Origin of the sequence: Hydrotalea sandarakina (assembly GCF_003254115.1) — a bacterium.
Classification (GTDB): domain Bacteria; phylum Bacteroidota; class Bacteroidia; order Chitinophagales; family Chitinophagaceae; genus Hydrotalea; species Hydrotalea sandarakina.
On record NZ_QKZV01000010.1, the window covers coordinates 1 to 57,671 of the forward strand.

The 57,671-nt window shown below is 35.8% G+C and carries 45 protein-coding genes (1 of these 45 running past the window's edge); 23 read left to right on the plus strand and 22 right to left on the minus strand.

What is annotated here, in order from left to right:
- Positions 1–99: 99 nt before the first annotated feature.
- Positions 100–1,638, plus strand: coding sequence for an IS1182 family transposase (locus LX80_RS12615; protein WP_111296236.1), 1,539 nt, complete (start codon positions 100–102; stop codon positions 1,636–1,638).
- 123 nt (positions 1,639–1,761) lie between these two features.
- Here LX80_RS12615 and LX80_RS12620 read toward each other — a convergent pair whose 3' ends face one another.
- The 13 genes from LX80_RS12620 to LX80_RS12680 all read right to left on the minus strand — a co-directional run bounded on the left by LX80_RS12620 (position 1,762) and on the right by LX80_RS12680 (position 18,334).
- Complete coding sequence (locus tag LX80_RS12620; protein WP_111297017.1) at positions 1,762–3,312, minus strand: M28 family peptidase; 1,551 nt, start codon at positions 3,310–3,312, stop codon at positions 1,762–1,764.
- A gap of 153 nt (positions 3,313–3,465) precedes the next feature.
- The gene (gene tatC / locus LX80_RS12625; protein ID WP_111297018.1) at positions 3,466–4,323 is read right to left on the minus strand and encodes a twin-arginine translocase subunit TatC; all 858 of its coding nucleotides are present in this window, start codon (positions 4,321–4,323) and stop codon (positions 3,466–3,468) included.
- Positions 4,324–4,438: 115 nt separating this feature from the next.
- Positions 4,439–5,710, minus strand: coding sequence for a hemolysin family protein (locus tag LX80_RS12630; protein ID WP_111297019.1), 1,272 nt, complete (start codon positions 5,708–5,710; stop codon positions 4,439–4,441).
- Positions 5,711–5,805: 95 nt separating this feature from the next.
- Positions 5,806–6,531, minus strand: a complete 726-nt coding sequence (locus LX80_RS12635) for an FKBP-type peptidyl-prolyl cis-trans isomerase (RefSeq protein WP_111297020.1) — start codon at positions 6,529–6,531, stop codon at positions 5,806–5,808.
- 132 nt (positions 6,532–6,663) lie between these two features.
- Entirely contained in the window at positions 6,664–8,010 is a 1,347-nt protein-coding gene (argH, locus tag LX80_RS12640; RefSeq protein ID WP_111297021.1) for an argininosuccinate lyase, read from the minus strand.
- A 32-nt stretch (positions 8,011–8,042) separates the two neighbouring features.
- Complete coding sequence (locus tag LX80_RS12645; RefSeq protein WP_111297022.1) at positions 8,043–9,143, minus strand: M20 family metallo-hydrolase; 1,101 nt, start codon at positions 9,141–9,143, stop codon at positions 8,043–8,045.
- 11 nt (positions 9,144–9,154) lie between these two features.
- Entirely contained in the window at positions 9,155–9,943 is a 789-nt protein-coding gene (gene argB, locus LX80_RS12650; RefSeq protein ID WP_111297023.1) for an acetylglutamate kinase, read from the minus strand.
- Positions 9,943–10,947, minus strand: a complete 1,005-nt coding sequence (locus LX80_RS12655; protein WP_111297024.1) for a Rossmann-fold NAD(P)-binding domain-containing protein — start codon at positions 10,945–10,947, stop codon at positions 9,943–9,945. The genes argB and LX80_RS12655 overlap by 1 nt, the downstream gene beginning before the upstream one ends.
- 32 nt (positions 10,948–10,979) lie before the next feature.
- Positions 10,980–12,149, minus strand: coding sequence for an aspartate aminotransferase family protein (locus LX80_RS12660; protein ID WP_111297025.1), 1,170 nt, complete (start codon positions 12,147–12,149; stop codon positions 10,980–10,982).
- Positions 12,150–12,180: 31 nt separating this feature from the next.
- Complete coding sequence (gene argC / locus LX80_RS12665; protein WP_111297026.1) at positions 12,181–13,164, minus strand: N-acetyl-gamma-glutamyl-phosphate reductase; 984 nt, start codon at positions 13,162–13,164, stop codon at positions 12,181–12,183.
- Positions 13,154–14,359 (minus strand): argininosuccinate synthase, encoded by a 1,206-nt coding sequence (locus tag LX80_RS12670; RefSeq protein WP_111297027.1) that lies wholly within the window; start codon positions 14,357–14,359, stop codon positions 13,154–13,156. The genes argC and LX80_RS12670 overlap by 11 nt, the downstream gene beginning before the upstream one ends.
- 20 nt (positions 14,360–14,379) lie before the next feature.
- A complete protein-coding gene (locus LX80_RS12675; RefSeq protein WP_211307774.1) occupies positions 14,380–15,090 on the minus strand; it encodes a GNAT family N-acetyltransferase in 711 nt (236 codons plus the stop codon).
- Between the two features lie 424 nt (positions 15,091–15,514).
- A complete protein-coding gene (locus tag LX80_RS12680) occupies positions 15,515–18,334 on the minus strand; it encodes a TonB-dependent receptor (RefSeq protein ID WP_111297028.1) in 2,820 nt (939 codons plus the stop codon).
- Positions 18,335–18,602: 268 nt separating this feature from the next.
- Between LX80_RS12680 and LX80_RS12685 the strand changes: the two genes are divergently transcribed.
- The 8 genes from LX80_RS12685 (at position 18,603) to LX80_RS12720 (ending at position 24,128) form a co-directional block, all read left to right on the plus strand.
- Complete coding sequence (locus tag LX80_RS12685) at positions 18,603–19,031, plus strand: PepSY-like domain-containing protein (RefSeq protein ID WP_170120459.1); 429 nt, start codon at positions 18,603–18,605, stop codon at positions 19,029–19,031.
- 382 nt (positions 19,032–19,413) lie between these two features.
- Entirely contained in the window at positions 19,414–19,833 is a 420-nt protein-coding gene (locus LX80_RS12690; RefSeq protein WP_146250514.1) for a hypothetical protein, read from the plus strand.
- A 326-nt stretch (positions 19,834–20,159) separates the two neighbouring features.
- Positions 20,160–21,596, plus strand: a complete 1,437-nt coding sequence (locus LX80_RS12695) for an NADP-dependent isocitrate dehydrogenase (RefSeq protein WP_111297031.1) — start codon at positions 20,160–20,162, stop codon at positions 21,594–21,596.
- Between the two features lie 26 nt (positions 21,597–21,622).
- Positions 21,623–21,865: a hypothetical protein gene (locus tag LX80_RS12700; RefSeq protein WP_111297032.1), complete on the plus strand. Its 243-nt coding sequence runs from the start codon at positions 21,623–21,625 to the stop codon at positions 21,863–21,865.
- Positions 21,865–22,050, plus strand: a complete 186-nt coding sequence (locus LX80_RS14515; RefSeq protein WP_111297033.1) for a hypothetical protein — start codon at positions 21,865–21,867, stop codon at positions 22,048–22,050. Before LX80_RS12700 ends, LX80_RS14515 begins: the two co-directional genes overlap by 1 nt.
- Complete coding sequence (locus LX80_RS12710) at positions 22,034–22,315, plus strand: hypothetical protein (protein WP_111297034.1); 282 nt, start codon at positions 22,034–22,036, stop codon at positions 22,313–22,315. The genes LX80_RS14515 and LX80_RS12710 overlap by 17 nt, the downstream gene beginning before the upstream one ends.
- A complete protein-coding gene (locus LX80_RS12715; protein ID WP_111297035.1) occupies positions 22,299–23,153 on the plus strand; it encodes a DUF6671 family protein in 855 nt (284 codons plus the stop codon). Before LX80_RS12710 ends, LX80_RS12715 begins: the two co-directional genes overlap by 17 nt.
- A gap of 9 nt (positions 23,154–23,162) precedes the next feature.
- A complete protein-coding gene (locus LX80_RS12720; protein WP_111297036.1) occupies positions 23,163–24,128 on the plus strand; it encodes an L-threonylcarbamoyladenylate synthase in 966 nt (321 codons plus the stop codon).
- 4 nt (positions 24,129–24,132) lie between these two features.
- Here the strand turns inward: LX80_RS12720 and LX80_RS12725 are convergent, their stop codons facing one another.
- The 3 genes from LX80_RS12725 to LX80_RS12735 are packed head-to-tail and all read right to left on the minus strand — an operon-like array spanning position 24,133 to position 25,981.
- Positions 24,133–25,239 (minus strand): FAD-binding domain-containing protein, encoded by a 1,107-nt coding sequence (locus LX80_RS12725; RefSeq protein ID WP_111297037.1) that lies wholly within the window; start codon positions 25,237–25,239, stop codon positions 24,133–24,135.
- Complete coding sequence (locus tag LX80_RS12730; RefSeq protein WP_111297038.1) at positions 25,239–25,508, minus strand: TIGR03643 family protein; 270 nt, start codon at positions 25,506–25,508, stop codon at positions 25,239–25,241. Before LX80_RS12730 ends, LX80_RS12725 begins: the two co-directional genes overlap by 1 nt.
- Positions 25,505–25,981: a flavin reductase family protein gene (locus LX80_RS12735; RefSeq protein ID WP_111297039.1), complete on the minus strand. Its 477-nt coding sequence runs from the start codon at positions 25,979–25,981 to the stop codon at positions 25,505–25,507. Before LX80_RS12735 ends, LX80_RS12730 begins: the two co-directional genes overlap by 4 nt.
- Positions 25,982–26,306: 325 nt before the next feature.
- On the opposite strand from LX80_RS12735, the gene LX80_RS12740 reads away from it, so the two are divergent.
- Positions 26,307–30,479, plus strand: a complete 4,173-nt coding sequence (locus LX80_RS12740; protein WP_111297040.1) for a PAS domain S-box protein — start codon at positions 26,307–26,309, stop codon at positions 30,477–30,479.
- 44 nt (positions 30,480–30,523) lie between these two features.
- Here LX80_RS12740 and LX80_RS12745 read toward each other — a convergent pair whose 3' ends face one another.
- From LX80_RS12745 to LX80_RS12755, 3 genes are read right to left on the minus strand one after another with little or no spacing between them, the layout of a single operon-like run.
- A complete protein-coding gene (locus tag LX80_RS12745; RefSeq protein ID WP_111297041.1) occupies positions 30,524–31,300 on the minus strand; it encodes an SDR family oxidoreductase in 777 nt (258 codons plus the stop codon).
- Positions 31,297–32,634 carry a sensor histidine kinase gene (locus tag LX80_RS12750; RefSeq protein ID WP_111297042.1) on the minus strand — a complete coding sequence of 446 codons (1,338 nt, stop codon included), beginning with the start codon at positions 32,632–32,634 and terminating at the stop codon, positions 31,297–31,299. The genes LX80_RS12745 and LX80_RS12750 overlap by 4 nt, the downstream gene beginning before the upstream one ends.
- Entirely contained in the window at positions 32,627–33,967 is a 1,341-nt protein-coding gene (locus LX80_RS12755; protein WP_111297043.1) for a sigma-54-dependent transcriptional regulator, read from the minus strand. The genes LX80_RS12750 and LX80_RS12755 overlap by 8 nt, the downstream gene beginning before the upstream one ends.
- A 223-nt stretch (positions 33,968–34,190) precedes the next feature.
- Here LX80_RS12755 and LX80_RS12760 point away from each other — a divergent pair, with 223 nt between their 5' ends.
- From LX80_RS12760 to LX80_RS12815, 12 genes are all read left to right on the plus strand, one after another.
- On the plus strand, positions 34,191–35,444 hold the full coding sequence (locus LX80_RS12760) for an efflux RND transporter periplasmic adaptor subunit (RefSeq protein ID WP_111297044.1): 1,254 nt from the start codon (positions 34,191–34,193) through the stop codon (positions 35,442–35,444).
- Positions 35,445–35,655: 211 nt separating this feature from the next.
- Complete coding sequence (locus tag LX80_RS12765) at positions 35,656–36,333, plus strand: ABC transporter ATP-binding protein (RefSeq protein ID WP_111297045.1); 678 nt, start codon at positions 35,656–35,658, stop codon at positions 36,331–36,333.
- Positions 36,334–36,348: 15 nt separating this feature from the next.
- Positions 36,349–38,715, plus strand: coding sequence for an ABC transporter permease (locus LX80_RS12770; RefSeq protein ID WP_111297046.1), 2,367 nt, complete (start codon positions 36,349–36,351; stop codon positions 38,713–38,715).
- Between the two features lie 21 nt (positions 38,716–38,736).
- Positions 38,737–40,167, plus strand: a complete 1,431-nt coding sequence (locus LX80_RS12775) for a TolC family protein (protein ID WP_170120460.1) — start codon at positions 38,737–38,739, stop codon at positions 40,165–40,167.
- A gap of 212 nt (positions 40,168–40,379) precedes the next feature.
- A complete protein-coding gene (locus LX80_RS12780; protein ID WP_111297048.1) occupies positions 40,380–40,775 on the plus strand; it encodes a hypothetical protein in 396 nt (131 codons plus the stop codon).
- A 68-nt stretch (positions 40,776–40,843) separates the two neighbouring features.
- Positions 40,844–44,104 (plus strand): SusC/RagA family TonB-linked outer membrane protein, encoded by a 3,261-nt coding sequence (locus LX80_RS12785; protein WP_111297049.1) that lies wholly within the window; start codon positions 40,844–40,846, stop codon positions 44,102–44,104.
- 18 nt (positions 44,105–44,122) lie between these two features.
- A complete protein-coding gene (locus LX80_RS12790; RefSeq protein WP_111297050.1) occupies positions 44,123–45,604 on the plus strand; it encodes a SusD/RagB family nutrient-binding outer membrane lipoprotein in 1,482 nt (493 codons plus the stop codon).
- A 146-nt stretch (positions 45,605–45,750) separates the two neighbouring features.
- A complete protein-coding gene (locus LX80_RS12795) occupies positions 45,751–46,431 on the plus strand; it encodes a response regulator transcription factor (protein ID WP_111297051.1) in 681 nt (226 codons plus the stop codon).
- Positions 46,432–46,459: 28 nt separating this feature from the next.
- Complete coding sequence (locus LX80_RS12800) at positions 46,460–47,728, plus strand: sensor histidine kinase (RefSeq protein WP_111297052.1); 1,269 nt, start codon at positions 46,460–46,462, stop codon at positions 47,726–47,728.
- A gap of 2 nt (positions 47,729–47,730) precedes the next feature.
- Positions 47,731–48,972 carry a TolC family protein gene (locus LX80_RS12805; RefSeq protein WP_111297053.1) on the plus strand — a complete coding sequence of 414 codons (1,242 nt, stop codon included), beginning with the start codon at positions 47,731–47,733 and terminating at the stop codon, positions 48,970–48,972.
- A 6-nt stretch (positions 48,973–48,978) separates the two neighbouring features.
- The gene (locus tag LX80_RS12810; protein WP_111297054.1) at positions 48,979–49,932 is read left to right on the plus strand and encodes an efflux RND transporter periplasmic adaptor subunit; all 954 of its coding nucleotides are present in this window, start codon (positions 48,979–48,981) and stop codon (positions 49,930–49,932) included.
- A 79-nt stretch (positions 49,933–50,011) separates the two neighbouring features.
- A complete protein-coding gene (locus LX80_RS12815; protein WP_111297055.1) occupies positions 50,012–53,098 on the plus strand; it encodes an efflux RND transporter permease subunit in 3,087 nt (1,028 codons plus the stop codon).
- An 83-nt stretch (positions 53,099–53,181) separates the two neighbouring features.
- Here LX80_RS12815 and typA read toward each other — a convergent pair whose 3' ends face one another.
- Positions 53,182–54,993 carry a translational GTPase TypA gene (gene typA / locus LX80_RS12820; protein WP_111297056.1) on the minus strand — a complete coding sequence of 604 codons (1,812 nt, stop codon included), beginning with the start codon at positions 54,991–54,993 and terminating at the stop codon, positions 53,182–53,184.
- Between the two features lie 114 nt (positions 54,994–55,107).
- Between typA and LX80_RS12825 the strand changes: the two genes are divergently transcribed.
- Positions 55,108–55,992, plus strand: coding sequence for a formylglycine-generating enzyme family protein (locus LX80_RS12825; RefSeq protein WP_111297057.1), 885 nt, complete (start codon positions 55,108–55,110; stop codon positions 55,990–55,992).
- A gap of 4 nt (positions 55,993–55,996) precedes the next feature.
- Here LX80_RS12825 and LX80_RS12830 read toward each other — a convergent pair whose 3' ends face one another.
- Together LX80_RS12830 and LX80_RS12835 are read right to left on the minus strand one after the other, a co-directional pair.
- A complete protein-coding gene (locus LX80_RS12830) occupies positions 55,997–57,127 on the minus strand; it encodes an acyltransferase family protein (RefSeq protein ID WP_111297058.1) in 1,131 nt (376 codons plus the stop codon).
- A 177-nt stretch (positions 57,128–57,304) separates the two neighbouring features.
- Positions 57,305–57,671, minus strand: the 3' end of a protein-coding gene (locus LX80_RS12835; protein ID WP_170120461.1) for a M13 family metallopeptidase. The gene runs 1,670 nt beyond the window's last position; 367 of the gene's 2,037 nt are visible here — the last part of the coding sequence; its start codon lies beyond the right edge, outside the window; the stop codon is at positions 57,305–57,307.

Sequence of the window (57,671 nt, forward strand, 5' to 3'; positions counted from 1 at the left end):
AGAAGCCGTCTCACAACTAGAGACGGTTTTTTTATGTTTTTTTCTTGTATAAAAGAGTGATTTTTTGTATATTTATATCTGATTTACAGACGATTATATATGAATTTTAAACATTACAATCAACGACAAATCACACTTTTGCCCTATTCGTTTGACGACCTTATTTCTAAGAAACATCCTGTTCGAGTAGTTGACCAAGTTGTGGAATCTATCAACATCCAACCATTATTAAAAGCATACAGTAAAGAGGGTAATCCAGCTTACCATCCAAAAATGTTGCTCAAAGTAATGTTGTATGCTTACATGACTAATACGTATTCTTCCAGGAAAATAGAATTAGCCATTAGAGAAAACATAAATTTTATGTGGTTAACCGGAATGACCATAGTTGATCACAACACTATTAATAGATTTAGAAGCAATAAGTTAAAGGATAGTTTTAAAGAAATTTTCAAACAAGTAGTATTAATGTTGGCTTCTGAAGGATTGATTTCATTAAAACAAATTTATATCGATGGCACAAAGATAGAAGCACAAGCAGGAAGATATACCTTTGTTTGGGGTAATAGCATCAAAACAAACAAAGCTAAAATGCTTACTCAGTTAGAGGAATTATGGAATTATACTCAAAGCATCTCCAATGATGATGACCCAAATCCAGAACCACCTGAGTTTAAAGAAATCAGTAAAGAAGTTATTCAAAAAACGGTAGAACAAATCGATGCCAAGCTCTCAGGGAATGAAAAAGCTACATCAAAAGCCAAAGCAAAACTGCGTTACATCAAACAAAATTTTGAAAAAAATCTTCAAAAATACGAAGAGCAAGAAGCTAATTTGGGTGAAAGAAACTCCTACAGTAAAACTGATCCTGATGCTACTTTTATGCGAATGAAAGAAGATCACATGCAAAACGGACAACTAAAACCAGGTTACAACGCACAAATATCTACTGAAAATCAAATCATCGTTAATTACACATTACACCAAAATCCAACAGATACTAAGACCTTACAACCACATTTAGAAAACTTCAAAGAAACCTACGGCGAAGAAGTATTTAAAGAATTAGAAGACATCACCGCTGACGCTGGTTATGGAAGCGAAGAAAACTATGATTACCTTGAAAAACAACAATTAACGGCTTATGTGAAGTACAATACTTTTGACAAAGAACAAGACAAAAATTATCAAAAGGAACATAAACCCTTTAGCAAAGAAAATCTTCATTACAACCAAGAAGAAGATTATTATGTATGTCCGATGGGACAAAAAATGCACAAAACTCACGAAAGTAAAAAAACTACCGAAGCTGGATACACACAACATTTATCACATTACCAAGCCAAAAACTGCGAAGGTTGTCCACTGCGAGTTCAGTGTTTTAAAGGAAAAGGAAATAGGAGTATAGAAAGAAATCACAATCTTGAAAGACACAAACAAAAAATAAGAGAACTACTTACAAGTGAAAAAGGTTTACAAAAAAGAAAACAACGCACAGCCGATGTTGAACCTGTATTTGCACAACTCAAACACAACCATAATTTTAGACGATTTTCTTTAAAGGGAATCCAAAAAACAGAACTTGAGTTCGGTTTAATGGCTTTAGCACACAATTTAAGAAAGAAAATTGCCGCTTAAAACTAAATTTTTCATTTATATATAAAAAAATAAACTTTTATCGAAGATATTGAAAAATAAAAAAACCGTCTCAAATTTTAGTAATGAGACGGCTTCTTGTTGCATATAGCAAAATAAAACTAATTAACGGGCATTGGGCATATTCAGAGGTTTGTCGCGTAACAACATATTGTTACGATTGGCCATTTCCCATGCGGTATAAAATATCATTTGTGCTCTTTTGCTCATCAAATCAAAATTAATTTTATCAACAGTATCGGTTGGCTTATGATAATCGGCTAACAACATACCATCGTAAAAGAATAAAATAGGCACTCCTTTTTTTGCAAAATTATAGTGGTCGCTACGGTAGTAAATACGATTAGGATCCCGCGGATCATCGTACTTATAATCTAAATTCAGACCTACATATTTTTTATTGGCAGCTTCATTAATAATGGGTAATTCACTGCTTAATTTATCGTGGCCTATTACATAAACATAATTCAGGGTGTCATCGCTTTTGCGTTCAGTATCTATCCGCCCAATCATATCGGTGTTTAAGTCAACGGAAGTTTTATCCAAAGGAAAGATGGGATGTTCAGAATAATATTCACTGCCCCATAAGCCTTTTTCTTCCCCACTCACCGTCATGAAAACAATGGTACGGTGGGGTTTATACCCTTTTTTGGCAGCAGCACTAAAGGCTTCAGCCATTTGTAATACTGCAGTTGTGCCTGAGCCATCATCATCGGCACCATAATATATTTTACCGTCGTGCTTACCTAAGTGGTCGTAGTGCGCAGTTAAAAATACATATTCATCTTTTTTATCGGTACCGGGTAAAATAGCAATTACATTGCTGCTTTGTAACTCATTGGTTTTTTTGTGCATGGCTATTTGTACATCGGCTGTATAGGTACCCGGATTAATGGCAGCTAAATCATTCCAATTTAATGGGGCTGTTCTTCCTAATAAAGCAGAGGCCATTGCTGTAGAAATAGTAGCATTGATAAATGGTTTTCCTTCATTGGCTTTTAAGTACATATTACCCATTTTTGAAACAGGCTTTTCTCGTGGGTATTCTTTTGATACCAACAAAATTCCTGCTGCCCCTAAGCGGCGAGCAGCCATTACTTTTGCATACATACCAAAAGGACTAAAGCGGTTATTGGGGGCATTAATTTTTTCCATTAAATCTTTGGGTGCACCTTCCAATACTACTACCAATTTACCGGCAACATCTAAACCTTTATATTGATTAATGCCAGCTTTTTCATCAACAATACCATAGCAGGCAAATACTATTTGTTGATAATTAAATTGGCCATCTTGCAGCGCATTGATAGAAAAATTATAATCTTTATCCCAGCTATAGCTTACACCATTAATGCGGAATTGTTCACCGGTTAATTCATCTTGATAAACGGGGTAGTATTGCTGATAGCTGTTGCCATTGCCCGGCTTTAAGCCGAATTTTTTAAATTCACTTTCAATGTAAGCGGCGGCTTTTTTTTGACCGGGCATAGCGGTTTCGCGGCCTTCCATTTCATCACTGGCTAAAATGGTTAATTTTTCTTTTAAAGCTGCAGGCGTAATAAGCTGTGCAAATTTTTGGGCAGCATCATCGCCGGTCTGCGCCTGTAATTGCCAGGTGGCAAACAACGCAGCCACGAGTAACATTTTCTTCATCATGTGTAATTGGTTTTAGTAATACAAATTAAAACATTCATGTACGTGAAAGTTGGCAGACTAATGTATGATCAACTTCACTATAAAGGATCCGAAATTACGAAGCGATTAACTGAAATTAGAAAAGAATTACACTAATGGTAGAACAGTCATTATCTATCCCCATTCTTCTTTTTCGCGTTTCTGTTCTTCCTTATAAACTTTGGCAGCTACCAGAATACTGAATTCATACAATGCCATTAAGGGAACAAAAACAATCATCATACTCATCCAGTCGGGGCTGGGGGTTATGAATGCGGCTATGGTTAATAAAATAACGATGGCATATCGCCTGCTGCGACGCATAAACATGGGTGTTAACAAGCCAATACGGGTTAATACATGTGTTGCTACCGGTAACTCAAATGCTAAACCACAACCTAATATTATGTTGGTAAGGTTCTCTAAATAATCGGTAAGTGTTGGCCTTGATTCCAGCATGGATAAAGTACCCAATTTAAAATTGGCTAAAAAATTGAAGGTGTAGGGGCCTAATAAAAAGAAGCCAAATGCCGCACCCAAGAAGAAGAAAAAGGATACCCAAAAAATGGCGAAGCGGGTATTTTTTAATTCATGTTCTGTTAAAGCCGGTTTTATGAAGCGCCATAATTCCCAAAACACATAAGGCGCCGAAACAATGGCACCCATTGTAAAAGAAAGGGTAATACTGCCCAAAAATTGCCCGCCAAAGCTGGTGGTTTGCATATTTACTTTTACGGGGGGTAATGCCAATCCATCGCCCAAGCCCAACCAATGGCTTATTTTATACAATACCCTGTAAGTAATGAAATTAGGATTAATGGGGCCGGTAATAATATTGTCGAATACCCAGTTACGATATATAAAAATTACAATACTGCTGATGAATATAACCAATACGCTGCGGATAATATGCATTCTTAAAGCATCCAAATGATCTATAAAGGTCATTTCTGCAGTATCCGTATTTTCTTTTTTTCTCCGAAATTTTGCCATTGCTGGTGTTTATACAATTCAATTTGCGCAAAGTTAAAGGGATGAAGGCAGCAAAAACGCAAAATTATCTATTTAACAATTTATAGCCGGTGAAGGCGTTCATTTTCGGCTCAATTTATTCTAATATTTTTAATTTTACCATGTCAATGCGGGTTTCACTCACATTCAGCACATCAAATTGGTAGGGGCCTATAATAATTCTTTCCTTGGGTTTGGGAATGGTGCTATGTTTATTGATAATAAAACCACTTAAGGTTTCAGACTCTTCATCATTAAATTCTAAATGATATTTTTCATTTAAATAATCTAATTCCAAACGACCACTTAATAAATATTCTTTTTCCGCTATTTGTTTTTCAACCAGTTCTTCTGTGTCGTATTCATCTTTTATTTCTCCAAAAATTTCTTCTAATACATCTTCTAATGTTACTATTCCTGCTGTGCCGCCAAATTCGTCAACCACCCAGGCAATGGTTTTGCGTTCTTTAGAAAATTTACTAATAAGGTCAGTAGCACTCATGGTTTCCGGTACCGTAGGTATGGGCAACAAAATATCTTTAATGGATGCAGGTTTTTTAAATAAGTCTAACTGGTGTATGTAGCCTAAAATATTGTCAATGGTATCTTCATACACAATTAATTTACTCAATTTGGTTTGAATGTATTTTTCTCTCACTTCTTCCAGCGGGGTATTTATTTCAACTGCTTCAATTTCAGTTCTGGGCACTAAGCACTGGCGAATTTTTACCATGGGTAAGCTTAATGCATTTTCAAATAATTCATTATTCACTTCTGCATTTTCTTCATCGTTGTCTTTATTTTGTTGATATAGATGTTCTAAATCTACTTTACTAAAAACTTCACTTTTGTCTTTTATTGGAACATTAAAAATGTATTTTAAAATCCATTGTGAAATACCAACAAAGAATAATGCCAATGGCTGAAAAATGTTATGAAAGAATTTGGCCAATGGGGCAAATACAATTAATAAGCTATCATTTCGTGCCCTGAAAATGGCTTTAGGAATAAACTCGCCAAATATTAATACTATTAAAGTAGAAAGGAAGGTATTGAAAACCAGTTTTAAATAACTGTTCTCAATATCGAAGAAGCGTTTAAAAAAATTCCAGATACTAGAGTTTAGCAATTCATCGAATAACAAACCATAGGCAACTAAAAACAAATTGGTGCCAATTAGGCAAGTGCCAATAAATTGTGTGGGCTTTTCTAAAAATTTACTTACTATAATTCCCCCGTTCCGTCCTTGCTTCTTTTTTAATTCAATGCTTAAGCGATTGGCGCTTAAAAAGGCAATTTCATAACCTGCAAAATAGCCAATGAATAAAAGCGTAACAATTAACCAAATAAACGTGTACAATTCATTCATACCCAACGAAAATAATAAATATTGGGCATATTTGTTTCGTTAAAACTGCAATACACTTTCCTTTTTAAGGGTAAGTTTAGGTTTACTTTTTTATTTTAATGTTGAATACCCAATAGTTCAACTGTAAAGACAAGTGTAGCACCGGGCCCAATTTTATCACCTGCACCGCGGTTGCCATAGGCTAGGTCAGAAGGTAAATAAATTTTCCATTTACTGCCTACCGTCATTAATTGTAAAGCTTCTTGCCAACCTTTTATAACCCCATTTAACGGGAAGGTTGCAGGCTCACCTCTATCAACTGAACTATCAAATACAGTTCCATCAATAAGGGTTCCATGATAATGGCAAGTAACTTTATCGTTTAAAGTGGGTTTAGTAGTATCGGTACCTGTTTTTAAAACTTCATATTGTAAACCATCCGGTAAAGTAACTACACCGGGGCGTTTGCCATTGGCTTCTAAAAATTTTTTTCCTGCAGCAATATTTTCCTGTGTTTTCAATTCCTGCATTTTGGCTGCATAAGCGGTAATGATATTCATTACTTGTGCATCCGTTAATGCTACTTTTTGCTTTTGGGTAATTTCTTTTAATCCTTTTACAAACAATTCCGTGTTGATGTTTGAAAGATTTTGCGCTACTAATGATTGGCCAACACTAATACCCAACGCATAGCTTGCAGAATCTTTTTCGGTTTTCAATAATTGTGGTGCATGTGTTTGTGTTGGTTTAGCAGTAGTGTGTGTAGTAGTAGTTTTTTTTGTTTGTGCTTGTAAGCTAATAACTGCTAACAGTAGAGTTAAAGAAAGAAATAATTTATTCATATACAGCAAAATGGTTAATAGTAGAAAATGATTATTTAATTGTTTAATGTTTTTATTTGTTGCACAATGATAAGTAAGAAATTTGAATTAGGCTTTAAAATAGGTGTCTGTATTGTTAAAAATTCTCTGTAATTATTCATTTTTAGCCGATGCCAATAATTGTTCAATGGCAGTGGCAGCTTTATTAAACTCAAACCCTTTTAAAGTTGATTGCATTTGTTGTTGTATTTGTTGATTGCATAAATTCCCAATACTGCCTTCGTGCGTGTGATGCAAGTCGGTACTATAGGTAAAATTACCTGATTCTATTTGTAAGCCAATTTGTTTGTATGCATCGCGAAAGGGAATACCTTGCAATACCAATTTATTCACTTCTTCTACGCTAAACAGATAACGGTATTTTTCATCTTGAATAATATTTTCTTTTATTTCAATGTTTTCTAACATTAAACCTGCCATTTCTAAACACTGGCGAAGTGTGGTAAATGCAGGAAATAAATGCTCTTTTAATAATTGTAAATCGCGGTGATAGCCTGATGGTAAATTGGTGGTTTGTAACATTATTTCATTGGGTAACGCTTTTATGCGATTGCAATGTGAACGAATTAATTCAAATACATCAGGATTTTTTTTGTGCGGCATAATACTGCTGCCGGTTGTTAATTGCGCAGGGAAAGAAACAAAGCCAAAATTTTGATTTAGGTATAAGCACATATCCATACTCAACTTTGCTAAAGTATCGGCAAAATTGGCCAATGCTTGTGCAGTAATACGTTCTGCCTTACCCCGCCCCATTTGTGCATATACTACATTATAATTTAAATCATCAAAACCCAATAACTGTGTGGTAAGTGTTCTATTAATAGGGAAAGATGAGCCATAACCGGCAGCACTGCCTAATGGGTTTTTATTGACAACTTTATAAGCTGCTTGTAAGGTAATACAATCGTCAACCAAACTTTCGGCATAAGCACCAAACCAAAGACCAAACGAAGAAGGCATGGCTAATTGCAAATGGGTATAGCCGGGTAATAAATAATTTTTGTATTGTTCACTTAGTTGCTGTAACAGGTTGAAAAACTTTTCAATGGCATAGGTGGTTTGCGTTATTTCGTGGCGCAAAAAAAGTTTAATATCAACCAATACCTGATCGTTTCTGCTTCTGGCACTGTGAATTTTTTTACCTATATCGCCCAATTGCTCAGTTAATAATAATTCTATTTGTGAATGAATATCCTCAACATCATCGGCCAAATGAAATTGTCCGTTACTGATTTTATGATAAATATGGTATAATTCTTTTTTCAATAACACAGCTTCGTTATGTTCCAAAAGGTTTACTGAAGCCAACATAGTAATATGTGCCAATGAACCTAACACATCAAATGGGGCTAAGTACAGGTCCATTTGGCGGTCGTTGCCAACAGTAAACTGTTCAACTTCCTTTAATGCATCGCTATTTTTTTGCCAAAGTTTCATAGTTTAAATATTAGGAAGGTGATGAATGATTTTTAGGAAGGGTTGGGTAATAAAATTTTATTGAGTAATTCAATGTATAATGCTATGCCGTTAGTAATTTCATCAATATATACAAATTCATCTGCACTATGGCTTCTGGCACTATCACCCGGTCCCATTTTTAAAGCAGGGAAGGGCATTAATGCTTTATCGCTGGTAGTAGGTGAGCCGTAGCTTTTTCTACCCAAACTAGTTCCGGCTTGTATTAATGGATGGTTGGTGGCAATACCGGTAGAACGCAAACGACAACTGCGTGGTTGAAATTGACTTTGAATATTTTGCTGAATAGTAGATAAAATTTCTTCGAACGTGTATAATTCATTTACTCGAATATCAACCACATAATGGCATTGTGCCGGAACAACATTGTGTTGTTTATTATCGGTATGTATAACGGTAACACTCATTTTAACTGGCCCCAGTAAGTTGCTGACTTTAGGGAATTGGTATTGCGAAAACCAGGCAATATCTTTCATTGCTTTTAAAATGGCATTGTCACCTTCTTCTCTGGCTGCGTGGCCCGGTTTCCCCTGGGCTGTACAATCAATTACCAACAATCCTTTTTCTGCAATAGCCATATCCATTAAAGTAGGTTCTCCCACTATGGCGCAATCTATTTTTGGTAATCGGGGTAATAAAATTTCAACACCATTACTGCCTGATATTTCCTCTTCGGCGGTGGCGGCAATTATTAAATTGTAAGCCAAGTTGGGTTGTTCGTAAAAATGCAGGAAGGTAGCTATTAATGAAACCAGGCATCCACCGGCATCATTGCTCCCTAATCCGTATAATTTTCCATCTTTAACTATGGGTTCAAATGGTGGTAATGTATAAGCTTTATTGGGCTTTACTGTATCGTGGTGCGAGTTGAGTAGAATGGTGGGTTTCTCCGGATTGAAATATTTATTTTTTGCCCACACATTATTTAAATATTGATGCGTGCTAACACCTTTACTGTCCAGAAATGTTTGAATAATTTCTGCCGTTTCTTCTTCCTCTTTACTAAAGGAAGGTGTAGCAATTAGCTTTTTTAATAAGTTAATGGCATCGTTTGATAAATGTGTTACCGTTGTTTCCTTTTGGTTGGTGTGCATAAAGAATTTTTTTAGTTGCCCGAAACCAGGGTTGTACCTGCCTTCCCTTGTAACAAATCGGGTAAAACGTTTGCTTGGCCAATAATTACACGCTGTACACCTTTTTGTAATGCAGCAAATGCATTTTCCAGTTTAGGCAGCATGCCATCTGCAATAATTCTCTGTGCTTTTAATTGTGCAAATTGTTGTAAAGTAATAGTATTAATTACCGATGCTTCATCATTTACATCCATTAATACTCCGGCTTTTTCAAATGAATACAACAAAGTTACTGCATAATGTGCAGCTAATGAAGTTGCTAATACCGAAGCAATAGTATCGGCATTGGTATTTAATAATTGTCCTTTTAAGTTATGTGTTATGGGGGCAATAACGAGTGTGTAGTTATTATTCAATAACTGCTGAATCAATGAAATATTTACACCATCCACATCACCTACATAACCATAGTTAATGGTAGGGTGTACGCGTTGGTGCGCTTGTATTAAATTGCCGTCTGCACCGGAAAATCCAACGGCATTGCATTGCTGTTGTTGTAATAAAGCAACAATATTTTTATTAATGTAACCGGCATATACCATGGTTACAATTTTTAAAGTTTCTGCATCGGTAATTCTTCGGCCATCTACCAATTGTTGTGGTATTTGTAGTTCTGTTGCCATTTTAGTGGCCAGTTTCCCACCTCCATGTACCAATATTTTTTTGCCCGGAATTGTTGCAAACAGATGCAAGAATTGCTGCAATTGACTATCATCATCAATAATATTGCCACCCACTTTTACTATGGTTAAATTTTCCATTAGCCTTTCTTCATAGTTTTAATAATATTAGCCAGTACAGCCTGTGCAGCCCAAACGCGGTTACCTGCCTCGGTAGTTATGAGGCTATTGGGCCCATCTAAAATTTCATCACTCAATTCTACATTTCTTCTAACAGGTAAGCAATGCAATACTTTTGCATTGTTGGTTAATGCCAGCGTTTCATTGGTCAACATCCAGGCCGGATCATTTTCATATACCTTTCCATAATCGTTGTAAGTACTCCAGTTTTTTACATACACATAATCGGCATCTTTTAATGCTTCTGCCTGATTATGTGTAATGGTGGCACCCTTTGTAAATTGCTCATCTAATGCATAATCTTCCGGATGCGTAATTACAAAATCGGCTTCGCCCCAGGCATTAACCCATTGAGCAAAACTATTGGCTACACATTGCGGTAAAGCTTTTACATGTGGTGCCCATGTTAATACCACTTTAGGCTTTTTATGTACGGTAGCTGCTTTGTGTAACCGATTTTCCTGAATAGTTATAATGTCGGTAAGCGATTGTAAAGGATGTAACGTAGCACTTTCTAAACTAATTACCGGTACACCTGCATATTTTATGAATTGCTGTATATACAATTCACTGTAATCATCTGCTCTGTTTTTTAATGAGGGGAATGTACGTATTGCCAAAATATCAAAATAGCTTCCTAAAATTGGAGCTGCATCTTTTATGTGTTCTACGGTATTACCACTCATAATAGCACCTTCTTCAAACTCCAATGCCCAACCTTCTTTGTCAACATTAAACACAATGGTTTCCATACCTAAGTTGGCAGCAGCTACCTGGGTACTAAGCCTCGTACGAAGGCTGGGGTTCAAAAATAGCATACCTAAGCGCAAATGATTGCCTAATGTATTATCTTTTAAAGGATTGGATTTATAGGTTAATGCTTCATTCACCAATTGGTTAATGGCGTTGTTTATATTACCGTTATTGGAGGTTATAACATCATAAACACTAATAAACTGTTTCATGTTGTAGTATTAAGGTAGTGATGAACATTTTATTATTTTACAGATACTTGATTAACCGCTTCTGCTTTAACAGCGTCAATTGCCTCACGTAAGGTTTCCAGAAACTCATCGGCTTGTTTGCGTGTTAATGCTAACGACGGTAATAAACGAATGGTGTTAGGCTTTGCCTCTCCCGTAAATATTTTATAATCGAAAATGAGTGTTTTGCGCAATGATTTTAAGTTTTCAGGAACATCAAAGCCAATCATTAATCCGCGACCTCGTACATTACTTAGCTCCGGAAATTCTTTCAACTTATTCATTAAATACATACCCCGTTGCTTAGCCATTTCAATTAAATTATCTTGTTCTATCACTTCCAAAACGGCTAATGCTGCGGCACAGGCTAAAGGATTTCCACCGAATGTAGTTCCTAACATACCATGCTTAGCAGGTATATGCGGAGCAATCAATATGCCGGCAACGGGAAAACCGTTACCCATACCTTTGGCCATGGTATAAATATCTGCCTGAACATTGGCATAATCATGTGAAAAGAATTTACCACTGCGGCCATATCCGCATTGTACACTATCGGCAATAAACAAGGCATTGTATTGGTTGCATTGTTGGCGAATAGATTGTAAAAAAGCTTCTGAAGCAATATGAATACCACCCACGCCTTGAATACCTTCCACAATTACTGCAGCAATAGTGTGTCCGTTAGCTGCAAAATATTGTTCTAATGCTGCTACATCATTGAAGGGAAGAAAAGCCACATTGTTTGTTTCATTAACAGGCGCAACAATGGCCGGATTATCAGTTGCCGCTACCGCAAGGGATGTACGTCCGTGAAAGGATTTAGAGAAGGCCACAATTTTTTTTCTACCGGTATGAAAAGATGCCAGCTTCAACGCATTTTCGTTGGCTTCGGCGCCACTGTTGCATAGAAATAACTGATAGTCGTTCTTGCCGCTAACAGCACCTAATTTGTCGGCTAGTTGCTGTTGTATGGGTAAGTGAACAGAGTTGGAATAAAATGCAATTTTTTCTAACTGGTCTTCAATTCGTTTTACCCAATGTGGATGTGTATGGCCAATGCTAATTACTGCATGTCCGCCATACATGTCTAAATATTGTACTCCATTATCATCCCACACATAAGCACCCGAAGCCCGGGTGATAGCAATATCGTATAAGGGATATACATCAAAAAGTTTCATGGTTAGTTGCTTTAGTGGTGAAAATTCATATTTAAAAAGCGCTTGCTTTTAATTGCAGACCGGCTGTTTCGGGTAGTCCAAACATTAAATTCATGTTTTGTACTGCTTGTCCCGATGCACCTTTCAGCAAATTATCTAATGCGCTATGTATTACCAGTTTGTTTCCTTGTTTTTCTAAATGCAGTAAACATTTATTGGTGTTTACTACCTGCTTTAAGTCAATCATGCTATCGCAAACATGCGTAAAAGCAGCATCCTTGTAATACTGTTGGTACATTTCTTTCAGCTCATTCAATGGAAAAGCACAATCAATCATAGAACTTACAAAAATGCCTCTGGTAAAATCACCTCGCCAGGGTATAAAGTGAATGGCTATGCCATCATTTTCCTGTAACTGTTCAAGGGTTTGTCCAATTTCGTGCAGGTGTTGATGCTGTAAGGTTTTGTAAGCAGAAATATTATTCGCCCGCCAGCTAAAATGCGTTGTGGCTGAAGGTGCTTGTCCTGCGCCGGTAGAACCTGTGATACCTGTAGTAAAAACATCGCCTAAAATACCTGCATTGGCTAAGGGTAATAACCCTAATTCAATAGTGGTAGCAAAGCAGCCGGGGTTAGCAATATTGTTTGCGGTTTGAATAGCCGTTTTATTTAACTCCGGTAAACCGTAAATAAATGTACGGTTGCCCATTGACGCGGTTTGTTTTAAACGAAAATCTTGTGAAAGGTCAACAATTTTAATGTGGCTTTCAATAGTATTTTCCTCTAAAAATTTTTTAGCCGCTCCATGCCCTACGCATAAAAAATAAACATCAGCATCTGTAAGTAAAGTGTTGGTAAACAGCAGGTCCGTATCGCCAATTAAATCGGTATGTACGGTACTTACCTTTTGTTGTGCATGGCTGTTACTATGCACAAAATGAATGTGTGCATAAGGATGTTGCAACAGTAGTCGTATTAATTCGCCACCGGTATAGCCGGCACCACCAATAATACCTACTTTTATTTTACTGTGCATGTTGTTGCTCTTTTACTTTATGAAAAATAGCTACTTGATTCCCGAATATTTTACTAAAGCCTCTTACATCTTCACCGGTAAATCCGGTATTCATTTCGCCGTATTTACCAAACTTGCTGTTCATTAAATCATAAGGCGATTCTATGCCAATTATTTGGAAGCGATAGGGGAGCAATTGCACAAATACTTTGCCCGTTACCTGTTGTTGGCTATCGGTTAAAAATGCTTCTATATTCCGCATTACAGGATCTAAAATTTGACCCTCATGCAGCCAGTTACCATAAAATGCTGCCAGTTGATCTTTCCAACTCAGCTGCCATTTGGTTAACACATGTTTTTCTAAAGCATGGTGTGCTTTTAAAATTATCATGGGTGCTGCGGCTTCAAAGCCCACTCGGCCTTTAATGCCAATAATGGTATCGCCAACATGTATATCGCGACCAATACCAAATGGTGCAGCAATAAGTTGTAAATGCTTAATAGCATCAGTAGGGTGCGTAAAGGTAGTTCCGTTAACCGTGTATAATTCGCCTTTTACAAATCCAAGTTCTACTTCTTCGGGTTGTGTTTTAGTAACTTGTGTAGGCCAGGCTTCTTCCGGTAAAATGCCTTTACTGTTTAATGTTTCTTTACCACCTACACTGGTTCCCCAAAGCCCTTTGTTAATAGAATACATGCTTTTTTCAAAATTCATTTGTACATGCTTTTGCTTCAGGTAGTCTATTTCGGCTTCGCGGCTTAATTGTAAATCACGGATAGGAGTAATAATTTCTATGCCGGGAATCATAATATGAAATATCATATCAAAACGCACCTGATCGTTTCCTGCACCAGTACTTCCATGGGCAACGGCATCGGCTTGCAGTTGTTGTGCATGTTTTGCAATGTGTAAAGCCTGGCTTAATCGCTCAGCGCTAACGCTTAACGGATAAGTATTGTTTTTTAAAACATTCCCAAAAATCAGGTATTTAATAATGGTATCGTAATAACTGTGTACAGCATTTACAGTGGTATGTGTTTTTACGCCCAGGTTATAAGCATGCGCTTCAATTCGTTTTAATTCATCTTCTGTAAATCCGCCGGTATCTACAATTATACTGTGTACTTCATAGCCTTTGTCTTCGCTAAGATACTTCACACAAAACGAGGTGTCTAAACCACCACTAAATCCTAAAACAACTTTTTTGGTCTTCATGTTTTACAGTGTTGAAAGGGTTAAAAGGGGAAAAAATCATGAAACAGGCTTTTGCTTTTAGTTGGTTGCCCGTTGTTTTCTTTTCTTTTAAATATTTTGCTGAAACTAATTTGTTTTAAACGCAACAGGCGTTCATACACTTTACGTTTCTTTTCAAAGTTGGCTGTTGTTTCTTTAGGTGAATGTTTGTCTTTAGGATCGAATAGCATGGCTGTACACATGCAATTTTTTCTTTCCTTGCTCATTAAAATATCATAATTCACACAGCTTTTGCAACCTGCCCAAAATTCTTCATCATCGGTTAATTCACTATAAGTAACAGGTTCATACCCTAGTTCACTATTAATTTTCATTACAGCAAGGCCGGTAGTTAAACCAAAAATTTTTGAGTCAGGATATTTTTCCCGCGAAAGCTGAAAAATTCTTTGTTTAATATTTCTAGCCACCCCTGTTTTTCTAAATTCGGGTGATACAATTAAACCGCTATTGGCTACAAACTTTCCATGGCTCCACTCTTCAATATAACAAAAGCCAACCCATTGTCCGGTTTTTGTAACGGCAATAACAGCTTTGCCTTCCAACATTTTGTTGGCCACATATTCCGGGGAACGTTTGGCAATGCCGGTTCCACGAGCTTTAGCCGAAGCCTCCATTTCGGTTGTAATGCGCAATGCATAGTGTGTGTCTAAATGATTGGCAATGCGTACAATAATTTCTTGTTGATTTTCCACTTCAGGTTCAAAATTTTAATGCAAGTTTTGAAAATAGCAATCAGGCCTGTAGTAGGCCATTATACCCAAAAGGGTTAGGTATTTGAGGGAATATTAGATACGAGGTCGTCGTAATAAAAAACGGAAGTTGTTGTTAACCCATGCAGCGGCCCTGCTCATTTGTAAAGAGCGGTTGATGTTGCTGTGCATATATGTTGCCTGCTGTTTCAATGTTAAATGGTATAAATTTGGTCAACTTTAATTTCAGGTCGTAAAAGTAATATAGTTTCTAAATAAAAAACATTTTTCGGCAAAAATTTATCGTTAATTCCCCAAAATTATTTTTCGTATTAAAAATGCCGCTTATAAAAAAAAGCGGCATTAGCAATGTTATTGTCTTAAATGTAGTGATAACAGGGGTTTTGCGTAATGTTAAAACTAACAACTATTCGTTTCTAAAGTTCCGCATTCCGCCGCCAAAACCACCGGGACCCATTCCACGGAACATGCCCTGGAACATGCCCGGCATTCTTTGTTGTTGCCCTGCAAAATTGCGTAGGTTGTAAGTAAAGGTTAACATTACATATCGTGTTAATACATTACTGCGTACATCTTGAATGGTGTTGGCAGTAATGTTACGTGTTACGTTGGTATTTTGATTCAATAAATCAAATATGGATAATCTAAATTCTCCCGATTTGTTTTTGAAAACTTGCTTGGCAACACTGGGCGACCATAATGGTACACTGGTGTTATATCCGGCAGCACGATTGCCATTATAGGTGTAATCGAAGTTAGAAGCTACAATCCAGCCTGATTTGCTGTACCAGGTTATTTCTGCTGAAAGTGTTTCTGTGTAGAAGTTAGCATTTTGATTGGCTTGCAATGTATAACGTGCAATGTTATAAGTTGTAGTTGAACTAAAGTTCATATCAAATATCTTCTTCAAATTAGTGGTCCATTTAATGGTTTGCCCTAAGGTAGTGTTATAGGTAAAATTGCTAACATTATTAACCAGGGTTTGGCTTTGACTATAATTAACATTGGTAGTGAAATTTAAATTGGATTTGGGTTTATTCAAAGCAAAACCATAATTGAAGTAACCTGAAAGATTATAGGTGCCATTTAAGTTAGCATAAGTAGTGGTTTTGCCACCATTCGGATTTTGGGTAATGGAGCTTTGAATATCATTCACCGTTGCCGATGCATTAATAGTAGCAAATATTACACGTTGTGTAGTTGGGTCGAATGAAGTATATAAGGCCCTTAAACTATGCGTAAACTGAGGTTTTAAATCGGGGTTCCCAATTTGAAAATTAATAGAATCAGAAGTTGTTTTTAAAGGCTGTAATTGTGTAACAGAGGGTTGCCCTGTTCTTCCCATATAAAAAATTCGTAAATTTTGTGTACGCGAAAAACTATACATGAAGTTGGCAGTGGGTGTTACATTAATAAAATGCGTATTCACCAAAATGCTTTTTGTGGTGTTTAAGCTATTTTGATCAAGCCATTGAACACCCGAACCTACACTAAAGCGGATTTTTTCTTTTTGCATTCTATAGTTTAAGGTTAAACGGTTGGAGTGTGAGGTGAACTTGTACGAGTTACTAAATAAACTATCGAACTGTAAAAATTCGTGGGCATTATTATCGTAGTTATAAGTTTTGTTTACACTGTTGTTACTACTATAGCTATAGTTGTAATTAATTTCAATAATTTGATTTTTGCCAATAGGCTCTGTGTACGATAAAGTTGGGCTAATGGTGAAATTGTTGCTTGAGTCAATATAACGTTGGTTAATCGTATCTGTTTTTACAAATGGCACATAAAAGTTGTTTACAGCGTACGTATAGCCAATACCGTTATTGGCACCTGCGCTTACATTAATGTTGGCGGAGAAGGTGCGCGACTTTTTGGCAAACTTGTGTCGGAAAATAAAATTGGCGTTATTGATATTAAAACCGGTGTTGGTGCTACTGCCTGTACTTACGGATTGGTTAATTTGTTTGCCGCCAAGTCCGCCTGTTGTTAAGGTAGTAGATGAACTATTGGGTGAACTATTTTGAAAAACGATGTTGGGACGAAAAACTATTGAATTACTGGTATCTAAAGTACTTTCAATATTCATATTAATTTGATGGTCGCGGTTGCGGGATATACTGTAGTTGTTTTGATTATTGAAAGTAGAAGAATCGCCCGGTAACAAGTTCTGTGTTAAACTTTGTTGGTCGTTAGTAGTGTGTAACTGGTTGTAAAAATAGCTGGCAGTAATGTCGGTATTTTTACCCCAGGTATCTTTATAATTACCTCCACCGGCCCAGGTAGTTGTTATACCGGTTGCATTCACTCCTGCAGTTCCTCCACGTGGTGGCCCACCGCCTCTTCTTCCGCCGGTATTGCCACCCAATATATCTTGTGGTGTAAAATTTTGTTTATTAATATCATTGGCTTGGCCAAGTAATGAAATTTGCTGGTCACCATCAAACCGGTGCATATTAAAGCTTTCATCATAATTTTCATCCGTGCCAATGCCACCTACCGCTCTGCCAAAATAGCCTTTGCGGGTATTTTTTTTCGTTGTAATGTTAATGGTTTTCACTCTGTTGCCATCATCAAAACCGGTGAATTTGCTTTGGTCGCTCAAATCGTCGAACACTTGAATTTTATCAATTATGTCGGGTGGTAAATTTTTGGTAGCCATTTTAGGGTCATCGCCAAAAAAACGTTTGCCATCAACCAATACACGTTGAACGGTTTCGCCTTGTGCTTTTATGGCTCCGGTATTATCTACATCCACACCGGGTAATTTTTTCAATAAATCTTCTGCAGTTGCATTGGGTTTAACACTATAGCTGCCGGCATTAAATTCCACAGTATCTTTTTTAACGGCAATAGGGGGTTGTTTAACTGTAACATTGCCCAAATCTTTCGCCTGTACGGCCATAAAAATGGTATCTAAATTAACACTTGGCCTATTTGCACTTAGGGTAATAGTTTTAAAATAAGGTGCATAGCCTTGAAAGCTAATTTGTAATATAACAGTTGTAAGGGGAACATTCCTTAAAGCAAAAGTTCCACCGGCACCTGAAAGGGTAGATACTTCTACAGAAGAGTCTTTGCTATTCAACGCCATTACCGATGCATCGCGCAATACCTGTTGCCCGGTTGAATCTTTCAAAATACCGCGTATTGTTCCGGTATTTTGTGCAAAGCCATCATTATACGCAATTATTAAAATAAATAAAATGGGTAATATTTTCTTCATACTCTTTTGTTCTCAGGTTAACTAATGCAAGATAGCTTGTTAAAAAATGGATGGACAGGTGTAATCGGTAGAGGCACATAAAAAAAAGGCCAACCAAAAATGTCCCATAATGCATGGCACTGAATACGGCTTATTCAGCCAAATTGTTTATATGTAAAAATTAATGTATTTAACTTTTCTTAACAAATGTTGTTTGGCAACTTCAGTTTTGCTTCATAATTGGGTTAAAGTTTTGTGTTGTATTATTCATTCACTAAAATGTAATCGTATGAAAAAAATGTTGGGATTATTAGCCGGTATTGTGGTTATTGCCGGAACCATTACCGCACAAAAATTAAAAGAAACAGCAGTACCGGCTGCCGTAAAAGCTTCATTTGCCAAGCATTTTCCGGGCATTAGTGCCAAATGGGAAAAAGAAGATACCCATTACGAAGCAGGCTTTCGCCAAAATGGTAAAGAAATGAGTGCTTTATTTGATGCCAATGGTAATTTAACCGAAACAGAGGTGGCCATTAAAATATCGGATTTGCCGGCTGCAGTGCTGCAATACATTCAAAAAAATCATTCAGGCGCAAAAATTAAGGAAGCCTCAAAAATTACATTAGCTGATGGTACTTTACATTATGAGGCTGAAGTAAATGGTCGTGATTTAATTTTTGATGCCAACGGCAATTTTATTAAGGCTGTAAAAGCGTAAACATTACCCCCCTGCATATACAATCCAATACAAAGGATGCCCATTCTTATAATGTCGGCATCCTTTTGTTTGATGCTATTGATGTGCTTTTGTCAACCAACAAAAAAATATTTTTTTACTGCATTTTTTGAGCTACGCTCATTTTTTAAATTAGATAGGATTTACCCGCTTGGGATTTTTTTTGCTATTTGCTCCGTACATGCTCCCATGCAACTACCTATCAACAGCGTTGCGTAACGCTGTTGACCCGAAGCAGTCTCGAAGAAGCTTCGAATGAGGACAACCTGCAATAGGTTATTTCATACTTTATAGTGATTTATTTTCTCAACAAAAAGAACAGGCAACAAAGCGCTTACATCCCGGCTCTTTATGTAAAATTGACATGATGAAAAAATGGGTATTTGTTATTGGTGCATTGTTCATAATTGCGATAGCATGCAAAAAAAGCAACAACACATCTCCTGCTTTTATCGGCGCCTGGCAATGGCAATATTCTGTTGGGGGTATTAATGTTCAAACAATTAGTGCGGGCTCTGCCACAGTGGTTATTCAATTTAAAAGCGACTCAACTTACCGTATACTCCGGAATGATACTTTAATGGATAGTGGCGTATTTCAGGTAAGTGTCAATTCGAATGGACAACAAATTTTGAAATTATCGGGAATAGTGCATACACCTATTTTTTCCATGCCTAACGGACTGGCATTTGTTATTCAGCAAAATCAACTGATAGCAGAAGATTATTTGGTAGCTGATGGATTTAAGCACTATTTTAAATACTATCCCTATTATGTTTTATAATTAAACACTTTCTGTTTACTGATACATCTCATAGTTTTATTTTGCTTCAACCTGAAAAAAGAGTTGGCTAATCAGGTATAACTATAGCTGCACTAATAAACTTAACAGTGCAGTTAATGAACCCACTTATATGTTTAAATAATTGCATTTATTTACTGCTGCTTATTCGTTTTTATTCCGTTATTTTTTATTATGTAAACGCCTACAATACTGTGCGGATTTGGGTAGGTCATAATAATTATTTATTTTTCTTATTAAAAACTTAAATAAAATATTATGATTGAACTGCTTCATTTTTGCACCGCAAATAACTAAACATAACCACTATGACAAGAATTACAGTTGCAAAGGGCGATGGCATTGGCCCGGAAATTATGGATGCCACTTTAAAAATTATTTTGGCAGCCGGTGCAAAAATTGAAATGGATTTTATTGAAGTTGGTGAGAAGGTTTACCTGGCAGGTAACACTGCCGGTATTGCCCCTGAAGCATGGGATATTATTCGCCGGAACAAAGTTTTTTTAAAAGCCCCTATTACAACACCACAAGGTGGTGGTTACAAAAGCTTGAATGTAACTACCCGTAAATTTTTAGGATTATACGCCAACGTACGTCCTTGTGTAAGCTTGCATCCTTTTGTAAGTACAAAGCATCCGCAAATGGATGTGGTAATTGTACGTGAAAATGAAGAAGACTTATACGCCGGCATTGAACACCAGCAAACCAATGAAGTGGTGCAGTGTTTAAAATTAATCAGCAGACCCGGCTGCGAAAAAATTGTTCGCTATGCTTTTGAATATGCCAAACAACAAGGCAGAAAAAAAGTTACTTGTTTTACCAAGGATAACATTATGAAACAAACCGATGGTTTATTCCATCAGGTATTTGATGAAATTGCGAAGGAATATCCCAATATTGAAAACGAGCATTGGATTATTGATATTGGTGCTGCTAAAATGGCCGATACACCTGAAGCCTTCGATGTAATTGTAATGCCCAACTTATATGGCGATGTATTAAGCGATGTGGCAGCACAAATTGCAGGTTCCGTAGGTTTAGCAGGCTCTGCAAATATTGGCGAAGAGTGTGCCATGTTTGAGGCTATACATGGCTCAGCACCCAGAAGAGCCGGTCAAAATTTAGCTAACCCATCGGGCTTGCTGCAAGGTGCTATTATGATGTTGAATCACATTGGCCAAACCGATGTAGCTGAAAAAGTTCAAAATGCCTGGTTAACCACCATTGAAGAAGGAATACATACTTACGATATTTACAAAGAAGGAGTAAGCAAACAAAAAGTAGGCACCAGCCAGTTTGCCGATGCCGTAATTGCTAACCTGGGTAAAACACCTAAAATTTTAAAAGCAGTAAGTTACGCCAATAGTGCTACGTTACATCTTCCTGCTTACCAACGTAAAGCACCTGCAGAAAAAACTTTGGTAGGTGTAGATGTTTTTGTTGACTGGCAGGGAACTGACCCCAATACATTAGCGGAAATGCTGAAAAAAATTCAGTTGAACGGAGTGGAATTAACCATGATTACCAATAGGGGTATTAAAGTATGGCCCAATGGTTTTAAAGAAACATTTTGCACCGACCACTGGCGTTGTCGTTTCAAACCCACTGCCGGCAATAGCTTCAATAAAGAAAACATTATTCAATTGTTGCAAAATGCCGTACAGCAAAAAATTGATGTTATTAAAACCGAAAACCTGTACGCATTTAACGGTAAAGATGCTTATTCATTAGGTCAGGGACAATAATTCCATCACTCATTAAATGTCATACCATGCAAATACAATTAATACAAGGTGAATTCAATAGCCGAGAGGCACTTGAATTGATAAGCAAAATGATTCAAACTAAAATTGCTTATCATGAAAATAAAATCAGCAGCCATTTAAATGAAGAGGATATTAAATACCGCGAAACAAAAATTAAGTTTCTTCAAAATGAATTAATGCAGGTGCGTAGTGCCCTCATTAATGCCAATAAAAATGTAGTACTGAATGCCAATTTACAAATTGCATAATGTTTTTACAGAATAATATATTGGCTGTTCTATACTTATTACTTGCCGGAATAAGTGTTTATTTGGCTTTTGTTACTAACGATGTGTTATACACTGCATGTTATAAAGCATTAGCCTTACTGACTCTTATTTCGGCTATTAAAATATTAACGAATAAAATTACCGGCAATGGAAAATACTTTTAAGTTAATTGATGGTACATTTAAAGCAGAAGAAGCCAAAGAGTTATTAACCAATTTGTATTCCGATAAAATTCAATTTCACAGTAGAAAAAGTTTTAGCATGCAGGAACGATTTGGCCACCCGGACGAGGCTTCATTAAAACGTATTCCTGAGTTAAAAAACACATTGAATGATATATGTACTATGCTGAATCAATTACAGAACAGCACAGCTACTTTACATATTCAAGCCAATATTGTTATTAAAGCAAATGAAGAAAGTAAATAATTATTTTATTGGAAGGGATTTGTTAATTGCCACCAAACATGCGAAGGAAAAAGTAATAGCGCCTGTTATTACATCGGCATTGCAAGTAAAATGTTTTACATTACCGAACCTTGATACTGATTTGTTTGGCACATTTACCGGCGAGGTAGAACGTAAAGATGATCCATTAACCACCGCCCGAAAAAAATGTTTATATGCCATGGAACAGGCCAATTGCGATTTGGCTATTGCAAGTGAAGGTTCATTTGGCCCTCATCCTTCTTTGTATTTTGTTCCTGCCAATGAAGAATGGTTAATACTCATTGATAAAAAAAATAATTTCGAAATTGTCGTTCGCGAACTTTCTACACAAACCAATTTTTCCAGCAAAACCATTTCCGATAGAAATGATTTAATTGAATTTGCAGGGAATATTGGTTTTCCGGGTCACGGCATTATTTTAAAGCATACACTGCATAATACCCTTACGGTTCAAAAAAACTTTTCCTCTTTACATCATTTGTTGGTTCAATACCATCAAATGATGAATAATGGGGGAATTGTTACTGCTGAAACGGATATGCGTGCCGTGCATAATCCAACCCGTATGCAGGTTATTGAAAAGGCAGCGCAGCAGTTGGTTAAGAAAATTCAATCGGCTTGCCCATCGTGCGGTGCACCCGGGTATGGTATTGTTGAGGCAAAGGAAGGATTGCCTTGTGCCTGGTGTTCAACACCTACACATGTTACAATGAGTTATGTGTATGCCTGCCATCAGTGTCATTTTCAGGAAGAAAAACTTTATCCGCACGGAAAACCTTTGGCCGAACCAATGTATTGCGATATTTGCAATCCATAAGCGGTTTATATGATAACAACCAATATTGCCCAGGCAAAAGAGGCATTAATGCAAAATGATGTGGTGGCTATACCAACTGAAACGGTATATGGATTAGCGGGAAATGCCTTTAGTGAAACAGCAGTAAAAAAAATATTTGCTTTAAAAAAGCGCCCCTTTTATAATCCCTTAATTGTGCATATTGGTTCGGCTGAGCAATTACAGGAAATAGCGCTTGATATACCACCAATGGCTATGCAACTGGCTAAAGCTTTTTGGCCCGGTCCGCTTACTTTGTTGTTAAAAAAACAGAGCAGCATTCCTGATTTGGTTACTGCCGGCAGTACTATGGTGGCTGTACGCATGCCTAATCATCCATTAACATTGCAGCTATTGCAAGCATTGCCTTTTCCTTTGGTGGCACCCAGTGCTAATCCGTTCACTAGTATTAGTCCTACCAATGCTTTACATGTATATCAATATTTTAAAGAAGAAGTGCCCGTTATATTAGATGGTGGTGCTTGCAGCAAAGGTGTTGAGTCAACTATTGTAGGGTTTGATGAAAAGGGTCCTGTTCTGTACCGTTTGGGTGCTTTAGCATTGGAAGATATTGAGGCAGTAACGCATATGCCTTTGCGAATTATGAACAACGCCCAACACAATCGTCCCGATGCGCCGGGCATGTTAGGCCGTCATTATGCACCGCGTACCGTTACTTATTTAACGGATAATGTTGAAGAATTACTGCAACAATTTCAGGGCAAAAAAATTGGGTTGTTATTATGGAAAGCAAAAATTAATCCCAATAACCATTACAGTATTTATTATTTATCGGCCAACCAAAATATGGAGGAAGCAACCAGTAATTTATATGCTTTATTGCACGATTTAGATAAGCAAGAATTAGATGTAATTATTGCCGAGCGTTTGCCCAATGAAGGGTTGGGCAGAACGATTAATGACAGGTTACAACGCGCAACCCGGCAAGCAGAATAATATATTATGGAAACAGCTTTTCCAATTTTGCAGCTATCTTGTTCCAATAACTAAAAAATGACGGATAAAAACCATTGATGTCGGGTATCATAAAAGCGGCAGCCTCAGCAGTTCCCTTATAATGATGGTTAAGCGGATGTTGTTTATAAATAATGCGATTATTGTTGCATTGCGCATACAATTCATTAAAACTGCCAACAAAAATTTGAAGGTTCGGAATATTTTGTGTTAGCTGCAATGCAAACTGTAAACATTGCTCACTAACAGGATATTGTTGAAATATTGCAGGCTCTAATAAAAATACACGATTGGCTTTAGTGCTGCTGTGCCATAAAGGATCAATGTTGTAGTAATTATAAACAAGGGTTGGTAATTCCGCATTTATTTGCAAATCAGGTAAGTTGTTGGGTAAAGGCGTTTTTAGTTGTAATGCTTCACGTTGGAGTAATGTATTGGGAATTTCTTTCAAGGGTAACGCATCATAGCTGACATCTAAATAAGTATTGGTTTGGTATGTGCCTGTGTATTTATTGATGTTTTCCTGATTGGCAACATATTGTTTTTTACTAAAAGTACCGGCTACCCATTGCCAGCTCAGGGCATTACTTGCCCAATCACCATCCAATAAATAATAATACATCCATTGTGCGGGTTTTAACCAGTGTGTTTGTGCAATGTTACAGGCTAATGCTGCTGTGTACATGCGGCAATGGTTATGCATATAGCCGGTGTTGTATAATTGTTGAATGCAATCGTCAATGGCAGTTATGCCGGTTTGGGCATTCACAATAGCTTTAGGAATATCAACGTCAATAAATGCATGTACAGGGGTGTATATATTTTCATTAATACTTTCGCCTTTCGCCAACCAAACTTGCTGATAGTAATCGCGCCAGGCCAGTTCTTGTAACAATACTTTACATTGTTGAAAGCTGTAGTTACTTTGTATCAGTTGTTGTAAAACAAATTGTGTGCTAATAACTCCTCTGGAAATGTAGGGTGATAAATAGGTAACATTGCCATTGAGGTAATTGCGCGTAGAAGCATACGCAACAGGGTTAATGGCTTTTACTTTTTTTTCAATTGCTTCAAATTGAGTGCTGAATAACATTATCGTTTGCTGATTTTATTCAAGGTAATTTGGCGTTGTAAATTACTTTTAAACCGTAGCATGCCATCGGCTCTTTTCTTTATGTGTTTGTGGCTAATGCCGCTGTTCACTCTTTTACGCCATAACTCAAAACTGCTTCTTTTCAATTCCCTCCGCATTAATTGTATCACAGCTTTTTCATCTAAGCCAAATTGATATTTGATGGCTTCAAAGGGTGTACGGTCTTCCCAAGCCATTTCAATAATTCTATCAATGGTAGCTGCATTCATATGGTAATAATCTTTTTTTGTGCTAATAGTTCGGTAGTTAAAATATTGCGCGAACATGATTTGGCATGTAGTACTCTAAATAGGAATAAAGTATGGTCGCCCGGTGTGGTAATGGTATTTACTTTTTGTAAATGCACATAAGCAGCGGCTTCTTTCAATACGGTTAAATTATTCCATTCTGCCAGCAAGTATTTTTTTTGTAACCATTGCTGCTTATTAAAAGTGCTACCACTTTTTTTTCCCAATGTGCGTACCAAAAAATGCTGCCTGGCTTCCAAAAGGTGTAGTACGGCTTCGTTGGTTTGCAGCATTCTTTGCAAGGTTTCAGTATGGTGGTATATGGCAATCATATACAATTTTGGCTGCATGCTTACAGCCGAAACATAAGTGCAAATATTCAGGTTAACAGTCCCTTCCCAATAGGTTGCCAAACTATAAACCGGCAAATTGGGTAAATTCCATGGTCTTTGCATAAGCTGATAAACCGGTTACATTTCAATTAAAAAAAGCATGATGCATTAACCCCAATTCCTTAAAAATGTTCACATTTTAAAAATTTAATTTATAAAAATGCCTTGTTTTGAGGGGGTAATTTCATTTTTGAGTATCCCTTTTTAAAAAAGAAATAAAAGGTTTAAGGGCTAATTTTTTGAATGCAATGCAATAAACCACAATGTTTACCGGTAGTGTATATATTTTTTTTACTGCTTATTTGTTTTTTGCTAAATTGGGGCTGTAACGATTATTATGTTGAAATATGCACGAATAGGGTGCAATCCAATCCTATAAGAAAAGATTATGCAGGAGATATATCATCAAACCATATTAAATGCCCCCTTAGCCGTTTTTTTATCTACAGAAGATGGTACGGTGATAGAAGCGAATTATGCCGCTGCTAAATTATTTGGTTACGAGTTAGAGGAATTAAAAGGCATGCATAGAAGTAGTTTTATTGATCAAACCATGCCGGGTTTTGCTGAAATGTATCAAGAAAGGGCTCGTACCGGTGCCATTCATGGAAAGTTTATTGGAATAAGAAAGAATGGCGAGCGTTTTCCTATTCAAATGTCATCTCAACTTTTTACTACTAATACCGGAGAAAAAAGAGCATCCGCCATCATTGCTGATATTTCTGAAAGTGAAAGTCAAGTTGAGAAGAACCGGCAATTAATGGATGAAATGCAGTTGATATTATCTAATACGGATGAGTCTTTTATTATTGTTGATGATCAATTAAACATAGTGGCCTTAAATACTTCCGCTTCTATTCGTAGTGAAGAAATTTTAGGCAGGAATATAGAAGTGGGTACTCCTGTTTTAAGTTATGCTTCTCCCGAAAGATTGCCTGCTTTAAAGCAATTGTATGCCGATGTATTAGCTGGACACCCTCATAAAACGGTTATTGCAATTCCTTATAATGGTCAAAATATATATTATCAAATTTCTTATAAGCCCATTAAAAACGATGCAGGTGCCGTTAAACATATTATGATTAATACTGTTGACATAACCTTGCAAAAAAACATTGAAAACCAATTGCAGGAATTGCTCAACAATTCTGAACAACTGAAAAATGCATTTGAAAAAGAAAGAAACTATTTTGTAAATAGTTTAGAACAATTGTTAGATGGGTTTGCTACCATTAATGCAGAAGGTAATGCTACTTTCATTAATGCCAATGCTAAACGATTACTGCATATATCTGAAAATCTGCAACATCCCAATGTTATTGATGCCATTCCGGAAACGGAAAGGGCTTTGTTTGCACAGGTTGTACAGAATGCTATTGAATTAAAGCAATCCAATGTATTGGAAATATATCATGCTAAATGGAATGAGTGGATGCGCTACCGCATATATCCTAACCTGGGTGAGATTACTATTTTTTTTAGAAGCATTACGCAAGATGTTAAAAACAGACAGGCCATTGAAAATTCTGAAAAAACATATAAATACTTGTTTCAGTATAACCCACAGCCCATGTGGATTATTGATTTTGAAACCAAGCGTTTTTTGGAGGTAAATGAAACCGCCATTCAAAAATATGGATATAGCAGAGAAGAATTTATGAATATGACGGTGTACGATTTGCGTACCCAGTCTGAAGCTGAAAAATTGCAATTAGAGTGGAAATGGACGAGAAATGTAGACGTTTATTTTGGACAATGGCAACATGTAACCAAATCCGGGAATGTTATTGATGTTGAAATTACCTCACATAAAATTACCTATAATCAGCAGCCGGCTTCATTAATATTAATTAATGATATCACCGAAAGAATACGAACCAGAAAATTATTAGAGCAAAGTAACCAAAGGTTTGAGTATGTATCAGAAGTATCATTCAATGCTATTTGGGATTGGGATCTTGTTTCAGGTAATATGTATTGGGGTAATGGTTACACGGAATTGTTTGGGTATGCATTAGATGATAATAAAGGAAGCATTAGCCAATGGGAAAATCGCATACATAAAAAAGATGCTAAACGCGTAACCGAAAGTTTAAAAAAAGCCATAGCCGATGGTGCCAATTTTTGGCAAGAATCGTATTACTATCTAAAGGCAGATGGTACATGGGCATATGTGTTGGACAGAGGTAAAATTTTAAAAGATGAAAATGGCAAACCCTACCGTATGGTTGGGGCAATGCAAGATGAAACCTTCAATAAGTACAACCAGTCTATTCAGGAAATAGAAAATATTATTTACAACTTAAATTTACAACAGCAGGTTTCATTTAAAGATGTAATTGATGTTTTATTAATTGAATTAGAAAAGTTACACCCCAATATGTTGGCTTCGGTGCTAACCTTACAAGCCGACAATACGGTGCAACATTTATCGGCCCCCCATTTACCCGAAGGTTATTTGAAAGCCATAGATGGGGCACCCATCGGTCCTGCTGCGGGGTCATGTGGTACGGCCATGTACAATAAAGAATTGGTAGTAGTTGAAAATATTGAAGAAGATCCCCGTTGGAAATTATATAAACATGTTGCATTACAATATCAATTAAAAAGTTGTTGGAGCATTCCTATTTTCAATAAGCACAATGCTGTATTAGGTAGCTTGGCCTTTTATTACAATGAACCTAAAAAGCCCTCTCAATTGCAATTACAAACCTTGGAGCGCATGAGTAGGCTAATAGGTATTGTAATGGAAAATCATTACAACTATTTATTATTAGCCACCAATAAACTTCGGTATGAATTAATAGCGCAAGCCACCAGTGATGCATTGTGGGATTGGAATCTTGAAAATAATACGGTAGAATTATTGGGAGATGGTTTTGAAAAATTATTCGGCTATCCATCAGAGGTTTTACAACGTGATAGAGATTTTTGGACCGGTCACATTCATCCCGAAGATTTGCCCGAGCTACTAGAGCGAGAAAAAGCTGCGTTTAAAAATACCAAGCAAACTATATGGGAAGCAGAATATCGGTTTAAAAAAAGTAATGGACAATATGCATATGTGCGGGATAAAGGTTTCATAATACGTGAAGAAGATGGCAGGGTGTCGAGAATGATTGGTGCAACAGAAGATATTTCGTTGCGCAAATTGAATGAAGAGGAATTAAAGCGGCTTTCAATGGTAGCAAAAGGAACTACCAATGCCGTAATTATTACCGATGCACAAGAAAATATTACTTATGTAAATGAAGCTTTTACTAAAATAACCGGTTATACCTTAAAAGAAAGTTTAGGTAATAATCCTCGTTTTTTACAAGGTCCACAATCCGATGCAGCAGCTATTGCTTACATGCGGCAACAAATTAATGCACAACAACCTTTTGAGTGTGAAATACTGAATTATACAAAACAAGGAACCCCTATTTGGTTGCATATACAAGCACAACCTATTTTTAATGAGCATAAACAATTGATTCAATATTTTGCCATTGAAACGGATATAACCGAAGCCAAAAAAACACAGGAAGCCCTTCGATTAGAAGAAGAAAAATATAAACAATTATTCAACACCAACCCGGCATCAATTTTTATATGGGATATAAATACCCTGCAAATTTTAGATATGAATGAAACCGGTATTAGTGAATATGGCTATTCGCGTAAGGAGTTATTGAAAATGACTATACTTGATTTAAGACCTTCAACAGAATATAATACTTTGCGACAATTTATTGATGAATTTAAACATTCCGATAAAAAGAAGCATGTTCAAGTATGGCAGCATGTTAAAAAAAATGGGGAACTGATGCAAATGGAAATTGCTTCACACAAAATTATATATGAAGGTAAAGAATGTGTAATGGGCATTGGTACAAATATTACGGAACGATTAGCCTTGGAAGCTAAATTAGCGGAAGAACAAGCGCAAAGACGTAATCAAGTAATTGAAGCAGAAATAGCCGCCCAAGAAAAAGAAAGACAAGAAATTGGTCGCGAGTTACACGATAATGTTAACCAAATACTTACCGCCAGTCGTATTTATGTTGAAATGGCCAGAAAGGCACACCCGGAAGATGATGAGTTGTTGCAACAATCATCCTGGTATATTATTCAGGCCATTAAAGAGATTCGGAAACTTTCGAAGGCTTTAATTAATCCCGTTGATAAAGATGTTAGTTTAAAAGAAGCCATTCGGAAATTGGTGGCCGATATGTCTTTGTTGTTGAATGAGGGCGTAGAAATTGATTTATCGCATTTCAATGAAAAAGACTTGGAAGAAAAGTTTCGTTTAAACTTATACCGGATTGTACAAGAACAATTAACCAATATTAGTAAGCATGCAGAAGCCACTCAGGTAAAAATTCAATTAAAGCGCACCGCAAAACTGATTGCTTTGCGTATTGAAGATAACGGTAAGGGCTTTAATGTTAATCAGGTAAAATCAGGCATCGGGTTAAATAATATTCGTAAAAGAACGGAGATGTATAAAGGCCGGTTTGAAATAGAAAGTGAACCGGGAAAAGGTACTGTTTTAAAAGTTGATTTTTTAAACGTATAAGTTGTTTAGGGCTATTTACAAGAATAGGGTTTCAATGGTTGTGGTTAACCAAAAATTCCTTTTATTAACCCCCCGTCTACAGCAATGGTTTGGCCGGTAATATAACCTGCTTCTTTACTTAACAGCCATAGTGCTAATTGCGCAAATTCGGTTGCGTTACCCAAACGTTTAACGGGTATTTTGTCGTTTTCCTGTTGCTGAATGATATGAATGTCTGCACCTGTTTGCGCTTGCTTCTTTTTAAAAACACGTTCAATGGCAGGGGTATTATGTGGTCCTGGGGCAAGAATATTACAGGTAATTCCTTTGTGGGCATATTCGTTGGAAACTGTTTTGGCAAACCCTGTAACAGCCAACCTAAAAGCGGTACTTAACACTAAATTATCCATTGGTTCTTTAACGGTAGCACTTTCTATAAAAACTATACGACCATAACCTTGCTGTTCTAAATGGGGTAAAATAGCTTTCATAAATTTCACTTTCCATCTTAGTAATAATTGATAGGCCATATCCCATTGTTCCATGGTAGTTTCTGCAATAGTTGCAGCAGGTGGGCCGCCGGCATTCATACATATACCCGATATGTAGGCCGATTGGGCTAATTGAATAAATGCATTAAGTGTTGCTTCGTCGCTAATATCACCAACTACAAATTGAACTTGGTTGGGGAATTGGCTTTGTAGTGCTTGTAATTTTTCCACACTTCTTCCAACGGTAATAACGGATTCGCCTTGTTGTAATAATTGTAATGCAATGGCTTGCCCTAATCCTGATCCGGCACCGCCTACTATATAATGTCTTTTGGTGTTGTTGTTATTCATGTGACATTATTAAAATACAAAGTAAAAATACTTCCTTTGCCCGAAATAGAATGCACTTGAATATCGCCTTTATGTAATAGCATAATTTGCTTGCAAAGACTTAGGCCAATGCCGTTGCCATTTTTTTTGGTAGTAAAAAATGGAATAAAAATTTTGTCCTTTATTTCCTCATCAATACCCTGTCCATTGTCAATTACTTTAATGGTTGTTCCATCCTCATGTTGTTCAGCCTTTATATGCAATAGGGGTTCCTGCGTACATTTTAATGCCTCCAAAGCATTGGTAATTAAGTTAATGAATACTTGTTCCAATAAATCGTTATCGCCCAATACTATTAAATCAATCGGGTGAACAGAGATTTGCCAATCTATGTTTTTGGCATTTAGTGTAGGGCGCATTAACAAGTCAATATGTTCTAAAATCCGTTGAACAGAAATTGGCCCTTTTTTCAATTGTTGTATGGCATTTAAATTTCTATACACTTGTGCAAATCTCAGTAAGCCATCACTACGTCTTTTTATTGTTTCAATGCCGGTTATAACATCAATGTCTTTTTCATTGTTAAAAGTTTGTTGCTCATGGTAGTTTTGTAGTAATGTATCTGCTAATGAAGAAATGGGAGCAACAGAGTTCATTATTTCATGTGTCATTACATTTAATAAACTATTCCAAGCTTTTGCTTCTGTTTCTTCCACCACATGGTTAATATTCTGAAATACCAATAGCTTTTGCGTACTATCAGCTGTTTTAAAAGTTGTGGCCGTTATTAATATTTTTGTTTTGGTATTTTGTTGTTGCGTTTCTATTAGTTTGCTTTCACCCGGTAATAGGGTTGTAATATTATCATAAAGAATAGGGTCTCTTTTTGAAATGCCTTTTAAATTTTTTATGTAAGGTATTTGTATTATTTTTTTGAGTGCTTCATTCATCCATTGTACTTCTTCAGTTGCTGTATTATAGGCTAATATGCCGGTATTAATCAGCGCCAACATTTTTTCAAGGTATTGTGCATGTAGCTCTTTTTCGCGGCTTAGTTGCTTAAATACTTGATTAATATTATTAAAGCTTTGCCTTAATGGTTTTAAATGAGACGGAGTTGCTGCTAAATTAAAGTAACGGGTAAAGTCTTTATAGTGAATGGCTTCCGAAAATTCTGCAATTTCTTTATCAATTTTTTTATAAAAGAAAATGATTTTGACGGCAATGAATAATATAAGTAAAAAGCATCCAATTGAAAATAGGTAGTGTTTTTGTAGGAATAGCCATGTACCTGCACCGGCAGCTAATACTAATAGCAAACAGCTTAAAGCAATATAAGTGGTAATTTTAGTCAATATCGTATTTGTTTAATCTTCTGTATAGTGCAGTGCGGGTGATGCCAAGTTCTTTTGCGGCTTTTGAAATGTTGCCATTATTATTTTCAATGGCTTTTAAAATAGCCTTTTTTTCTACGTTACTTAAAGTGTCGTTTTTTTCCAGTTCAACCGTTTTTTCAATAGGTGAGTATATAATATCTTGTTCTGTTATCATGTTACTATCGGCCATAATTACAGCACGCTCAATTATATACTGTAATTCCCTAACATTTCCGGGAAATGCATACTGTTGTAGTTTTTTAATTGCCGATTGATGTAATTGAGTAGGTGGCTTTAAATATTTTTGGCTATACACCTCTAAAAAATAATTGGCTAAAGGCACAACATCTTCTTTTCTATTGCGCAATGGTGGAATAATAATTTCAACCGTATTAATTCTGTATATTAAATCTTTCCTGAACTTACTTTCATTTGATAGGTCCTGAATGCTGATATTCGTTGCACAAATTAAACGGATATCTATTGCCGTAGGTTCATTACTGCCTAATTTAGTTACCTGCCTGTTTTGAAGTACCGTTAAAAGTTTAGCTTGTTGTTGTAAGCTAATGTTTCCTATTTCATCTAAGAATAGCGTACCCCCATTAGCGGCTTCAAACCTGCCTAATCTGTCCTCTTTCGCATCGGTGAATGCACCCTTTTTATATCCAAACAATTCACTTTCAAATAATGATTCCGTTAATGCACCAACATCAACTTTTATAAAAGGCGACTTATTTCGTAGTGATTGTTCATGTATGGCTTTGGCAATTAAATCCTTACCGGTACCATTTTCACCCAGTATTAAAATATTGGCATCGGTAGGTGCTACTTTTTCAATTTTTAAAAAAACTTCTTGCAACACTTCACTTTGCCCAATAATAGTAGTATTGCTGGAATGTTTTGTGTTTTGCTTCTTTGTTTTTTCGGTTGTAGGTATTGAATGATAAATGGTCTGTAATAATTTTTCATTGTTCCAGGGCTTAACAATAAAATCGGTAGCGCCTTCTTTCAACGAGCGTATGGCTAAATCAATGGCACCATAAGCTGTTATCATAATTACACTAGTATCAGGATATTTTGATTTTATTTTTTGTAACCAATAAATGCCTTCATTGCCGGAATGAATAACACTTTTAAAATTCATATCAAGTAAAATGACATCAAACTTTTTTGTTGCCAGTAAGGAAGGTATTTGTTCCGGATTTTTTTCTGTTGTTACAGTTGCTCCGGTTGATCGCAATAAATAACTCACGGCTGTTAAAACATCCGTATCATCATCTATTACTAAAATTTGAATGGGCGGTAATTTCATTCCCTTTAACCTATATTTAATTCAATCAAAAATAACAGCTTTGTGGCAATGTTTACAGTAATAGCCACTACATTCTTACTGCTTGAATAAAGTGTAACAAAAGCGAACAGTGTTTGTATCAAAAGCGGACACTGTTGGTAAGTAAGTTACAAACTATCTATTGAAAATCAATGCATTATAATTCTGGCATTCTTTTGCTTTATAGTTTTCAGACCTAAAAATTATGGATACAATAATTGAAAAGAAGCCACTGGGCAGAAAAGCCATTCAACGCATTGTTATAGCACTTATCATAATTATTGCTATAGTTAGTGCTTCGTTGTACACAATGCATAGTGCACAAACAAAAGTGAGTGCTGATAGAGTAACAATTAGCGAAGTGGTACAAGGCACCTTTCAGGAATATATTCCACTTACAGGTATTGTAATGCCGGTAACTACTATTTATTTAGATGCCTTAGAAGGCGGAAGGGTTGAACAAAAATTTGTAGAAGATGGTGCAATGGTAAAAAAAGGGCAACCATTATTACGTTTGTCGAATACAGATTTGGCTTTGAGTTTGGTAAATCAGGAAACCTCTGTGTACAATTTATTAACTCAGATGCAAATTTCGCGGAATGCTGCTGTACAAAATACGGTGAATAAATTGAATCAATTGGCTGATGTAGAAAGTCAGTTAAAAGAAGCAAAACGTATTTATGATTTAGATAAGCATTTATATCAGGAAAAAGCCATTGGCCTACAAGAATTTAAACAAGCGGAAAACAACTATTTATACTATAACGAAAAAATGAAACTGAGTAAGCAAATATTAGAACAAGACTCAGTTTTTAATCAACAGCAATTGCAACAATCCAGGCAATCGTATGAGGGATCACAAAATGCGTTGAATGTAATGCGCAAAAAAGTAGGCGATTTAATTGTACGCGCCCCCATTGACGGACAATTAACTGCTTTGGATGTTGAAATTGGACAAAATAAACGACAAGGGGAACGATTAGGACAAGTAGATGCGGTTAATGGTTTTAAAGTACGCGCCGATGTTGATGAACATTATATTTCCAGGGTGTACAATGGATTAAAGGCAATTTGTACTGTTGCGGGTAAAAATTATACATTAAACATTACTAAAGTATTTGCACAGGTGGTAAGCGGAAAGTTTCAGGTGGATATGCAATTTAAAGATTCGATTCCTGATGGTATTAAACGAGGGCAGACCTTACAGATACAATTAATTTTAGGTGATGCTATTCCCTCGGTATTGCTTCCCAAAGGTTCTTTTTCACAACAAACCGGTGGTAACTGGGTATATGTGCTCAATAAAAATGGCAATCAGGCTTATAAAAAAGAAGTACAACTTGGCATGCAAAATCCGGATTACTATCAGGTAATAAAAGGGTTGCAGCCCGGCGAAAAAGTGATTACATCCAGCTATGAAAGTTTCAATAATGCATCAACAATAGATATCATTAACTAAATTATTCAATATGAAATTCTTTATATTATTTTATTTTTTATCCTTATTCGAGGGCGCATCAAAGTTGCACTTCAACAAAACTAACTGTACAATATCAGTAATGAAAGAAGCTAAAAATGAGTTAAAAGTAATAACCGATGATTTATTAATAACGCCTGCTGATGCACTTTTTTATAAAATACAATAATTACTAACACCCAAATAAAAATGTATGATACAAATAAAACAGTTAAAAAAAGTTTACCGAACAGATGAAGTAGAAACGGTTGCTTTAAATGCTATTAATCTTATGGTTGAGAAGGGCGAATTTGTTGCCATTATGGGTCCATCGGGCTGCGGTAAAACAACCTTAATGAATATTCTAGGATTATTAGATGAGCCGGATAGTGGTAGTTTTATTTTTAATGGTATAGAAATAGCCCATTTTAGCGAAAGCCAACGTGTGCAACTCAGGAAACAAAATATAGGCTTCGTTTTCCAAAACTTTAATTTAATAGATGAATTAACCGTTTACGAAAATGTTGAATTGCCATTAATCTATACCGGACATAAATCTTCCGAAAGAAAAAAAATGGTAACGGAAGTATTGGAAAGAATGCAATTAATGCATAGACGATCACATTATCCTCAACAATTATCAGGTGGGCAACAGCAACGGGTTGCCGTTGCAAGAGCAGTAGTGAATAAACCTGCTTTAATATTAGCCGATGAGCCTACGGGAAATCTTGATTCGAAAAATGGAAATGAGGTAATGCAACTTCTGACTGAATTAAATGAACAAGGCACTACCATTGTAATGGTAACGCATAGTGAACATGATGCTAAATACAGCCACCGAATTATTAGGATGCTTGATGGACAAACGATAATGGAAAATATTTTAGTATAATCCAATTTAAAAATTATGATTATCAATTATTTAAAAATTGCCTTTAGGAATTTATTGCGTCAAAAGGCATTTTCTTTCACTAATATTTTAGGCCTTTCTATTGGGTTGGCTTGTGCTTTGTTTATTGTAATGTGGATATTAGATGAGTTCTCTTATGACCGCTTTTTTAAGAACTATGATACCATTTACAGTATAAAAGTTACTCGCACTTTCGATAACACTAAAAATACTGATGGCGCAGTAGCTTACCCTTTAACCAATGCTATTGCTGAAAAAATACCACAAGTAAAATATGCGGTCGAATCTACCTACCCCTCAAGTCATGTATTAGCATTTAATGAAAATAAAATAAAGAAAACGGGTTACCAGGTTAGTGCTAACTTTTTTAAACTTTTTACTTTTCCTTTTTTGCAGGGCAATGCTGCTACTGCAGTAACCGATCCTAATTCTGTGGTATTAACAGCCGCTACGGCACAAGCTTTATTTGGTAATCATTCTCCCTTAGGAAAATTAGTAACACTTGATAATCAGCAAACCTATAAAGTAACAGGTGTAATTGCTGATATACCTCATAATTCAACCCTTCAATTTGATTTTGTTATTCCTTATAGTTTTTCACCGGAGGATTATCAGCATGTTGCGAATGACTGGGTAAACGCATTTAATCTTGGATATATAGAAGTTTTGCCGGGAACAAATATTGCTGCATTGGAAAAGCAAATCAATCAATTGTATAAACAGAATAATCCCAATGATGATGCGAAGACCTCCTATCTTTTACAACCTATGTCTGAATGGCGTTTGTATAGCGATTTTAAAGATGGTAAAAATGTAGGGGGAATGATTGATTATGTGCATTTATTCAGCATTATTGCTGTGGTAATATTATTAATTGCTTGTATCAACTTCATGAATCTGTCAACAGCGCAAGCAGAGAAAAGAGCTAAAGAAGTTGGTGTTAGAAAAACTTTAGGTTCAGATAGAGCATCATTAGTGTTTCAATTTTTTATGGAATCATTCTTAATGGTATGTATAGCATTTGTTATTGCTTTGTTGTTGGTGTATTTGTTATTGCCTTCTTTTAATTTAATGGTTGATAAACAAATTAAATTACCATTTGCAAATGCAAAATTCTGGTTATATGCGGTGCTTATGATTGTATTTACTGCTATTGTTGCAGGCATTTATCCGGCAGTATATTTATCCTCGTTTAATGCTGCAACGGTTTTAAAAGGCACTTTTAAAGCTTCTAATAAATTATTGGCACCGAGAAAGTTATTGGTGATTGGCCAATTTGCAGCTTCTTTTGTATTAATAGTTGCTACCATTATTGTTTATCAACAAATACAACATGCACGACATCGTGATTTGGGCTATAATCCTAACGACTTGATCATTGTTAGCTCTTCACCTGAATTAGACAATAATTATGAAGTTTTGAAACAGCAGTTGTTGAATACGGGAGTAGTTGATGCAGTTACCAGAACTACTTCACCTATGACAGAAATTTGGAATTATTCACCTGCACCTGATTGGCCCGGCAGACCACAAAACAACAATTTTATTGTAAGTGCTATGGCTGTTGGTTCCGATTTTGCAAAAACTACAGGTGCCAGAATGATTGCAGGTAGAGATTTTAAAGAAGGTTCAATAGCCGATTCTACAGGCATTATATACAACAAAGCAGCAATGGACAAAATGAATTTACCCGATCCAATTGGAAAACAGGTTAAATTTTTCGGAAAAACATTTACCATTATTGGTGTAATGGATAATATAGTTATGGCATCACCTTACAAACAGGTTGATCCAATGATTATGCTTTTTTATGATAATAAAAGACCGGGGTTCGTGGATATCCGTTTAAAAAATGGTGTACAGCCTCAGAATGCTATTCCTAAAATTGCAGCTATTTATAAAACATTAAATCCGGCTTATCCTTTTGAATACAAATTTGCAGATGATGAGTTCAATAAGAAGTTTGCCACAGAGGAATTAATTGGTAAGCTTACAAATATATTTGCTTCAATATCCATCTTCATTTGTTGTATTGGTTTGGCCGGTTTAGTTTCTTTTTCTATCCAAAAGCGATTTAAAGAAATAGCCATCCGAAAAATATTGGGTGCATCTGTTTGGCAAATTATTGAATTAATTGCTGCCGATTTTTTAAAGCTGGTTGCTATTGCCATTGTTATTGCTATTCCTATAACCTGGTGGTTAATGAACGGGTGGTTAAATAATTATACTTATCATGTAACTATTCAGCCCATGGTGTTTGCATTGGTGGCTATAGTTATGTTGCTAATTACATTAATAATAGTGGGTTTAAATGCACGAAATGCTGCTACAACCAATCCTGCAACGGTTATTAAAAGCGAATAAATGGAATTAACAAAAATGAATATGAAACATATTCTTGTAATAGTGCTTGTATTTTTTTGTACTGCTCAATTAGCAATGGCACAAAAAACAAATCATCAGGTCTTCACATTAGAGGGTTGTATAACAACTGCCATTGCAGCCAATCAACAATTAGTGTTGGCGCAAAATCAGGCTGCTATTGATAATACGAATTACCAACAAGCAAAGAGTAATTTGTTACCTTATGTAGGCGCTAATATTTCACATGGATTAAATGAAGGAAGAAGTATTAATCCTTATACTAATGCTTACTCTGACCAAAAAATTGATTTTGCTCAATACAATGTATCTGCTTCTTTTTTGTTATGGAACGGAAATGCACTTCAGCAAAATATTCAACAAAATAGGTTAAATGCTAAGGCTAGTAATATGGATGCTCAACAGGCACGTGATAATTTAGTAATTCAAGTAATACTTAGTTATTTACAAGTGTTAAGCCTGCAAGAACAAATTAAAGCGGCACAACAGCAGGCACAAGTATCTGAAGCGCAGGTACAACGTTTAACGTTATTGAATAATGATGGTGCTATAGCTCCGGCCACATTGTTTGACATGAAAGGGCAGTATGGCAATGACCAGTTGAATGTTATTAATTTACAAAATCAATTAACGAATGCTAAGCTATCATTGTTTGCATTGATGAATACCAATTTTGTAGAAAATGCTTTTTTTGAACCTATAGTCAATGAAATGCAAAAACAAGATAGTAGTGTTACTGCTAACAGCGCCTATCAATTGGCACTTAACAACATGCCTATGGTAAAAGCATATCAATATCGCTGGGAAAGTAATCTTAAAAAAGTAAAAGTGGCAAAGGCACAATTATTACCATCGTTAAGTTTTAATGTTGGGTTAGGCACCAATTATTCCAGTTTAGCCAACACATTGCAATATGTAAATACTACTGAAGTAGCCACAGGTGGATATGTAAATTACAATGGCTCAAAATTGCCTGTTTACATGCAGCAGAATAATTATGTAAACCAGAATATTTCTTATGGGCAACAGTGGAAGAATAATTTCAATGCTTCATTAAGTTTAGTTTTGCAAATTCCCATTTTAAATGGTTTACAAGCTCGAACTAAAGTTAGGCAGGCACAAATACAAGTTAAACAATCTGCTTTTTTATTAAACAGTACCAAAACACAATTGCAGCAGTCTGTTTACAGTACATACATCAATATGTTACAAGCAGAAAAAACTGAAAAAGTTTCAATAGCTCAGTTGTCTGATTTTACACAATCCTTTCACGCAGCAACAGTGAAATTTGAAGCTGGCGTGGGCACCTCTGTAGATTATATTATTGCCAAAACAAATATGGATAAAGCAAGTATCAATGCTATTGTTGCCAGATACAATGTGTTGTTGCTGCAAAAGGTATTAGATTATTATCAAGGAGTATTAAAGTTTTAAGTTTTCGTTAGTGTTGTTTTCTAGGTTTTATTTATTACAAAGTAGTAGTGAATAGTAGCTGCCATTCTTGGCAGCTTTTTTATTGTTTTTTCCTTTTCAATGTTAACAAATTGTTACCTGTAATACTAATGTATGAATGTTTACAATTTGATAATACAGTTTGTTATGCAAATAGTATAGCGCCCCAATAGTTTTGCACATCATTTTATTTCATGCATTACAAACTGCTTTATTTTCTTTTTATACTGGCATTTGCATATATGCAAAATCCGGCCTATGGGGCGGGTGCTATGAAAGGGAAACATATTGCTTTTAAAGCAAAAAAGCAATTGTGCTATGAAATGAATATTGGTGCTAGTTGGAAAAATGAAAGCAAAACTAATTCCAATGCATTCCTGTACTCCATTAATGATGCTTCTATTTTAGAGGATGATGAATGCTTTGATACATTCACTGTTTTTGAAAAACCGGCTTATCAATTCCCTGCATTAGTTGTACCAACTTCATTCAATTGCCTAAATACTTTTAATTTTTTCAATGCGCATTTTGCATTAAAAGCATTGTATCATAACACCATACTGGTTCGTATAAGTACTTTCCGCATATAGAATTTATTATTCTTTATTCTGTTTTATCCAGCCATTTTTTTACAATTTTTCATTTACAAATATTTTTTATGCGTAGTAAATTTTTACTGCTTTCGTTTTACTTTATAGCTTTATTTACCTTCACTTATTCAGTGCCTTTACTGGCGCAAAATAATGTAGTTATTCAAGGAAAAGTGTTAGATGCACAAGACCAAAAGCCTATTGATGGTGCAAGTATTACCATCAGTACCAGCGGAAAAGGAACTGCAACAAATGCTCAAGGTGCTTTTAAATTAGAGGCAAGTCCAAATGCTGTTTTAGTTGTATCTTATGTGGGTTATTCTAGTGAAAAAATTTCACTTCATGGTCGCAAAGATGTTACTATTTTATTGCAGAAAGAAGTAAAGTCGTTAAATGAGGTGGTAGTAACTGCTTTAGGTATCAGCAAACAATCTAAAGCATTGGGATATGCTGTTCAATCGGTGAATACCCGCCAAATTACGCAGGCTCAAGATCCTAACTTGATTAATAATTTAAGTGGTAAAATAGCCGGTGTTTATATTACAAATGGGGGTGCAGGTGTAGGTTCAACATCAAGAATAGTAATTAGAGGTGAAAACTCATTTACCGGAACTAATCAACCTTTGTTTGTTGTTGACGGTGTACCCATTAACAACGAAACCTATTTTAATAGTGCAATTGAAAATTCAGCCAATCAAGGAACATGGGCTGAAGTAGATTATGGTAATGGTGCAGCAGAAATTAATCCAAACGATATTGCAAAAATTACGGTACTAAAAGGTTCAACTGCGGCTGCGTTATATGGTTCAAGAGCAGCAAATGGTGCAGTAGTGTTGACTACAAAAAAGGGTACAGCTGAAAAAGGAATGCAGGGGGTTAGCTTTAATACTACTACCACATTTGAAACTCCATTAAAGTTACCTCGTTTGCAAAACGAATATGGTGCAGGCATTGATGCTTATCCACTTTCCGGTGCTCCAAGTACTTATACCTACCAAAATGGAGGTGCATCTAATGAAAATAATATTCCTAATTGGGGTTTAAAGTTCGACCCAAATTTAAAAGTAGTTCAGTTTGATAGCCCTATACCTGGCACACCCTATCAAGCAGCCGATTTGATAGCTAGAAGTATTGATCCAACCCTAACACCTCAAGCAACACCGTGGATTGGTCATGCCGATCATTTTAAGAACTTTTTGCAAACCGGCATAACCACTCAAAATAATCTATCTTTTGGTGGTGTTAGCGATCATGGAAGTTATCACTTTTCAATAAGTAACTTATATAACAGAGGTATATTACCTAATACGGATTTACGCAGAAATGGTATTGCTTTGCGCACTGAGCATAAATTTAATGATAAGCTTACCTCTAATGTTTTTATTGATTTCATTAATAGTAATAGCAGTAATAGGCCTAATATTGGATATGGTTCAGAAAGTGTTATGTACACATATTTTGGTGTATATGGTATGCCAATTAATATCGACTTGAATTCACTTAAAAAACAATGGCAAACGGGTCGTGATCAACAAAACCAATTCCGTTATTGGAATAATCATGATAACCCATATGTTACCATGTATGATAACGTAAATAGTTTTAATAAAAATCGTTTAATTGGTAATGCCTCTTTAAAATATGCGTTTAATAAAGCATGGACTGCCATGGTTAGAACTGGAACGGATTACTATTCTGATCATAGGGAAGGACATAGAGCTTTTACTACTGTGCGTTTTCCCAGTGGTGGATTTAGAACGGATGATATTAATTATTTTGAAAACAATACAGATTTCTTGGTTAGTTATAATAAGCCTCATAGCAATTTATGGAACTTTGATGCTTCTGTGGGCGGTAACAGATTTATGCAAAACATTTCTTACAATAGAAATATTGCAAATGCATTAATTACCCCTGGTTTGTACAATTTTTCAAATGCTCAAAGCCAACTGCCTACACTATATGAACAATTCAATAAAATTGTATACAGTGCCTACGCTTTTGCCGATGCCGATTATAAAGGAATGTTGTTTTTGAATGTAACCGGCAGGAATGATGTTTCTAGTACATTGCCGGTTCAACACAATTCATTCTTCTATCCTTCTGCTTCAGTAAGTGCAATATTGTCTGAAATGCTACATTTACCAAGTGCCATATCTTACTTAAAAGTTCGTGGCTCTGTTGCTAAAGTAGGTAGAGATGCTGATCCTTATTCTATTAATAACACCTATATTACTAATACCCCATTCAATAGTTATCCTTTAACAACTGGTAATAATGTTCTGGCTAATAAAAATTTATTGCCTTCTTCTACTAGTACAACTGAATTTGGGGTTGAAGCACATTTATTTAATAATGCCATTGGTATCGATGCAACTATTTATAATTCAAACACTAAAAATGAAGTGGTTCAGTTGCCAATACCTGTATCGTCAGGCTATACTAACGCTTATGTAAATGGGGCATCTATTAATAATAAGGGTGTTGAAATTATGGTTACAGCAACACCTATTCGTTCAAAAACAATTAATGGCTTGCATTGGGATTTGAACTTGAATTTTAGTCATAATGTATCAGTTGTTACAGCTTTACCTGATGGAATTAATACTTATGTTTATGCGCAAGTTACCCAGTACGACCGTTACTACAGAGCTATACAGTACGATGCAATTGTTGGTCAAAGAATTGGAAATATGTATGGAAATAAATTTATACGCGATCCCCAGGGTAATATTGTGTATAAAAATGGGGTGCCTCAATTTACTTCATCTCAAAATGGTTTGTTAGGAAACTATAACCCGGATTTTGTTTTAGGTTGGACAAACAACTTTACATATAAAAACTTTAATATGAGTTTTGTAGTAGATTGGCATCAAGGTGGTAAATTTTATTCTTATACAGAGTTAGGCGTATTGGCTGGTGGTATGTCGGTTGAAACATTACCAGGAAGAGAAACAGGAATTATTGGTAAAGGAGTTATGTTAGATGGATCGGGAAAATATGTACCTAATAATGTTAAGGTAGATGCAGCAACTTATTATAATGGCTATTATAATGCCTCTAATAATGAAGCATTTATGTACAATGCAACTTATGTAAAGCTTCGTGAATTTAGGTTGGGATATACATTTAAAAATTTGTTTGGAAACAACTCTAAGGCAAATATGAATGTTTCTTTTATTGCACGTAATGTACTAGAGTTTACACAAAATAAAGACGTTGATCCTGAGACACTTGCTTTACGTGGTCAGCAAATTTTACCAGGTACTGAGTTTTTGAGTATCCCTGCTACCAAAAGCCTGGGAATATCATTGGGGTTAAACTTTTAATTTTTTAAACTTTTATTTATGAAAAAAACATTGCATAAAATTGTCTTTTCAATAATCAGTATTATATTTTTCAGTTCTTGTTCTAAAGAGTTGCAAACCATTAATATTAATCCCAACAATTTAGAAAAACCTGATGCTACAACTTTATTATCAAATACTATTGTATCATTATTTTACAATAATGCGAATATTGTATGGACATTGGGAAATGGATATAATCAATACATGACTTATAGCCAATCCTATTATGACCAACCTACCAGGTATCAGCCTATTACTAATGAACCCTACTGGATTCCTTTGTATGAAACAGCACGCGATGCAAATACGCTTTATAACTTAGCAGTTACTCAAAATAATACGCTTTTACAGGCATCAGCATTAACACTTCGCTCTTATGCTTTTGCACAATTAACGGAATTATGGGGTGATATTCCTTTCAAGCAAGCTTTGCAAGGTGCAAATGGTATTTACACACCTGTTTATGATAATCAGCAAACGGTATATTTAGATGCGGCTCAAGGTATAATTCCATCGCTAAGGAGAGCCGATAGTTTACTAAAAGCAAATCCTTCAGGGTTAATTAGTGGTGATGTTTTGTATAATTCGAATGTAATGTCTTGGCGTCGGTTTATTAATGCATTGCGGTTACGTTATTTGTTGAGAATATCTTCAAAGGTAAATGTGTCTGCCGAAATGCAGGCTATTGTAAATGATGGTGCCATAATGCAAAATGCCTCACAAAGCGCAACATTAACCCTGCCTACAGTTACCCCTTATAATTTTGTGAGCCTTACCGAGCGTACCGGTGATTTTCAGGTAAAATATATGAATCAATTATTGTATAATACTTTTGTGAATACCGCCGATACAGCAAGGATATCAACTTATTTTAACGTAAACGCTAATACACCTGCAGGCACTACCTTTAGTTTCAATAATTATGGTGGTTTGCCATTAGTTGTTGATGCAACAAATACTCAAACTGCTCAGGCATCTAACTTTAATAATAGTTTTACTAGCGGCTCAAATCCTAACTTAATCAAAGCGCGTATTATTAGTTTTGCAGAACAACAATTTATTTTATCAGAAGCAGCTCTAAAAGGTTTTATTGCAGGAAGTGCTCAAACTTATTACAATAGCGGAGTACTAGGCGCTTATGCAGAAATTGGGTTAGATGCTAATACGGCTAATAATTATTTATTACATGCAAATGTTGCTTTCGATAACTCTAGTTTAAATAATTCTTTACAGCAAATTATTACACAGAAATGGATGGCAAACATAAATAATGGGTTTGAAGGATGGATAGAATACAGAAGAACAGGTTTCCCTGCATTGAATGCAGGCGGTTCAGTTAATTTAAATAATGGTGTAATTCCATCAAGGTTTCTTTATCCCACTTCTGAAAAAAATATTAATGCTAAAAATTATAATGCCGAAATACAATTAATGGGAGGTACTGAAAGCACGAATTATAAAGCTTGGTGGGAAAAATAAAATGTAGCATAAAATAGACTTTATTTAACCTGTTGCCTTTGCAGCAGGTTTTTTTATGTTTAGTTGGTTGGTTTCAAATTCAATTTTCCTTCAGAATTCAATCCGTATTTTGTATTTTGAAAAAGCTGATATAAGCCAGTAAAAGTATGAAACTGCTAATTATTGAAGATGAAGTGAATTTGAATACAACCATTGCTAGTTTTCTAACGGCGGCAGGTTATTTATGTGAAACTGTTTCAAATTTTAAAGATGCTATTGAAAAAATAGATTTATACGAATATGATTGTATCATTCTGGATATCATGTTGCCCGATGGGTCGGGATTGGAACTATTGCGGTATTTGAAATTGAATAAAAAAAATGATGGTGTTATTATCATTTCTGCAAAAGATTCTTTAGATGATAAACTAACAGGTTTACAATTAGGCGCTGATGATTACTTAACAAAACCTTTTCATTTACCCGAATTAGCTATGCGTGTTGCGGCTATTATCCGTAGAAAAAAAATGGATGGGCACAATGTTATAAACATAGATGAATGGTTGTATATAGATACCATAGCGCAACGCGTTACTATTCACAATGCAGCAATAGAGCTAACGCAAAAAGAATATCAGTTACTACTTTTTTTTGTTGTTAATAAAAATAGGATACTTTCTAAAAGCGCCATTGCCCAGCATTTATGGGGTGACGATATGGATTTGGCCGATCATTATGATTTTATTTATACGCACATTAAAAATCTTAGAAAGAAAATCTTATCAGCCGGTGGTGAAGATTGTATTCGTTCAATATATGGTGCCGGCTATAAATTCCAAGTAAACTAGTAGCTTTTTTTTGAATGAAATCATTACCATGAAATCTTTTGCAACATATCAACGCTTAAATACGTATATAGCTATTTTAATTTTTTTATTGGGCAGCATTGCTTTTTACGGAGTGTTGCAGTATGTTTTGTTACGCCAATTAGATGATAGCCTGAAAGCTGAAAAACAGGAAATTTCTGATTATGTTCAAAAATACCATCAGCTACCTGTTATTCAAAATACAAAAAATCAATGGGTTATAATTGATAGCAATGCGCACACATTCGCTAATCAAAAATTTAGAACTATAAAATTATACAATACCATTGAACAAGAAATGCAAGAAGTGCGTCAATTAAGCTTCGCATTAGCAATAAACAATCAACAATATTTTGTTCAGGTAAATAAGTCGCAGGCAGAAACAGAAGATTTGTTGCAATTGATTGCCATATTGGCTTTTAGCATGATTGCTTTGCTTTTGGTATTAAATTATTTTGTGAATAGAAAATTGGTTAACAAATTATTCAAGCCTTTTCAAAAAACAATATCAGCCATTCAGGCATATAAAATAGGTCAAAAAGCCCCTTTGCAATTACCCGAAAGTTCGTTGGCTGAAATGCATTTACTCAATACCAGCTTAAATGAAATGTCGCAAAGAATATATGTAGAATATCGGTCTTTAAAATCGTTTACTGAAAATGCAGCCCATGAAATGCAAACCCCGCTTGCTGTTATGCGCTCATTAATTGAAAGCATTATACAGCAAAACAATTTAAATGAACAAGGCTTAAATCAACTAACTACCATTGACGATAATATTCAAAAATTAATTAAACTGCATCAATCGCTTTTGCTGTTAGCTAAAATTGAAAATAATCAATTTCAACTCAATGAAACGGTGGCTATTAATGAAATAATTATTGCTAAATGTGAAGAAAAAAACTCATTTATTGAAACAAAAAATTTACTGCTAAAGTTGGAATTAAATGAAGTACAACTGCTTTTTCACAGGCAATTAACCGATATGTTAGTGAATAACATGATTAATAATGCCATTCGGTACACACCAGTAAATGGTGAGATAACCATTCAGCTCAATAAAAATGAACTAATAATATGTAATACCGCATCTGCGGGTAGTTTAGATGCCGAGCAAGTTTTTAAACGTTTTTATAAACCGCAGCAACAACAAGAAGGTACCGGCCTGGGGCTTGCTATCGTTAATGAAATTTGCAGGTTAGCTAATTGGCCCATTCGCTATGAATTTCAGAATAATAAACATTGTTTCATAGTTCAATTTTTTCAAAAAGTATCATAGCCATGAAAAAAATAGTTTTTCTTTTATTCTTGTTTGCTACTCAACTAAATACGCTTTTTGCACAACAAAAGAATCTTGATTTTTTTGTGCAGTCAGCTATACAAAATAGTCCTCTTTTAAAAGATTATCAAAACCAGCAACTCAGTAATTTAATTGATAGTTTAAGAATACATGCATTGTATAAGCCACAAATTAATGCCGTAAGTGTCAATACTTATGCGCCTTCTTACCAAGGTTGGGGATATGATGGTGCTATAACCAATGGTGCAAATTTCGGACAGCAAATAACGTTTAATCAGTTGTTGATTGGGAAAGCAAACATGAATAATCAACAACAAGCTATACAGTTGTTAAATCAAAGCTTGCAAGTTGCAGGAAAAATTACTGAACAAGATATTACTAAAGCCATCACTGCACAATATATTACGGCTTATGGTACTCAACAACAAATTCAATTTAATCAGGAGTTAGTTAATCTGTTAAAAAAAGAACAGGTAATTCTTACAAAACTAACAGAATCGGGTATTTATAAACAAACGGATTACTTAAGCTTTTTAGTTACTATTCAACAACAAGATTTATTAGTGCATCAGCTGCAATTACAATTTAAAAATGATTATGGGGTATTGAATTATTTGTGCGGGTTAACTGATACTTCCGGTGTAGTACTGGAAAATCCAAATATTCATTTGGTAGTTACGCCGGAAATAGAGCAAACTGTGTTTTATCAAAATTTTTTTCTAGATAGCTTAAAACTAAAAAACAGTGATGCTCAAATTGATTTCAGCTATCGCCCAAAAGTTAGTTTGTATGCAGATGCGGGATATTTGTCTTCCTTTTCTTATCAGGCATATAAAAACTTTGGTAACAGTTTTGGTTTGTCGGTAGTATGGCCTATTTATGATGGAAAGCAAAGAAAAATGAAGCACGATAAAATTGCTATAGCCGAACAAACACGGCAACAATATCGTAACTATTTTAAGTCACAGTTTCAACAACAAATTGCCTTATTAACACAACAATTACATTCTGTTGAACAACTTATTCAGGAGTATAATACGCAAATAAAATACAGTCAAACACTTATTGAAGCCAATAGGAAACTGCTGCAAACCGGTGATGTTATTATGCCAACTTATATTTTGGCTATTAGCAACTATTTGAATGCAAAAAACCTAATTACTCAGAATACCATTAGTAAAATGCAAATCATTAACCAAATTAATTATTGGAATAGAAACTAACATATTATGGTCCAAAAAAAATATTTTTCTTTAGTTTGTTTTTTGCTCACTTCGTTTTTATATGCTTGTAATAACAAGGCAGGAAATGCGAATGCCAATAATGCATCCGATCTGGTTGCAACAGGTACACCCGTAACAATTACCCATCCGGTAAAAGGTTTAATGCAGGAAGCAGTTACTTTAAATGCTGTTTCTGCTTTTTTATTAAAAAGTTTTGTGAAAGCAAATGCCAATGGCTATTTATACAAAGTGAATATTCATTTAGGGCAATATGTGCAACGTGGTGAACCTTTATTTGTGATTACTACGAAAGAAGCAAAAGCAATAGGCAATACCATTAATCAATTAGATACAACTTTAAACTTTTCCGGTAATATTATTATTCATGCGCCGGCTAATGGTTATATAACACAATTAAATTATCATGCAGGCGATTATGTGTTAGATGGAGAACCATTGGCAGCAATAACTGACAATCGAAGTTTCGTTTTCTTATTAGATCTTCCCTATGAACTAAAACCCTATTTGCCACAAAACCAATATGTAAACTTATTATTACCCGATGGTACTCAATTAAACGGTACAGTCGGTGCACCGTTACCAACAGTTGATCCTGCTTCACAAACGCAGAGCTATATTATTCATGTAAACACCAGTAAGCAAATACCCGAAAATCTTATTGCCAAACTACATTGGATTAAAGTGCAAAAAACCAATTCCATATCATTACCTAAAGCTGCTGTTTTGAGTGATGAGGTGCAAAGTAATTTTTGGGTAATGAAAATGATTGATAGTGTAACCGCAGTCAAAGTGCCCATTCAACGGGGTATTGAAAATAATGAGGCAGTTGAAATTATAACCCCTGTTTTTAAAATTACTGATACCATTTTATTAACGGGAAACTATGGATTACCCGATACGGCTAAGGTTGCAATCAATAATTCACCCCTTAAGCAGTGAAATAATGGGTAATGATTTTTTATCCGGTTTGTCAACTACTTTTTTTCGATTTTATGAATGCTAAACTTGAAATGTTTGAATGAAAAATTTTTTTGTTAAATATAAAAGTCCACTTGCTGTTTTAATGGCCATCATTATAATGGGCGGGCTGTTTGCCTACAGCAAATTGCAATCATCATTGTTTCCGGAAATAACATTCCCAAAAATTAAAATTATTGCTGATGCAGGACAACAACCGGTGAATAAAATGATGATTACAGTTACCCGTCAGCTTGAAAATGCCGTTAAGCGTGTACCTGATTTACACATGATTAGAAGTACAACCAGCAGGGGGAGTTGTGAAATATCAGCTTTTTTGAATTGGGATGCCAATATTGACATTAGTAAACAGAGAATTGAATCGCGTATTGCTGAGGTAATGAATACTTTACCGCCGGGTATTCAAATTACTGTTGAAAGAATGAATCCTTCAATTCTGCCGGTAATCGGTTATTCCTTAGAAAGCAAACAGCGTTCACCCATTGACATGAAATTAATGGCATTGTATACTATCAAACCTTTTCTTTCGCAAGTGGATGGTGTTTCTGAAGTACGTGTTATAGGTGGTAAAACAAAGGAATATTGGCTGATTGTGAATACTGATAAAATGTCTTCACTTGGATTAACGCCCGATTCCGTGAATTATGCCTTAAGCCAAACTAACTTCATTAAATCAAACGGCTATTTAGCCGATTATCATTTATTGTATTTATCCCTAACCGATGCTTCTGTTATATCGAAAGATCAATTAAAACATATTGTAATTAGTAACAATAGTAAACGCATCGTGCAATTACAAGATATTGCTGATGTAGAAATAAGGGAAGCGAAGGAATATATAAAAATCAATGCCAATGGTCGTGAAGGTATTTTACTCGCTGTTATTAAACAGCCCAACGCCAATTTAATACAGGTAAGTAATGATATGGATGCTAAGCTGAAAGCATTAAGAAAAATTCTTCCTGCTGATGTTACCATACAACCTTATTATGAACAAGCCAATTTTGTGAAAGATGCTATTAAAAGTGTAAGTGATAGTTTATGGATTGGATTATTACTCGCTATTATCGTGGCCATTATTTTTCTTCGCTCACTTAAAGCCAGTACCGTTATCTTATTTACGATACCCGTAACAATTCTGTTAACCATTATATGTTTATATGCCATTGGGCAAACCTTGAATATTATGACATTAGGCGCATTAGCCGCTGCTATTGGTTTAATTATTGATGATGCCATTGTTGTAGTTGAACAAATTCACCGTACCCATGAAGAACATCCCAATGAACCAACGAATTCGTTGTTGCAAAAAGCAATTCATTATTTATTCCCCGCTATGTTAGGCTCTTCATTAAGTACGATTGTAATATTTCTACCTTTCGTGTTAATGAGTGGTGTTGCCGGAGCTTACTTTAAAGTAATGACCAATACCATGATTATTACTTTGGTGTGTTCATTTTTTGTAACCTGGTTGTTGTTACCGGTTTTGTATTTGTTGTTTACACGGAATGCTGCTGTAAATGTTGTAGGTAAAAAATTAAAACAGGGGCATGAAGTAAAGCAGCAAAAATGGGTGGGTTTCTTCATTCGTAAACCTTACATCAGTATTTTATTTATTTTAATTTTAGGTGCTTCTATATATATCGTATTCCCAAAACTGGAAACCGGTTTTTTACCTGAGATGGATGAAGGGAGCATTGTTTTAGATTACAGTTCACCCCCCGGTACATCATTAGAAGAAACCGACCGAATGCTAAGGCAAGTTGAAAAAATTATTGTTCAGGTACCTGAAGTGGAGGCTTATAGCCGAAGAACCGGTACGCAAATGGGTTTTTTTATTACTGAACCTAACAGGGGTGATTATTTAATACAATTAAAGAAAAATAGGCATAGAACAACCGATGAGGTAATTAATGACATCCGTTTAAAAATTGAAGCAACGCAACCGGCTTTGCGTATAGATTTTGGGCAGGTAATTACTGATATGCTGGGTGATTTAATGACTTCTGTACAACCCATTGAAGTGAAAATTTTTGGAAATGATCAATCAAAATTGCAAGAATTATCGCGTAATGTTGCGGCGGTATTAAATACGGTTAAAGGCACTGCCGATGTTTTTGATGGTATTGTAATTGCCGGCCCCTCAGTAATTGTTACACCCAACTATACTGCATTGGCGCAATATGGCATTACGCCTGCAAGTTTTCAGTTTCAGTTGCAAAGTGCTTTAGAAGGAAATATAGTGGGCAGTGTGTATGATAAGGAACAACTAAGCAATATCCGATTTATATACCCAAACAGTGCTAAACTTTCAATAGCACAGGTAAAGCAAACATTGGTTTTCCTTCCCAATGGCAAAAGAATTCCCATAACACAGTTGGCCACGGTTTCTTTAAGTAGTGGTGATGCAGAAATACAAAGGGAAAACTTGCAAAATATGGGCGTTGTTACTGCACGGTTAGATAACCGTGATTTGGGTAGTACCATGCAAGAAATTCAGCAAAAGGTAGCTGCTCAAGTTGCTTTGCCACAAGGATATTTTATTAGTTATGGCGGTGCCTATGCCGAACAGCAGCAATCGTTTAAAGAACTATTGGTTATACTAATCACAGCCAGCTTGTTGGTATTTGGAGTAATTTTATTCTTATTCAGAGATGTAAGAATTGCACTAATCATCATTCTGGTAGCAGTACTTGGAATTAGTGGAAGTTACTTGGCTTTATATTTTACACACACACCTTTGAATGTAGGTAGTTATACCGGGTTGATTATGATTGTGGGTATTATTGGTGAGAATGCTATTTTCACTTATCTGCAATTTCGCGATTCATTAAAAGGAAATAGCAGTACTAATAGAGTAGATGAAGCTATTATCTATTCTATATCTACACGGTTACGTCCCAAATTAATGACTGCATTGGGCGCTATTATTGCATTAACACCATTAGCCATGGGAATTGGTACCGGGGCACAAATGCATCAACCCTTAGCCATTGCAGTAATAGGTGGGTTTATTGTAGCATTACCTTTATTATTAATTGTATTGCCTAGTTTGCTGCACCTTTTATATAAAAACAGTAAAATCACTGATAGTCTGAGTGCAGCAGATAAAACTGCAGAGGGTTAAGTAAAAATACACATTGCAATTAAATAAATAAGCCTGCAGTTTATTGCAGGCTTATTTGAGTTTTATTGTATTAAAAAGATGGGTTAATCTACTTCAGCACCCATTCTTTTACTTACTTTTTTTCTTTCTTCTTCATCTAAAATAACCTTACGCATTCTAATGTGTTTGGGTGTTACTTCAATACATTCATCTTGTTGAATATATTCCATGCATTCTTCTAAGGTCATTTCAATTTTAGGGGTAATGCGAACGCTATCATCACTTCCGCTGGCACGGTGATTCGTTAATTTTTTTGCTTCTATGGCATTCACATTCAAATCGCCGGGTTTAATATGTTCAGCAATAATTTGTCCTGCATAAACCTCTTCTCCCGGATCAATAAAAAAGCGGCCTCTGTCTTGTAATTTATCAATTGAGTAAGCGGTTGTTGTTCCACCAAATTTTGCAATTAATACGCCATTATTGCGGCCGGGTATTGTTCCTTTCCAGGGTTTGTATTCGCTAAAGCGATGGGCCATTACAGCTTCACCTGCTGTGCCTGTTAGCATTTGTGAACGTAAACCAATCAAGCCTCTTGACGGTATTTCAAATTCAAGGTGCTGCATTTCACCTTTACTTTCCATCACCAACATTTCACCTTTACGTTGTGTTACAAGGTCAATAACTTTTCCGCTAAACTCTGATGGAACATCTACTACTAAAATTTCATAGGGCTCATGTTTTTTGCCATCAATGGTTTTTACCAATACTTGCGGATTACCCACTGTTAACTCATAACCTTCACGACGCATGGTTTCAATAAGTACACCTAAATGCAGAATACCACGACCGTAAACCAAAAAGCTATCGGCACTATCGGTATCTTCTACTTTTAATGCCAGGTTTTTCTCGGTTTCTTTCATTAAGCGATCGCGTAAATGGCGTGAGGTTACAAATTTTCCATCCTTTCCAAAAAAAGGTGAGTTGTTAATGCTGAATAACATGCTCATGGTAGGCTCATCTACACTAATAATAGGCAGTGCTTCAGGATTTTCAGCATCGGCAATGGTATCACCAATATTAAAATCTTCTAAGCCAACTACAGCACATAAATCGCCACATACCACTTCACTTACTTTGCGCTTACCCATTCCCTCAAAAACATACAGTTCTTTTACTTTATTTTTTTTGATGGAACCATCGGCTTGTACTAAAGCAATTTGTTGGTTTTCTTTAATACTGCCGCGAGTTACTTTTCCAATAGCTATACGGCCAAGGAATGAAGAGTAATCTAATGAAGTTATTTGCAGTTGTAAAGGACCTTCTTGTACTGTTGGCGGAGGAACAAATTTTAAAATACCATCCATTAATGGGGTAATATCTTCACTGGGTGTTAAGCTATCATTAAACCACCCGTTTTTTCCACTGCCATAAAAAGTGGGGAAGTTGAGTTGTTCTTCTGTAGCATCCAAATTAAAAAACAGCTCAAAAACTGCATCATGTACCTCATCGGGGCGGCAGTTGGGTTTATCTACTTTATTAATTACTACAATGGGATGCAAGTTTAATTGTAATGCTTTTTGCAAAACAAAGCGGGTTTGCGGCATGGGGCCTTCAAAGGCATCTACCAGCAAAATAACACCGTCGGCCATTTTTAATACCCTTTCTACTTCACCACCAAAATCACTGTGTCCGGGGGTATCAATTACATTAATTTTTACATCTTTATAGGTAACAGCTGCATTTTTGCTAAAAATGGTAATACCTCTTTCACGTTCTAAATCATTGCTGTCCATAATCAGTTCTCCGGTTTCCTGATTATCTCTAAATACCTTGGTAGCATGTAAAATACGGTCCACTAAGGTCGTTTTTCCATGGTCAACGTGGGCAATGATGGCAATATTCCTAATATCCATAAAAAAATTTAAGGCTGCAAAGGTAAGGTTTTACTGTGGCTTTATTGCTATGAATGTTTTTTGTTAACCTGTTGTTAATGCGGAAATCCTTAACTTTATAAAAAATTGTTATTAATGCGTTGGATAGTTGTATTACTTTTTTGTACGGTAGGTTTTGCTTTTATTACTCAAAAAAACAGTGGAAATGGCAATAAATTAACTACACCCCCCGGTACAGTTTTAATAAAACCCGGTTTGTATATAGATGCCTATGAAATAAGTGTAGGCAATTGGAAGGATTATACCGAGGGATGGTTACTGGCACACGAAAATGATACCGCCACTTATCAATCCATGCTCCCCGATTCATTGGTTTGGGTTTCTTATAGGCAGCATAGTGAAGAATTTATTGAAACCTATTACAGAGGTAATAGTTACAATAGTTATCCCATAGTAGGCATTAGTTACGAACAGGCACAGGCATTTTGCAATTGGCGTACAGAAAGAGTAAATGAATTATTGGCGCGTATGCCCAATGCCCCTTTTAGAAGTGTTACCTACCGATTGCCAACTGAGGCTGAATGGGAAATGGCAGCCAGTGGTAAATTAGATTCCATTAAATTTCCGTATGGCTATCCGGGCGTTTACACCGCTCACAAAAATGATTCTGTAAAAAACTTTAATTGTCGCTATCCCGACGATGATTCCTTGCATGTAGGGCAACGTGATATTATGCCTGTTAATTTTTCTATTCCCAATCAATATGGTGTATATAACATGATTGGTAATGTTGGTGAAATGATTGCAGAAAAAGGTGTTGCCAAAGGCGGACATTATGATTTGCCCTTAGCTTATTGTACCATTAAAGAACGCATGTCATACAAAAACCCCAACCGCTGGCTGGGGTTTCGTTGTGTTTGCGAAGTAGAAACTGCAGCACCTTTTAAAGGGAAAAATACGAAGCCTAAAAAAGGTAAATCAGTAAAAGGGTTTGAACAAGCAAACCAGGAAAAAGAGTAAGGTTTTAAACCCTTACGTAGATTTTCTTTTTATCTAAATAATAACCCACTACCCAGCATAGCAGCATGTAGGATATGGCGAATAGGAATGAGCCTAAATAAGCGCCGGCATGAATATAAATATTCAAGTATAACCATTGAATAAGCCCATGATAGCCTTCCAATGGAATCATGTAAAACACGGTAACCAACAGCTCAGACAATAAATAAATGAACAATGGATTTTTCCCGAATACCTGGAAGAAATAGCTGATTTTCCCTTCGCCCCAATTTTTAAAAGTTACAAAATACATTACGGCTGCAATAATCATACAATCTAACCCAACCGTATGCAATACAAATGCACTGGTCCACAATTTTTTATTAATAGGGAAAGATAAATTCCAGAAATAGGATAATACGAACAAACCAAAACCGGCCAGTAACAAATGGGTCAAGGTTTCATAGGTGTTCCCTTTTTTTTGTATGTAAGCACCCGCAACATAGCCTGCTACAACATTAGCTATGGCGGGCATTGTGCTTAACCATCCTTCGGGGTCAAAAGCTACACCTTCCCCATGGTACATATGGTTGGGGCCCATTAACCAAACATCTAAATAATATCCGGCATTGGTTGTCATACCATAAGGGTCAGCCGGATCGCCCCAATAGTACATAATTCCCCAATAAATAAACAGCAAAGCAATGGCAATATATAATGTGGTTTTAGGTTTTAAAAACCAAATTAATAAGGAAGCAATACCATAGCAAAGGGCTATCCGTTGTAATACACCCATTATGCGTGTATTAGCAAAAGGTGCCGAAATAATGTTATGTTGTGCATCTAATCTAAAAAAAGGGAACCAATACATCAGGTAACCCAATAAAAATATAAGTACTGTACGCTTTACAATTTTACCTACAACCCAGCTGTTGGCTTTGCCAGCCCATTTTGGCATTACAAAACTCATGGCATTACCTACTGCAAATAGAAACGATGGGAACACTAAATCTGTAGGTGTAAAGCCATTCCAATGAGCATGTTGAAGCGGGGCATAACTTTCAGGGCCACCGGGTGTATTTACAATAATCATGAAACAAATGGTCATGCCTCTGAATATATCTAAGGCAGTAAAACGTTGTGTGGGGGCGTTCATGGCAAGCGTTGGTTGTGTTGGTTAGGGATTTTTAAAATTACATAATAAAAGCAAAAAATGAAATTAGCCACTATTAAATTATGCGCTTTTTGTTACACAAACGCTTGCATATAAATAAAAAAACCGGTTTTTGACAAACATCAAAAACCGGTTGAGTGGGTTTATTAAAGAAACTAATTACCAAATTTTAATACGTTCATTTTCCGGCAAATACATTTTTTCACCCGGCACAACGTTAAATGCTTTGTAAAACGGTGTAAAGTTCATTAAAGGGCCGTTTACTCGGTACATGGCAGGTGAGTGGGGGTCCGTATTAATCAATCTTAAAGCATATGCATCTTTTTCTTTTGAACGCCAAATTTGCGCCAACGATAAAAAGAAGCGTTGATCAGGTGTATAGCCATCAATTTTTTGAGTAGTGTCTTGGCCTTCTTTAGTCATTTTAAATGCATCATAAGCAATGGCTATGCCCCCAATATCGGCAATGTTTTCACCGGTAGTTAAGGCACCATTTACATGTACTGTATCTAAAATGGTAAAGCCA

Bases quoted from the DNA above. Each gene is read 5' to 3' on its own strand.
- LX80_RS12745 (WP_111297041.1), bottom strand. From the start codon at position 31,300: ATGAATAACAACAACACCAAAAGACATTATATAGTAGGCGGTGCCGGA.
- LX80_RS12830 (WP_111297058.1), bottom strand. From the start codon at position 57,127: ATGAACGCCCCCACACAACGTTTTACTGCCTTAGATATATTCAGAGGC.
- LX80_RS12695 (WP_111297031.1), top strand. From the start codon at position 20,160: ATGACAAGAATTACAGTTGCAAAGGGCGATGGCATTGGCCCGGAAATT.
- LX80_RS12655 (WP_111297024.1), bottom strand. From the start codon at position 10,947: ATGAAACAGTTTATTAGTGTTTATGATGTTATAACCTCCAATAACGGT.
- LX80_RS12680 (WP_111297028.1), bottom strand. From the start codon at position 18,334: ATGAAGAAAATATTACCCATTTTATTTATTTTAATAATTGCGTATAAT.
- LX80_RS12715 (WP_111297035.1), top strand. From the start codon at position 22,299: ATGAAGAAAGTAAATAATTATTTTATTGGAAGGGATTTGTTAATTGCC.
- LX80_RS12810 (WP_111297054.1), top strand. From the start codon at position 48,979: ATGGTCCAAAAAAAATATTTTTCTTTAGTTTGTTTTTTGCTCACTTCG.
- LX80_RS12720 (WP_111297036.1), top strand. From the start codon at position 23,163: ATGATAACAACCAATATTGCCCAGGCAAAAGAGGCATTAATGCAAAAT.
- LX80_RS12755 (WP_111297043.1), bottom strand. From the start codon at position 33,967: ATGAAATTACCGCCCATTCAAATTTTAGTAATAGATGATGATACGGAT.
- LX80_RS12775 (WP_170120460.1), top strand. From the start codon at position 38,737: ATGAAACATATTCTTGTAATAGTGCTTGTATTTTTTTGTACTGCTCAA.
- LX80_RS12780 (WP_111297048.1), top strand. From the start codon at position 40,380: ATGCATTACAAACTGCTTTATTTTCTTTTTATACTGGCATTTGCATAT.
- LX80_RS12825 (WP_111297057.1), top strand. From the start codon at position 55,108: ATGCGTTGGATAGTTGTATTACTTTTTTGTACGGTAGGTTTTGCTTTT.
- LX80_RS12785 (WP_111297049.1), top strand. From the start codon at position 40,844: ATGCGTAGTAAATTTTTACTGCTTTCGTTTTACTTTATAGCTTTATTT.
- LX80_RS12645 (WP_111297022.1), bottom strand. From the start codon at position 9,143: ATGCACACCAACCAAAAGGAAACAACGGTAACACATTTATCAAACGAT.
- argC (WP_111297026.1), bottom strand. From the start codon at position 13,164: ATGCACAGTAAAATAAAAGTAGGTATTATTGGTGGTGCCGGCTATACC.
- LX80_RS12790 (WP_111297050.1), top strand. From the start codon at position 44,123: ATGAAAAAAACATTGCATAAAATTGTCTTTTCAATAATCAGTATTATA.
- typA (WP_111297056.1), bottom strand. From the start codon at position 54,993: ATGGATATTAGGAATATTGCCATCATTGCCCACGTTGACCATGGAAAA.
- LX80_RS12765 (WP_111297045.1), top strand. From the start codon at position 35,656: ATGATACAAATAAAACAGTTAAAAAAAGTTTACCGAACAGATGAAGTA.
- LX80_RS12660 (WP_111297025.1), bottom strand. From the start codon at position 12,149: ATGAAACTTTTTGATGTATATCCCTTATACGATATTGCTATCACCCGG.
- argB (WP_111297023.1), bottom strand. From the start codon at position 9,943: ATGGAAAATTTAACCATAGTAAAAGTGGGTGGCAATATTATTGATGAT.
- LX80_RS12635 (WP_111297020.1), bottom strand. From the start codon at position 6,531: ATGAATAAATTATTTCTTTCTTTAACTCTACTGTTAGCAGTTATTAGC.
- LX80_RS12800 (WP_111297052.1), top strand. From the start codon at position 46,460: ATGAAATCTTTTGCAACATATCAACGCTTAAATACGTATATAGCTATT.
- LX80_RS12795 (WP_111297051.1), top strand. From the start codon at position 45,751: ATGAAACTGCTAATTATTGAAGATGAAGTGAATTTGAATACAACCATT.
- LX80_RS12710 (WP_111297034.1), top strand. From the start codon at position 22,034: ATGGAAAATACTTTTAAGTTAATTGATGGTACATTTAAAGCAGAAGAA.
- argH (WP_111297021.1), bottom strand. From the start codon at position 8,010: ATGAAACTTTGGCAAAAAAATAGCGATGCATTAAAGGAAGTTGAACAG.
- LX80_RS12670 (WP_111297027.1), bottom strand. From the start codon at position 14,359: ATGAAGACCAAAAAAGTTGTTTTAGGATTTAGTGGTGGTTTAGACACC.
- LX80_RS12725 (WP_111297037.1), bottom strand. From the start codon at position 25,239: ATGTTATTCAGCACTCAATTTGAAGCAATTGAAAAAAAAGTAAAAGCC.
- LX80_RS12685 (WP_170120459.1), top strand. From the start codon at position 18,603: ATGAAAAAAATGTTGGGATTATTAGCCGGTATTGTGGTTATTGCCGGA.
- LX80_RS12760 (WP_111297044.1), top strand. From the start codon at position 34,191: ATGGATACAATAATTGAAAAGAAGCCACTGGGCAGAAAAGCCATTCAA.
- LX80_RS12740 (WP_111297040.1), top strand. From the start codon at position 26,307: ATGCAGGAGATATATCATCAAACCATATTAAATGCCCCCTTAGCCGTT.
- tatC (WP_111297018.1), bottom strand. From the start codon at position 4,323: ATGGCAAAATTTCGGAGAAAAAAAGAAAATACGGATACTGCAGAAATG.
- LX80_RS12770 (WP_111297046.1), top strand. From the start codon at position 36,349: ATGATTATCAATTATTTAAAAATTGCCTTTAGGAATTTATTGCGTCAA.
- LX80_RS14515 (WP_111297033.1), top strand. From the start codon at position 21,865: ATGTTTTTACAGAATAATATATTGGCTGTTCTATACTTATTACTTGCC.
- LX80_RS12615 (WP_111296236.1), top strand. From the start codon at position 100: ATGAATTTTAAACATTACAATCAACGACAAATCACACTTTTGCCCTAT.
- LX80_RS12815 (WP_111297055.1), top strand. From the start codon at position 50,012: ATGAAAAATTTTTTTGTTAAATATAAAAGTCCACTTGCTGTTTTAATG.
- LX80_RS12630 (WP_111297019.1), bottom strand. From the start codon at position 5,710: ATGAATGAATTGTACACGTTTATTTGGTTAATTGTTACGCTTTTATTC.
- LX80_RS12690 (WP_146250514.1), top strand. From the start codon at position 19,414: ATGATGAAAAAATGGGTATTTGTTATTGGTGCATTGTTCATAATTGCG.
- LX80_RS12735 (WP_111297039.1), bottom strand. From the start codon at position 25,981: ATGCAAAGACCATGGAATTTACCCAATTTGCCGGTTTATAGTTTGGCA.
- LX80_RS12700 (WP_111297032.1), top strand. From the start codon at position 21,623: ATGCAAATACAATTAATACAAGGTGAATTCAATAGCCGAGAGGCACTT.
- LX80_RS12620 (WP_111297017.1), bottom strand. From the start codon at position 3,312: ATGATGAAGAAAATGTTACTCGTGGCTGCGTTGTTTGCCACCTGGCAA.
- LX80_RS12805 (WP_111297053.1), top strand. From the start codon at position 47,731: ATGAAAAAAATAGTTTTTCTTTTATTCTTGTTTGCTACTCAACTAAAT.
- LX80_RS12730 (WP_111297038.1), bottom strand. From the start codon at position 25,508: ATGAATGCAGCTACCATTGATAGAATTATTGAAATGGCTTGGGAAGAC.